This is a genomic window from Nocardioides sp. ChNu-153 (assembly GCF_030466625.1).
Lineage (GTDB): Bacteria > Actinomycetota > Actinomycetes > Propionibacteriales > Nocardioidaceae > Nocardioides.
On record NZ_JADEVT010000001.1, the window covers coordinates 113,129 to 169,462 of the forward strand.

The following is a 56,334-nucleotide window of genomic DNA, read 5'->3' on the forward strand; positions in this document are numbered from 1 at the left end:
CCGGCCGTGCGGTCGTCCAGGTCGGTCGCGGCGATCCGGGCGACCACCGACGTGTCGCCGACCGACGACGCGCGCCGGGTCTCACGGACGAGGCGCGCGGCCCACGCGTTCATCCGGACCCGTTCGCGCCAGCCGCGCAGGTACGCCGTACCGGCACCGCCGAAGCCGTCGACGATCGCGGCCATCCGCCGCGACAGCACCCGCCTCTCCTCCGCGGACCCGGGTACGCCGGCCCAGCGCAGCACCGCGTCGCCGTACGCCTCGACGAGCAGGTCGAAGAGCACGACCTCGCCCCCGTCGGGCTGGGCCGCGTGGGCGTCGAGGCGCGGGCGGAGGAGGGCCGTCACCTCGCCGGTGACCTCCCGCACGGCCGCGCCGTCGAGGAGGTCGAGGAAGAGGGCCTTGCGCTCGGCGTGCTCCGTGCCGTCGAGGCCGTGGAGCGCGCCACGGCCGAAGATGAGGCCGGCCACGGGCGGCGGGACGGCGCCCACCCGGCTGACGCGGTCGGTGTCGTAGAACAGCTCGGCCCCCGCGCGACCGCGGACCACGACGGCGCGCCGGCCCAGCAGGCGAGCGGTGAAGGTGTCGGCGCCGCCGTTGCGTCGGCGCTCGGCGGGCAGGGCGTGGTACCCGCGGCGGAGCAGGGCGAGGGCGAGGTCCATGGCCCGCCCGGTACCCCTGCCCCGGGGCCGCATACGCGGGCCCGGGGCCCGGCGCGCGCCGCGCGGGGGTGGGTCGGCGGTGGGTGCAGCCGGGGGGGCGGTGGGTACCGGATCCGGTCCGCCCACCGACCACCCGAGGAGTGAAACGTGAAGGCAGTGACGTGGCAGGGCTCGCAGGACATGCGGGTGCAGGAGGTCCCGGACCCGACCATCCAGGACCCGGGGGACGTGATCGTGAAGATCACGTCGACGGGGCTGTGCGGGTCGGACCTGCACCTCTACGAGCCGCTGGGCCCGTTCATGACCCCCGGGGACGTCGTGGGCCACGAGCCCATGGGCATCGTCGAGCAGGTCGGTCCCGGTGTGGAGACGCTCGTGCCCGGCGACCGGGTCGTCGTGCCGTTCAACGTCAGCTGCGGCACGTGCTGGATGTGCAGCCGCGGGTTGCACAGCCAGTGCGAGACGACCCAGAACCGCGACCAGGGCACCGGCGCGAGCCTGTTCGGCTACAGCAAGCTCTACGGCCAGGTGCCCGGTGGCCAGGCCGAGCTGCTGCGCGTGCCCTTCGGCGACACGCTGCCGATCAAGGTGCCGCACGGCCCGCCGGACGACCGCTTCCTCTTCCTCAGCGACGTGCTGCCCACCGCCTGGCAGGCGGTGGAGTACGCCAACGTCGGCGAGGGCGACACCGTGCTGATCATCGGCGGTGGACCCATCGGCGCCATGGCGGCCCGCATCGCGGCGCGCCGCGGCATCCGGGTGGTCGTCTCGGAGCCCGAGGAGGACCGGCGCCAGCGTGCCGCCGCCTGGGGCGCCGAGGTGGTGGACGAGCAGCCGCCGGCCGAGCTGGCCGCGACGCTGCGCGAGATGACCGACGGGCGCGGCCCCGACGCCGTCATCGACGCCGTCGGCATGGAGGCGCACGGCTCGCCCATCGCCGAGCTGGCGCAGAAGGCGGTCAAGTTCCTGCCCGACGCCGTCGCCGAGCCGTTGATGAAGAAGGCCGCCGTCGACCGGCTCGTGGTGATCAACACCGCGATCGAGACCGTGCGGCGCGGCGGCACCATCTCGATCTCGGGCGTGTATGGCGGCGCGGTCAACCCGCTGCCGCTCATGCAGATCTTCGACAAGCAGATCCAGCTGCGGATGGGGCAGGCGAACGTCCACCGCTGGTCCGACGAGATCCTCGAGCTGCTCACCGACGAGGACCCGCTGGGGACGGAGGGCTTCGCCACCCACCACCTGCCGCTGAGCGAGGCGCCCGAGGCTTACAAGGCGTTCCGCGACAAGCAGGACGGGATGATCAAGGTCGTCTTCCAGCCCTGAGGGCGGGGGCACGACGAAGGGGCGGGACCGGCGAACCGGTCCCGCCCCTTCGTCGTTCGTGCGGGGTGGAGAGGCCTCAGGAGGCGCGGCGCTGCGTGGCCGCGGGCGCGCCCACGACCTCGCGCAGCTGGCGCAGGATCCCGGCGAGGAGCCGGGACACCTGGGTCTGCGTGATGCCGAGCTCGTCGGCGATCTCCTGCTGGGTGCGGTCGTTGAAGTAGCGCAGCATGAGGATGCGGCGCTCCCGCTCGCCCAGCTGGCGCAGCGCGGGGCGCAGCGTCTCGCGGGCCTCGATGAGCTCCTGCTCGGCGGCCGGGTCGACCACCGTCTCCTCGTGCCGCGCACCGACGCCGGTGGGCAGCGGGGCGTCGAGGGAGACCGGGCGGAAGCAGCCCTCGGCCGCGAGCGCCTGCTCGACGACGTCGACCTCGATCTCGAGCTCGCGGGCGATGACCGCCGCGGGCACGTTCTCGCCGTGGTCGCCGGTGAGGCGGTCACGGGCCCGGATGACGGCCGACTGGTTCTCCTGCACCTGGCGGGGCGGGCGGACCATCCAGCCGTGGTCGCGGAAGTGGCGACGCAGCTCGCCGCGGATGCACGGCACGGCGTACGTCAGGAAGTCCTTGCCCTGCGTGACGTCGAAGCCGTCGGCGGCCCGGACGAGCGCGAGGTAGGCGACCTGCTCCAGGTCCTCGATCGGGATGCCGCGGTTGCGCTGGCGGGCGGCCAGCGATCGGGCGACACCCATGTTGGCGACGACCAGCTCGCGCAGCGCGGCGTCGCGCTCGGCCTGGTCGGTGGCACGCCCGGCGGCCTCGAGGCTGGCCGCGGTGGCCGCGCGCCGCTGCTCACGCTCGCTCTGGCGGGCACTGGTGACGGGGGTGGTGGGGGACAGTTCTTCGTTGGGCATCGTGGATCCTGAGCCTCGAGTGCCTGGCCAGCCCGCGGCTTGAGCTGGAAAGAACGAGATCAGCGCTTGTGGCGCCACCCACCGAACCTAGACCCATCCAGCCGGTCTGGACCAGTCGGAAGGCGAATCATTCCGGAAGTTCCCACCTGGTGAGCCGGTGGGGCTGGGACGCGCGGAGATGGGTACCGCCCCGGCGCGTGGACCGCCTGCGCCCGGATCCGGCCCCTGGACCCCGCCCCTGGACCCCGCGCTCGGACCCCGCGCTCGGGCCGCGGTCTCAGGCGCCCGACAAGGTCCCCGTGACGTCGTCCACGCCGACCCCCGGCTGGTGGTAGCTGCTCCCCAGGTGGTCGAGCGCCCGCACGTGCGTGTCCGGCGACGGCGAGGCGATGGCGTCGATGACGAGCACCGTCTCGAAGTCGTGGGCGTAGGCGTCGAGGGCGGTGGCCGCGATGCAGGACTCGGTCGAGATGCCGCACAGCAGCAGGCGGTCGACACCCCGCTCGCGCAGCAGGTCCACCAGCTCCGTGCGGTGGAAGGCGCTGTCGCGGGTCTTCTCCAGCACCACGCCGTGCGGCGGGCCCACCTCCGGCAGGCCCGGGAGCCGGGCCGCCTCGTCCGAGCCGCGCAGCAGGAACGGCTTGTCGTCCTCCAGCATGTTGCGGGCCCACGTGCTGCGGTCGTGCTCGTGGACGGTCACGACCTCGACCACGAGCGCGCCCGCGTCGAGGGCGGCGCGCACCAGCCGCGAGCAGGCGTCGACCAGCGCCGGCCGCTGCTTTTCGAGCTCCGGCGCGCTGAAGTACCCCTGCTGCATGTCGATCATCAGTACGGCGTCCACGACGGGGCTGGTACCCGAGCCCGGGACGCGTCATGCCGCGGCGGGTGCGCGCTGCGGGGCCGGGGTACCGGCCGCGCGGACGGAGCAGACGACGACTGCCGGACCGGCAGACGAGGAACGACGCCCGCGGGCGTCGGGGAGGAACGAGACATGGCAGACGGTTACCCGGCCCAGCAGCAGGAGCCCCCCGGCCTCACCGACGAGATGGAGCCCCGCCCCGACCACGGCGAGGAGTCGTACGTCGGGCACGGCCGGCTCGAAGGCCTGGTCGGGCTGATCACCGGCGGTGACTCCGGCATCGGTCGGGCGGTGGCGCTGGCGTACGCGCGGGAGGGCGCGGACGTCGCGTTCACCTACCTGGCCGCCGAGGAGCAGGACGCCCGGCAGACCGTGGCGCTCGTCGAGTCGGCGGGACGTCGCGCGGTGGCGATCGAGGCCGACCTGCGCGACTCCGCGACGTGCGACGCCGTGGTGGAGCGGACGGTGGCCGAGCTCGGCCGCCTCGACGTGCTCGTCAACAACGCCGGGTTCCAGATGGCGCGGGGCGAGGGCATCCTGAACCTCGACGACGAGCTGCTCGACCGCACGCTGAAGACGAACCTCTACGCGCTGTTCTGGTTGACCCGCGCCGCGGTCCCGCACCTGAAGGAGCGCGGCGGCAGCATCATCAACAACTCCTCGATCCAGGCGTTCGACCCGTCGACGAGCCTCCTCGACTACGCCTCCACGAAGGCGGCGATCAACAACCTGACGGTCAACCTCGCCGCCGAGCTCGGCGAGCACGGCATCCGCGTCAACGCGGTCGCGCCGGGTCCGATCTGGACGCCGCTGCAGCCTGCGACCCAGCCGGTCGAGAAGATCGAGCAGTTCGGCTCGGACACGCCGCTGGGCCGGGCCGGCCAGCCGGCCGAGGTGGCCCCGGCGTTCGTGTTCCTCGCCTCGCCGGCGGACGCCAGCTACGTCTCCGGCACCGTGCTCGGCGTCACGGGCGGCAAGCCCGTCTTCTGAGCCCGCGCGGTGCGGCGGGTCAGCCGTCGTAGCTGCGGGTCGGCCAGAAGCCGCTCGTGGTGTCGTTGCCGCGGGCCCGGCTCCAGCTGTTCCAGAGCACGACCCCGACGGTGTGACCGGGGCCCGACGATCGGTCCCAGCGGCCCACGACGGGCTGGTAGAAGGGCGCGCTCGAGGAGCTGCCGACGGGGAAGCTGGTGCCGGCGCCCGTGCAGGTGACCTCGGCGCAGGCCCGCAGGTGGAAGGTGCGGGTGCTCGGCTGCCACAGGCCCAGCTCGTCGCGACCGTTCCCGTCCCAGTCGCCCGCGACCGGCTGGTAGGCGATGCGGCCCGACCCGAACTTGAAGCTCGTGGTGCGGGTGGCGCTGTTGCGCAGGTGGAAGGTCTTGTCGGTGAGGTCGAGCAGCCCGAGGTCGTCGATGCGGTCGCCGTTCCAGTCGCCCACGTAGGCCTGGTAGCGGCGGGCGTTGCTGCCGAACTTGACCGCCACCGTCCGGTTCGCGGTGAAGCGCTGGTGCAGCGTCGCCGTGGCGGGGTCGTAGGCGCCGATCTCGTCGATGCCGTCGCCGTTCCAGTCGCCGGCCACGAACTGCCAGCCGTCGCGGCCGAAGGTGAGGATGCGCTCGGCCTCGCCCGCGCCGGGGGCGACCCCCGAGGTGCCGGCGTCGGTGGCCTGGTCGGTGAGGTGCACGCGGTTGCCGAGCACGCCGGCGGGGGTGTCGACGCCGTCCCCGTCCCAGTCGCCGGCCAGCACCTGGTCGAACTGGCTGAACCGGCCGTAGCCGCGGGCGATCGCGTCACCGGGCACGAACTGCTCGGGGCGCAGCGAGCGCAGGCGGGTCTGGTTGAAGGTGCCGGACGGCGCGACGCCGATGCGGGGGTCGCGCTTGACGTGGCCGCCCTGGTCGACCCACTGGCCCCGGTAGGTGCAGTACGTGCCGCGGATCGGGTCGGTGTGGCGCACGGTCGGCGGGCCCCACCACAGGTCGTTCCTCGTGACGTTGCCGCGCCCGTCGAGGCAGTAGGGCTGCACGGCGGCCGGGCCGTTCGGCCAGTTCAGCGTGGCGCCGAGGGTGATGTTGTCCTCGATGAGCGCCGCGGTGGTGTCGAAGGCGACGCGCACGTTGTTGAACGCCCCGACGAGCGTGTTGCGCCGGATCGTCACCCCGGTCGGACCGCCGTCCGGGTTGTCCTGCCGGTCGCGACCGAGCTTGATGTTGGCGCCGTTCGAGGCGCCCGCCAGGATGTTGCGCTCGATGTATCCCGGACCGGCGCCGCGGTCGGTCTCGACGTACATGATGTGGTCCTGGTCGCTGCCCTGCCCGCGCCCGCGGTTCGAGTAGACGAGGTTGTGGCTGAAGGTCCAGTCGGCCGGCTTCCCGTGGATGCGCACGAGGCCGTAGGTGCCGTAGCAGCAGATCTCCGCGTTGCGGAACACCCAGCCCGTGCCGCCGAGCATCTTCACCAGGTACTGCGGCCGGCTCCCGGTGGCCACCACCCCGTTGCCGCCGACGTTGAGCCCGTCGAACGTCCAGTACGCCGCGTTGTCGATGCCCAGGGGGACCGACAGGAAGACGTCGGGCCCGGTCGCCTTCACCGTGATGCGCGCGTCGGCCGTGCCGGCCTGCAGGCGGGGGCGGATGACGCCGTCGCCGTTCCCGTCGCCGTACGTGCCCGGCGCGACGAGCAGCGTGTCGCCCGCCTGCAGCCGGCCCATCGCCGTGTCCAGGTGCTGCCACGGGGCACCCGCGGAGCCGTTGTTCGTGTCGCGCCCGTTCGGGGAGACGTGGAGGACGCGCCCGGGAGCGGCAGCGGCGGCCGCGGACGCGGTCGTCGTGGCGGGGAGGGTGGACGCGACGAGCGTCGCGAGCACGAGGAGGGCGGCACCGAGCAGCGACTGCCGGCGCCGGGGGAGGGTGTGCATGCCCGGGATGCTAGGCGTGACCGAGGACACCTGTCGCCGGAAGAGCCCAGATGTCACCCGGACGGGCGGCTCACAGCCCCGACGCGGTGCGCTCCAGCACGGGCTCGAGGTCGAGGCCCGCCGGCAGGGTGCCGAACGCGCTGCCCCAGTCGCCCGCGAGGCGGGTCGCGCAGAAGGCGTCGGCGACGGCGTGCGGGGCGTGGCGCACGAGCTGGGCGCCCTGGAAGACGAACGCCATCCGCTCCACCACGCGCCGGGCCCGCAGCTCGATGTCGTCGAACGACGTCAGCTCCTTCTTCAGGTCGCCCAGCGCGTCGTCGTACCGGCGGTCGGCGCCCGTGGCGAGCTCGGCCTCGGCGAGGAAGGCGTCGAGGGTGTGCGGCTCGCGGGCCAGCGCGCGCAGCGCGTCGAGCGCGGCGACGTTGCCCGAGCCCTCCCAGATGGAGAGCAGGGGCAGCTCGCGGTAGATCCGGGCGAGGTCGAAGTCCTCGACGTACCCGTTGCCGCCGAGGCACTCCATGGCCTCGCCGGCCGCCATCGGGGCGCGCTTGCACACGGCGTACTTCGTGACGGCGAGGGCGATGCGGCGCAGGGCCGCCTCGCCCTCGTCGCCGCGCACGGCGCGGTCGTTGGCGCCGGCGAGCCGCAGCGCCGCGGTGGTCGCCGCCTCGGACTCGATCGCGAGGTCGGCCAGCACGTTGCGCATGAGCGGCTGGTCGACGAGCGCCCGGCCGAAGGCGTGGCGGTGGCGGGCGTGGTGGGCGGCCGCGACGAGGGCGGTGCGCATGCCGGCCGCCGAGCCCAGCACGCAGTCGAGGCGGGTCATGTTGACCATCTCGACGATGGTGCGCACGCCGCGCCCCTCCTCGCCGACGAGCCAGCCGGTCGCCTCGTCGTACTCGATCTCCGACGACGCGTTCGAGCGGTTGCCCAGCTTGTCCTTGAGGCGCTGGAAGCGCAGGGCGTTGCGCTCGCCGCCCGGCAGCACCCGGGGGAGCAGGAAGCAGGACAGGCCGCCGGGTGCCTGGGCCAGGGCGAGGAAGAGGTCGGACATGGGCGCCGAGGTGAACCACTTGTGGCCCACCAGCCGGTAGGAGCCGTCCGCCTGGGGCGTGGCCCGCGTCGTGCCGGCCCGCACGTCGGAGCCGCCCTGCTTCTCCGTCATCGACATGCCGGCCGTGAGGCCGCGCTTCGTGGTGGGCTCGCGCAGCACCGGGTCGTAGACGCGGCTCGTGAGCAGCGGCTCGAAGCGCGCCGCCAGCTCGGGGTCCGCCCGCAGCGCCGGGACGACGGCGTAGGTCATCGAGATCGGGCAGCCGTGGCCGGCGTCGACCGACCACGCGAGGAACTTCGCGGCCCGCGCGACGTGGGCGCCCGGGCGGTCGTCGGCCCAGGGCGCGCCGTGCAGCCCGTGACCGACGGCGGTCTCCATCAGGCGGTGGTACGCCGGCACGTACTCCACCTCGTCGACCCGGTGGCCGTAGCGGTCGTGCGTGTGCAGCCGCGGCGGCACACGCTCGGCGAGGCGGCCCCACTCCTGCGCCTCGGCGGAGCCGGCGAGCCGGCCGAGCGCGTGCACCTCGTCGAGCGCCCAGCCCGCGCCCTCGCGCTCGAGGCCCTCGAGGAGAGCGGGGTCGTGGGCGGTGTCGTGCCCCGTCAGCGGCGGGACCTGGTTGACGACGTCGTGGGTGGCGGCCATGGCGCGACGTTACGCTTTTCGTCACGACTGTGTCCACAGATGTAACCCGGCATGATGGCCCGGTGCCGCCGCCCCCGACCCTGAGCGCCCGCTCCGTGGCGCTGAGCCTGGCGCTCGGCGCGCACCCCGAGCGGCTCGGGGCCGGCCAGCTCGTCGCGATGGGGAGCACGGTGGGCGTGCCGCCCGCGACGATGCGCGTGGCCCTGACGCGGGCCGTGGCGGCGGGCGACCTGCGGCGCGACGCCGACGCGACGTACGCCCTCGGCGACCGGCTGGTCGCCCGCCAGCGACGCCAGGACGAGGCGGTCACCGACGCGGAGCGGGCGTGGGACGGCACCTGGGAGACCGTCGTCGTCGTCGTCGCGGGACGTCCCGCCGACGAGCGGGCGGCGCTGCGCCAGGAGCTGGCCGAGCACCGGCTCGCCGAGCTGCGCGAGGGCGTGTGGATGCGCCCGGCCAACCTGCGGCGGGCGGCGTCGTACGCCGCGTCCCCCGTGGTGGAGGCCCTCCTCGCGCGCCCGCAGGGCGAGCCCGCCGGCCTGGTGCGGCGGCTGTGGGACCTCGACGGGTGGGCGGTGCGCGGGACCGCCGCGCTCGCCGACCTCGAGCGGGCCGCGGCCCCTGCCGACCGGCTGGCGGCGGCCGCGGCGCTCGTGCGCCACCTCGCGACCGACCCGCTCCTGCCCACGGCGCTCCTGCCGCCCGGGTGGCCGGCCACGGCCCTGCGGGCGGCGTACGGCGCCTACCGCACCGAGCTGCGCCACCTCGCCCCCGCCGGCGGCGAGCGGGGGTAGCGTGCGGAACCGCTGCCGGGTCACCGGCCGCGCTGCGCCCCTCGACCCCCTGGAGGACCCGTGACCTCGTCGCCGATCGCCGTGACGGGCGTGACCGGGGCCCTCGGCGGCCTCGTCGCCCGGGAGCTCGCGGGCCGTGGCGTCGAGCAGCGCCTGCTCGCCCGCAGCCCCGAGCGGGCGCCCGAGCTCCCCGGCGCGACGGCGGTGCGCTGCGACTACGCCGATCCCGGGGCGGCCGTCGCCGCGCTCGCGGGGGTCGGCACGCTGTTCATGGTCTCGGCGTCGGAGACCGAGGACCGCGTCGACGTGCACCGCGGGTTCGTCGACGCCGCCGTGGCCGCCGGCGTGCGGCACGTCGTCTACACCTCGTTCGCCGCCGCCGCTCCCGACTGCACCTTCACGCTCGGGCGCGACCACTTCGCGACCGAGGAGCACCTCCGGGCCAGCGGGATGGCCACGACCTTCCTGCGCGACAACTTCTACCTCGACGTCTTCCCCCTCTTCGTCGGCGAGGACGACGTGCTGCGCGGCCCCGCGGGCGACGGACGCGTCGCTGCGGTGGCGCGCGCCGACGTCGCCCGCGCCGCCGTCGCCGTGCTCCTCGCGCCCGACGACCACGTCGGCCGCACCCACGAGCTGACCGGTGCCGAGGCGCTCACGCTCACGGAGGTCGCGACGCGCATCGCGACGGCCACCGGCCGCCCGGTGACCTTCCACGACGAGACCGTCGAGGAGGCCTACGCGTCGCGCCGCCGTTGGGGCGCGCCCCGCTGGCAGGAGGACGCCTGGGTCTCGACGTACACGGCCATCGCTGCGGGCGAGCTCGCCCGCAGCACCGACGCCGTACGCGCCCTGACCGGCCGCGACCCGCTCACGCTCGACGCACTGCTCGCTGGCGGCTGACTCCTAGGTCGCCGCCGCGACGCCAATCGTGCGCATGATTAGTATGGTGCTCGTCACGCCGGACCACGACGGAGAGCACCATGACCCACGTCATCACGCGCAGCTGCTGCAACGACGCCTCGTGCGTGCCCGTCTGCCCCGTCAACTGCATCCACCCGACACCGGACGAGCCCGACTACGGCACGGCGGAGATGCTCTACATCGACCCGGCGGAGTGCATCGACTGCGGCGCCTGCGTCGACGCGTGCCCGGTGCGCGCCATCCAGGCCGACTACGACCTCGAGGGTGACGCCGCGCAGTTCGAGGAGGTCAACGCCCGCTGGTTCACCGACCCGGCGCACGCCGACTACCCCGCCACCGCACCCGTGCCGCCCCGCCGCGACTGGAGCGCGGTGGCCCACCCCTTGCGCGTCGCCGTCGTCGGCTCGGGCCCGGCCGCCTGCTACGCCACCGAGGAGCTGCTGGCCCAGCGCGGGCTCGACGTGCAGGTCGACGTCATCGAGCGCCTGCCGACGCCGTTCGGCCTGGTCCGCTACGGCATCGCGCCCGACCACCAGGACACGAAGGCCGTCGCCGACGTCTTCGCCACCGTCCTCCGACGCAAGGGCGTCCGGCTGCTCTCGAACGTCGAGGTGGGGCGCGACGTCACCCACGCCCAGCTCGCCGAGCGCTACCACGCGGTGGTCTACGCGGTCGGCGCCCTGCAGGAGCGCCCCCTCGGCGTCGAGGGCGAGGACCTCCCCGGTGTGCACTCCGCCACCGACTTCGTGGCCTGGTACAACGGCCACCCCGACTTCGCGCACCTGAGCTTCGACCTGTCCTGCGAGCGGGTCGTCGTGCTGGGGAACGGCAACGTCGCCCTCGACGTGGCCCGCGTGCTGGCCCAGGACCCCGACGCCCTGGCCCGCACCGACGTCGCCGACCACGCCCTCGAGGCGCTGCGGTCCTCGCGGGTGCGGGAGGTCGTCGTCATCGGGCGCCGCGGCCCGCTCGAGGCGGCGTTCACCACGCCGGAGCTCATCGGGCTGCGCAGTGCCCCGGGCCTCACCGTGGCGGTCGACCCCGACCAGGTCGCCGGGGCGCGCACCGACGACGTGGCCCTGCAGGCCAAGGTCGACCTGCTCGGCGAGGTCGCGGCGGCGGGGGTGCCGGCGGACGGGGGCGGGCGGGTCGTCCGGCTGCGCTTCCTGGCCTCCCCGCGGGCGCTGCTCGGCGACGACCGCGTCACCGGCGTCCGCCTCGAGCGCAACGAGCTCGTCGAGGCCGGGGGCCGGGCCGCGGCGAAGGGCACCGGGGAGACCGAGGACCTGGCGTGCGGTCTCGTGCTCAAGGCCGTGGGCTACCGCGGTCGCCCCGTGGCCGACCTCCCGTTCGACGAGCTGCGCGGCGTCGTGCCCAACGCGCAGGGCCGCGTTCTCGTCGACGACCGCGAGCAGCCGGGGCTCTACGTCACCGGCTGGATCAAGCGCGGCCCGTCCGGCGTGGTCGGCACCAACAAGGCGTGCGCCCGGCAGAGCGTCGGCCTCCTCCTCGACGACCTCCGCGACGGGGTGCTGCCCGTCCCGGCCGCCGGCCCGGGGGTCGCCGACCTGGCCGACCTGCTGCCGGACCACGTCGACCTCGCGGGCTGGAAGGCGCTCGACGCGCACGAGCGCACGGCCGGCCGGGCCGCCGGCCGCCCCCGCGTCAAGGTGGTCGCCGTCGAGCGCATGCTCGAGGTGGCCCGGGCGGGGTGAGGAGGCTGACGCGCCCACCGGCGCGGCGGCCCGCCGTACCCCGTGCGAGCCTGGCCGGGTGACCACCGCGCAGCCGCTCGACCTGCCCGACCTGCCCGCCGGCCTCCGCCTCGTCGTCGTCGACATGGACGGCACGCTGCTCGACGGCCGCGGCGAGGTGCCGGACGGCCTGTGGCCCCTGCTGGAGCGCCTGCGCTCCGCGGGCGTGGCCTTCGCGCCGGCCAGCGGGCGGCAGTACGCGACGCTGGCGCGCACCTTCGAGCGGGCGCGGGACGGCATGGTCTTCATCGCCGAGAACGGCACGATGGTCGTGCGCGACGGCGTCGAGCTCAGCTCGACGACGCTCGAGCGCGAGGTCGTCACGGGGGTGGTCGCCGCCGTACGACGCGTGGTCGCCGCCGGGGCCGACGTCGGGGTCGTGCTCTGCGGCAAGCGGACGGCGTACGTCGAGCGCACCGACGAGGCGTTCCTCGCCGAGGTGCGCCGCTACTACGCGGCGCTCGAGGTGGTGGACGACCTCGACGCCGTCGACGACGCGTTCGTGAAGGTGGCGGTGCACGCCGCCGACGGCACCGACCCGGTCGAGGCGGCCCTCGCGGGCCTGCGGGCCACCCACCAGGTCGTCGTCTCCGGCGCGCACTGGGTGGACGTCATGCCCGCGGGCGTCACCAAGGGCGACGCCGTGCGGCGCCTGCAGGACGAGCTGGGCATCGGCCCGGAGCACACGGTCGCGTTCGGCGACTACCTCAACGACCTCGAGATGCTCGACGCGGCGGAGGGCTCCTTCGCCATGGCCGAGGCGCACCCGGAGGTCCGGCGCCGGGCCCGCCACCTCGCGCCCTCGCACACCGAGGCCGGGGTGCTCACGGTCGTGACCGCGCTGCTCGACCGCGCGGACGCCGCCGGGCCCACCGGCACCGCCGGGGTGCCGGGGACCGCGTGAGCGACGTCCTCCTCCTCGTGCTCGCGGGGGTCGGGGCGGGCCTCTGCGGGTCGGTCGCCGGCCTCGCGTCGCTGGTGTCCTACCCGGCCCTGCTGGCCGCCGGGCTGCCGCCGCTGGCGGCCAACGTCAGCAACACGGTGGGGCTGCTGGCCAACGGCGCCGGCGCCGGGCTGGCCTCGCGCCGCGAGCTGGCCGGCCAGGGCGGGCGCGTGCTGCGGCTGTGCGCCTGGTCGGCGCTCGGCGGCACGGTGGGGGCCGCCCTGCTGCTGGCCGGGGGCGAGGACACGTTCGAGGTCGTCGTGCCGGGCCTCGTCGCGCTCGGCGCCGTGCTGCTGCTCGCGCGCGACCGCATCCGTGCGTCCGTCGCGCGGCGCCGCGAGCGGCGGCTCGCCGCGGGGGAGCCACCCCCCGTGGGGCGGGCGTGGGCCGGTGGCCTGCTCATCGCCCTCGTCGGGGTGTACGGCGGGTACTTCGGCGCCGCGGCTGGCATCATCCTGCTGGCGGTGCTGTCCGTGCAGACGACCGAGGCCTACGCGGTCACGAACGCCGTGAAGAACCTCGTGCTGTGCGCGGCGAACGCGGTCGCCTCCGTCGTGTACGTCGTGCTCGCCCCCGTCGACTGGGTGGCGGCCGCCAGCCTGGGGCTCGGCGCGCTCGTCGGCGGCCTCCTGGGCCCGCACGCCGTGCGCGTCCTGCCCGAGACGCCGCTGCGCTGGGCCGTGGGCGTGGCCGGCCTCGCGCTTGCCGTGCACCTCGCCGTCGGCTGACGGGCGCCGGCGTGGCGCCCCCGCCGCCGGCGCGCGATGCTGGGCGCATGAGCGACGTGCGCGAGGTGGACCTGGTCGTGATCGGGACGGGACCGGGCGGTGAGGCCCTCGCGGGCGGCGCCGCGCGGGCCGGGCTCGAGGTGGTGGCCGTCGAGCAGCACCTGGTCGGCGGCGAGTGCCCCTACTACGGCTGCATCCCCTCGAAGATGATGCTGCGCGCCGCCGACGCGCTCGCGGAGGCCCGGCGCGCCGGTCGCCTCGCCGGTGACGTGGAGGTCGTGCCGTCGTGGCGCCCCGTCGCCGAGCGGGTCTCGGCCGAGGCCACCGCCGGCTGGGACGACACCGCCGCCGTGCAGCGCCTCGAGGACGCGGGCGGCAGGGTCGCCCGCGGCACCGGCCGGCTCGTCGGCGAGCGCCGCGTCGTCGTCACCGCCGCGGACGGCACGGAGACGACGTACGTCGCGCGCCGCGGCGTCGTGCTCAACCCCGGCACCCGCCCCGCGGCCCCGCACCTGCCCGGGCTGGAGGGCACGCCGTACTGGACCAACCGCGACGCCGTGCGCGCCACCGAGCTGCCCGGCAGCCTCGTGGTGCTGGGCGGCGGCCCCATCGGGTGCGAGCTCGCGCAGACGTTCGCGCGCTTCGGCGTGCGGGTCACCGTGGTGCAGCACGGCGACCGGCTGCTGCCGCGCGACGAGCCCGAGGCGTCCGCAGTGCTCGCCGACGCCCTCGTCGCGGACGGCGTGCGGGTGCTGACCGGGGTCGGCGCCACGGCCGTCGACCACGCCGACGGGGCCTTCACCCTCGCCCTCGACGACGGCCAGGAGCTGCGGGCCGACCAGCTGCTCGTGGCCGCCGGGCGCACCCCGAACCTGGACCTCGTCGGCCTCGACAGCATCGGCCTCGACGCCACCGCCCGCAGCCTGCCGGTCGACGACCGCCTGCACGTCGTGGGCGCGGACGGGCCGCTGCCGTGGCTGTGGGCCATCGGCGACGTCGTCGGGGAGGGCGCCTACACCCACGTGTCGATGTGCCAGTCGGCGATCGCGCTGCGCGACCTGCTGGGGCAGGACGGGGCCCCCGCGCGGTACGACGCGCTGCCGCACACGACGTTCACCGACCCCGAGGTCGCGGGCGCGGGGCTGACCGAGGCCGACGCGCGCGCTGCCGGGCTCGCGGTGCGGGTGGGCGCGACGCGGCTCGAGGAGTCGTCCCGCGGGTTCACCCACGGCCCGGGCGCGACCGGGATCGTGAAGGTCGTCGAGGACGCCGACCGCGGCGTGCTCGTCGGCGCGACCGTCGTCGGGCCGGCGGCCGGCGAGATCCAGGCCGTGCTCACGCTGGCCATCCACGCCGCCGTGCCGGTCACCTCGCTGCGCGAGATGATCTGGGCCTACCCGACCTTCCACCGCGCCATCGACAGCGCACTGGCCGACCTGTCCTGACCGCGGCGGGCCCCCGCCGCTGTCCACGATGCGGACAGCGGCGGGGGACCCCCTGCAAGAATCCACCGGACGTCAGGCGGCTCCGTGGCCGCCGAGGAGGTGGCCGGTGATCGAGTTCCGTTCGGTCCGCAAGGAGTACGCCGACGGCACCGTCGCCGTGGGCGACCTCAGCCTCGTCGTGCCCCGCGGGCGCACCGTCGTGCTGCTCGGCTCGTCGGGCTGCGGCAAGACGACGCTGCTGCGGATGGTCAACCGGATGGTCGACCCGAGCGCCGGCACGGTGCTCGTCGACGGTGCCGACGTGCGCGAGCGCGACGCCGTCGAGCTGCGCCGCTCCATCGGCTACGTGCTGCAGGCCGGCGGGCTCCTGCCCCACCGCACCGTCGCCGACAACGTCGCCACCGTCCCGCGCCTCCTCGGCGCCGGGCGGCGCGAGGCCCGCGCCCGGGCGCTCGAGCTGGTCGAGCTGGTGGGCCTCGACGTGGCGCTCGCCGACCGCTACCCGGCCCAGCTCTCCGGCGGCCAGCAGCAGCGGGTCGGCGTCGCGCGGGCCCTCGGGGCCGACCCCGACGTGCTCCTCATGGACGAGCCCTTCGGTGCCGTCGACCCGATCGTGCGCGCCGACCTGCAGGTCGAGCTGCGCCGCCTCCAGGGCGAGCTCGGCAAGACCGTCCTGTTCGTCACCCACGACGTCGACGAGGCGTTCGCGCTCGGCGACGAGGTCGTCATCCTCCGTGCGGGCGGCGTCGTCGCCCAGTCGGGCACCCCGGCGGAGATCCTGGCGGACCCGGCCGACGACTTCGTCGCGGACTTCGTGGGCCTGCGCTCGGCACGCCGGCGGTTGAGCGTGCGGGAGGAGAACGGCTCCCGTCTCGTCGTCGACGCCTCGGGCCGCCCGCTGGGGCTGCTCGAGGGCGGGGCCGCCGAGGCGGGGACGAAGGACGTGCGCACCGCGTGAGGTGGCTGTCGCAGAACCACGAGCAGGTGCTCGAGCTGACGCTCACCCACCTGGCCCTGAGCGTGCCCGCGATCCTCGCGTCGCTGCTCCTCGCCGTCCCGCTGGGCTGGCTGGCCCACCACGTGCGCCGCGCCCGGGGCCCGCTGCTGGTCGGCGTCGGGCTGCTCTACGCCATCCCGTCGCTGCCGCTCTTCATCATCGTGCCCGTGCTGGCCGGCACGCCGCTGCGCTCCGCGGCCACGATGGTCATCGTGCTGACGGTGTACGGCGTCGCCGTGCTCGTGCGCTCGGCCGCCGACGCCTTCGCCTCGGTCCCCGCGCCCGCGCGCGACGCGGCCACGGCGATGGGGTACTCCCGCACGTCGGCCTTCTGGCGGGTCGAGCTGCCGCTGGCCGGACCGGTGCTGCTCGCGGGCCTGCGGGTGGTCACCGTGAGCACGGTCAGCCTCGTCAGCGTCGGCGCCGTCATCGGCATCAGCAGCCTCGGCACGCTGTTCACCGACGGCTTCCAGCGCGGCATCCGTGCCGAGGTGCTGACCGGCCTCGTGCTCGTCGTCGTCCTCGCCGTGCTCCTCGACGCCGTCTGCGTGCTCGTCGGCCGGACGCTCATGCCCTGGTCGCGCCCGGCCCGGCGCACCCGTCGTACCCGGGGCGGGGCGTCCGCCGTACCGGTGGGGGAGGCGGCGTGAGCCTGCTGCTGGAGGCGCTCCGCTGGCTGGGCGAGGCCGACCACTGGTCGGGCGAGGGCGGGGTCACCGCCCGCCTGCTCCAGCACCTCGCCGTCTCCGCGCTGGTCGTGGGCATCGCCGCGGCGGTCGCGCTGCCGCTGGGCGTGCTCGTCGGGCACACCGGCCGCGGCCGCGGGCTCGTCGTCGTGACCGCCAGCGCCGCGCGCGCCGTGCCCACCCTCGGTCTGCTCACCCTCGTCGCCCTCGCGTCGGGCATCGGCCTCACCGCCCCCGTCCTCGCCCTCGTCGTGCTCGCCGCCCCGCCCCTGCTCGCGGGCGCGTACGCCGGCGTGGAGTCCGTCGACCGCGTCACCGTCGACGCGGCGCGGGCGGTCGGCATGAGCGAGGCCCAGGTCGTGCGGCGCGTCGAGCTGCCGCTGGCCGCGCCCCTCGTGGTCGGCGGCCTGCGCTCGGCCACCCTGCAGGTCGTCGCCACGGCGACGCTGGCGGCGTACACCGCCGACGTCGGCCTCGGCCGGCTGCTGTTCGCCGGGCTCAAGGCCCGCCGCTACGACGAGATGCTCGCCGCCGCGCTGCTCGTCGCCGCCCTCGCGCTCGTCCTCGAGCTCCTGCTCGCGGGCCTGCAGCGCCTCGTCTCCCCGGCCGGGGTGCGGACGGCGGGAGCCCGCCGCCGCACCGTGACCGGGACCACCGTCGCCCGGGGCAAACCGGGGGAGCCGCCGGCTCCGAAGCACGACGTCACCGCACCACCCGTCGAGAGGACCCCCTGATGACCCCGCTCCGTCGCCGCGCCACGGCCGCCCTCGCCCTCGCCACCACCCTGGGCCTGGCCGCCGGCTGCGGGTCCTCCGACTCCGACCCCCTGGCCGCCGAGCGCGACGGCGACGCCATCGTCATCGGGTCGCAGGACTACTACTCGTCCGAGATCATCGCCGAGATCTACGCCCAGGCCCTGGAGGCCGAGGACGTCGAGGTGCAGCGCGACTTCCGCATCGGCCAGCGCGAGGTCTACCTGCCCGAGATCGAGGACGGCTCGATCGACCTCTTCCCGGAGTACTCGGGCCCGCTGCTGCAGTACTGGGAGCCCGACACCACCGCCCGCCTCACCGACGACGTCTACGCGGCGCTCGAGGAGGCCGTGCCCGAGGGGCTGCGCGTCCTCGACCAGGCGGACGCCACCGACCAGGACTCCTACGTCGTCACCCGCGAGTTCTCCGAGCAGTACGGCGTGACCTCCGCCGCCGACCTCGCCGACGTGCCGGTGGAGCTCACCCTCGGCGCGAACTCCGAGGCGGAGAGCCGCCCCAACGGCCCGCAGGGCCTGCAGGAGGCGTACGGCGTGGAGGTGGGCTTCACGCCCATCGAGGACGGCGGCGGCCAGCTGACCGTGGACGCGCTGGAGGCCGGCGACATCCAGCTCGCCATCGTCTACACGGCGAGCCCGGTGGTGGCGCAGAACGACCTCGTCGTGCTCGAGGACCCCGAGGGCCTGTTCCTCGCCTCCCACGTCGTGCCGGTCGCCAGTGACAACGTCGACGACGAGGCCGCGGCGATCATCGACGAGGTCAGCTCGCGCCTGACCCCCGAGGGCCTGCTCGAGCTCAACGTCCGCAGCGTCGAGGACCAGTCCCCGGCCGCCGACATCGCGGCCGACTGGCTGGAGGAGCAGGGCCTGGCCTGAGGCCCGCGGCTCAGACGCGCCGGAAGAGCGCGGCGAGGGCCTGGCCGCCGCCGATGCACATGGTGACGACGCCGAGCTCCTTGTCGCTGCGGTGCAGCTCCTTGGCCACGCGCAGGGCGAGGATGGCGCCGGTGGCGCCGACGGGGTGGCCCAGGGCGATCGCGCCGCCGTACGGGTTGACCTTGGCGGGGTCGAGCCCGGCGTCGCGGACGACGGCGACGGCCTGGGAGGCGAAGGCCTCGTTGAGCTCGACGACGTCGATGTCGGACGGGCTCGTGCCGGTCTTCTCGAAGAGGGCCTGCAGGGCGAGCACGGGGGCGTAGCCCATCAGCTCGGGCTCCATGGCGCCGGTGGTGACGGCCTCGAGGGTGACGAGCCCCGTGAGGCCGCGCTCGGCAGCGGCCCGCTCGGAGGCGAGCACCACGGCGGCGGCGCCGTCGTTGATGCCCGAGGCGTTGCCGGCGGTGACCGAGCCGCCCTTGCTGAACGCGGGACGCAGGTTCGACAGCACCTCGAGGGTCGTCTCGGGCTTGGGGTGCTGGTCGACCTCGACGGTCGTCGGCCTGCGGCCCCCGACCTCCACGGCGACGATCTCCTCGGCGAACGCGGCGCGGGCCTCGGGGGTCGCGGCGCGGCGCTGGGACTCCAGCGCGAACTCGTCCTGCTCGGCGCGCGAGACGCCGTACTTCTCGGCGACGTTCTCGGCCGTGACGCCCATGTGGATGCCGTGGAACGGGTCGGTGAGCATCATGACGGTGCCGTCGACGAGCTCGCGGTTGCCGAGCTTGTAGCCGTTGCGGGCGCCGAAGTCGTAGAAGGGCATGCGGGACATCGACTCGTCGCCGCCCGCGACGGTGAGGTCGAGGTCGTTCCAGCGCATCTCCATGGCGGCCGACCAGATGGCCTGCAGGCCCGAGCCGCAGAGCCGGTTGACGGTGTACGCCGGCACGTTCTTCGGCAGCCCCGCGGTGACGGCCACACGGCGCGCGTTGTAGGCGTCGGGGCCGACCTGGCCGATGCAGCCCATGACGACCTCCTGCACGTCGTCGCCCGCCACGCCCGCCCGCTCGAGGGCGGCCGTCGTCGCCGTGGCGCCCAGCTCGAAGCCGGGGACGTCCTTGAGGACGCCGCCGAAGCTGCCGACGGGGGTGCGCGCGCCGTCGACGAGGACGATCTTCTGGGGAGAATCGCTGCTCATGGATGGAGGATAGGCCGCGGTCCCGTTCGGTGGGAACGGAGTCCCGCTACGGCAGGTCGCGGGTCGCGGCGGCGAGGTGCGCCCGGGCGTCGCCGAGCGAGGGGCCGTACCAGGTGAGCAGGCGCCCGCTGACGAGCCGCGTCGGCGTGCGGGTGAACGCCTCGGGGCCGTCGGCGGCGGTGAAGACGTACGGCTCGTCCGGCAGCAGCACGAGGTCGGCGCCGCCGGCGTCGAGGTCGGCGGCCTCGGCCCGGGGGTAGCGGCCGGTCGCCGGGTCGCCGCCCGTCACCTCGAGCCCGACGCGGCGCAGCAGGTCGGCCGTGAAGGTGGCGGGACCGACGACCATCCACGGGTCGCGCCAGACGGGTACGACGACCCGCCCCCGCACGGCGGGCACCGGTCCGCACCACTCCGCCCGCGCCCGGGTCAACCACGACGGGCGGGCCCAGCCCAGCGCGTCGAGCAGCCGCTCCATCGAGCCGACGGCCCCGGGCACGTCGACGACGTCCGTCACCCACACGGCCACGCCGGCCTCGCGCAGGCGCCGCACGTCGAGCTCCCGGTTCTCCTCCTTGTTCGCCACGACGACGTCGGGGGCGAGGTCGACGATGCGCCGCACGTCGGGGTTCTTGGTGCCGCGCACCCGCGCGAGGCCGGGGTCGTCGGCGAGGTCGGCCGGGTGCGTGCACCAGTCGGTGACGCCGACCAGCGCGTCGCGGCGCACGTCGGCGAGGGCCTCCGTCAGCGAGGGCACCAGCGAGACGACGCGACCGACGCGCGCCGGCAGCGCGACCGCGACACCCAGGTCGTCGCGCACGTCGTCCCGCCCGTCCCCGCTCACGCGTCGATCACTCGTTGGGCTCGTCGGCGACCTGGATGTCGAAGGAGACGTCGTCGCCGTCGACCGCGGTGACCTCGACCCCCACGTCGATGGTGGTGTCGTCCTCCGCCGTCAGCACGCACGTCATGGTGGCGCCCTCCTCGGCCTCGAGGTCGTCGGGGCAGTCGACGTCCGCCGGCTCCTGCCCCACGACCTCGGTGAGCTGCTCGGTGATCTGGTCCTCCACGTCGTCCTGGGCGACCTGCGAGGAGCAGCCGCCCAGCAGCAGGGCCGCGACGACGGCGGCCGGGGCGAGGAGGGCGGTGCCCGTCGTGAGGGGGCTGCGCATGGTGGTGCTCCGTTCGAGGTGGGGGAGGGGCCGCGGCCGGCCCGGGCGCGTCGTACCCCCGCAGGGGTCCTCCCAACCGCGGGCCGCCCTCCCGGCCGTCGACCGGGCGTCCCGCGCTACTGCCCGCTCTCGCTCGCGGCCCGGTCGTCGATCTCGATCTCGAGGGTCACGGGGTCGGCGGGTCCGCTCTGGGCGGTGACCGCCAGGTCGGTCACGGTCGTCCCCGCGGTCTGCGCGCAGTAGACCCGGGCGCCCTCGTCGAGGTCGAGCTCGTCGAGACAGGTGACGTCGCCGGGGCTGCCCTCGGTGGTCATCTCCTGCGCCACGAGCGGGGTGAGCTGCTCGGCGGTCAGGAACGTGCGGGTCGGCTCGACGGTGAACTCGACGTCGGTGTCGACGACGGCCGTGACCACCACCTCGGCCTCCTGCGTGCGGTCGCCCAGCACGTAGGTGCACGTCGTCATCTCCTCGGCCTCGGCCGGCAGGGGCCCGCAGGAGATCTCGTCGGGGGCCGCGCCGCCGGTGCGCTCCAGCTCGGCCGCGACGGCGTCGCCCACCTGGGCGGCGTCGAAGTCGGGGAGCGTCTCGGAGCAGCCACCCAGCACGGCGGCGCCCGCCGCCAGACCGACCAGCAGCCCCACCCGCCCTCGGCGCATCGTCACTCCTCCGCGTCGTGGTCGGGCCCGGCGCCCGGCCACGTCGGGGACGACCCTCTCACGAGGCGTGCGCGGCCGTTCAGACGTTGCGGCGGTAGGCCCCGCCCACCTCGAAGAACGCCTCGGTCACCTGCTGCAGCGTGCAGACCCGCGCGGCGTCCATGAGCACCGCGAAGACGTTCTCCCCCGAGGTGGCCGCGGCCTTGAGCCGCGCCAACGCGTCCTCGGCCTCGTCGCGGTGGGCCTCCTTGAAGGCGCGCAGCCGCCGCAGCTGCGCCTGCTTCTCGTCCTCGGTGGCGCGGGCCAGCTCGACCGTCTGCGGGGTGCCGCCGTCGGCGTCGGGACGGCGGAAGGTGTTGACGCCGATGATCGGCAGCGACCCGTCGTGCTTGCGGTGCTCGTAGAGCATCGACTCGTCCTGGATGCGTCCGCGCTGGTATCCGGTCTCCATCGCGCCGAGCACGCCGCCCCGCTCGGAGATGCGGTCGAACTCCGCCAGCACGGCCTCCTCGACGAGGTCGGTCAGCTGGTCGATCACGTAGGAGCCCTGCAGCGGGTTCTCGTTCATCGCCAGGCCCCACTCGCGGTTGATGACGAGCTGGATCGCGAGCGCCCGGCGCACCGACTCCGTGCTGGGCGTCGTGACGGCCTCGTCGTACGCGTTCGTGTGCAGGGAGTTGGCGTTGTCGTAGATGGCGATGAGCGCCTGGAGCGTGGTGCGGATGTCGTTGAAGTCCATCTCCTGCGCGTGCAGCGAGCGGCCGGAGGTCTGCACGTGGTACTTCAGCTTCTGGCTGCGCTCGCCCGCGCCGTACCGCTCCTTCATCGCGACCGCCCAGATGCGGCGGGCGACGCGGCCGATCACCGAGTACTCCGGGTCCATGCCGTTGGAGAAGAAGAACGACAGGTTGGGCGCGAAGGCGTCGACGTCCATGCCGCGGGCGAGGTAGCTCTCGACGTACGTGAAGCCGTTCGCGAGCGTGAAGGCGAGCTGGCTGATGGGGTTCGCCCCGGCCTCGGCGATGTGGTAGCCGGAGATGGAGACCGAGTAGAAGTTGCGCACCTCGTTCTCGATGAACCACTGCTGGATGTCGCCCATCATCCGCAGGCTGAACTCGGTGGAGAACAGGCAGGTGTTCTGGCCCTGGTCCTCCTTGAGGATGTCGGCCTGCACGGTGCCGCGCACGCTGGACACGGCGTGCGCCGCCAGCAGCGCGCGCTCCTCGGCGCCCGGCTCGCGGCCCTCCCGCTCGCGGAAGGCGTCGACCTGCTGGTCGATGACGGTGTTGAGGAAGAACGCCAGCACCGTGGGGGCCGGGCCGTTGATCGTCATCGAGACGCTGGTGGTCGGGTCGGTGAGGTCGAAGCCGTCGTAGAGCACCCGCATGTCGTCGAGCGTCGCGACGCTGACACCGGACGTGCCGACCTTGCCGTAGATGTCGGGGCGCTCGTCGGGGTCGCGGCCGTAGAGGGTGACCGAGTCGAAGGCCGTCGACAGCCGGGTCGCCGGCTGGCCCTCGCTGAGGAGGCGGAAGCGGCGGTTCGTGCGCGCCGGGTCGCCCTCGCCGGCGAACATCCGGGCCGGGTCCTCGCCGTCGCGCTTGAACGGGAACACACCGGCGGTGAAGGGGAAGTGGCCGGGCAGGTTCTCCCGGCGCCAGAAGCGCACCAGCTCGCCGACCTCGTCGGTGCTCGGCAGCGCGACGCGGGGGATCTTGTTGCCCGACAGGGACTCGCGGGTCAGCTGCGTGACGATCTCGCGGTCCCGCACCCGCACGACCTGCTCGTCGCCCGAGTACGACGCGACGACCGCCGGCCACGCCTCGACCTGCTCGGCGACCTCGCGGGGCAGCTCGGTGCGGGCGTCGTCGAGCAGCGCGTCGACGTCGCCGGTGGAACGGTCCGCGGCGGTGAGCTCCGCGCGCACCTGCGCGAGCCGGTCGACGCGGCGGGCCGCGGCCACGAGCGCGTCGGTGCGGGCGTGGTAGTCGCGCACGGTCGCGGAGATCTCGGCGAGGTAGCGCGTGCGGTCGGCGGGCAGCACCTGGCGGATGCGGGTGGAGCGCTTCGTGTCGACCGGGGCGAGCACCCCGTCGCCGGCGGGGAGGCCGTGGCCGACGAGCAGGTCGCGCAGGTGCTGGTAGAGCGCGGTGACGCCGTCGTCGTCGAAGGTGGCCGCCGAGGTGCCGAAGACCGGCATGTCGCCCGGCTGCGAGCCGAAGGCCTCGCGGTTGCGCACCAGCTGGCGTCCGACGTCGCGCAGCGCGTCCTCCGCGCCGCGCCGCTCGAACTTGTTGATGGCCACGGCGTCGGCGAAGTCGAGCATGTCGATCTTCTCGAGCTGGCTGGCGGCGCCGAACTCGGGCGTCATGACGTAGAGCGAGGCGTCGACGAACGGCACGACGGCGGCGTCGCCCTGGCCGATGCCGGGGGTCTCCACGACGACGAGGTCGAAGCCCGCCGCCCGCACGCAGGCGATGACGTCGGCGAGGTGGTCGGGCAGCTCGTGGGCGCCGCGGGTCGCGAGGCTGCGGAAGAAGACGCGGTCGCGGTCGAGGCCCGGCCCGGCGAGGTCGAGGCTGTTCATCCGGATGCGGTCGCCGAGCAGCGCGCCGCCGCCCTTGCGCCGCGTGGGATCGACGGCGATGACCGCGACCCGCAGTTTGTCCTGCTGGTCGACGCGCAGGCGGCGCAGGAGCTCGTCGGTGAGGCTCGACTTGCCCGAGCCGCCGGTGCCCGTGATGCCGAGGACGGGTACGGCGCGCCCCGCAACCGCCTCCCGCAGCCGGGTCAGCGTCGCCGCGTCGAGGCGGCCGGTCTCGGCGCCGGTGATGGCGCGGGCCAGCGCGCCGCGGTCGCCGGAGAGCACCGCGTCGACGTCGGCGGCGCCGACCTCCCACAGGTCGCGGTCGAGGGTGGCGACCACGCTGTTGATCATCCCCGCGAGGCCGAGGCGTTGGCCGTCCTCCGGGGAGAAGATGGTGACGCCGCTGCGCCGCAGCCGTGCGATCTCCTCGGCCACGATGACGCCGCCGCCCCCGCCGACGACCTGCACGTGCCCGGCGCCGCGCTCGGCGAGCAGCTGCACGAGGTACTCGAAGTACTCCACGTGCCCGCCCTGGTACGACGACACCGCCACGCCCTGCACGTCCTCCTCGATCGCCGTCTCGACGATCTCGGCGACGGAGCGGTTGTGCCCGAGGTGGACGACCTCGCAGCCCTGGGCCTGGAAGATCCGCCGCATGATGTTGATCGAGGCGTCGTGACCGTCGAAGAGGCTGCTCGCCGTCACCAGGCGCACCGGGTTCCGGGGCACGTGGAGGGCGGGGGCAGGAGCGGGAGCGGGGTCGGCCACGGGTGCACCTCGGGAGATAGTCGGACGTCCTACTAACCAGATACTAGGACGTCCTAGCAGTTCGCGCCACGGGTCCCCGGGCGTTCACCGGACCGTCGTCCCGGGGTCGGTCCGGGGTCGGCCCGGCGTGCCCGGCCCGGCCTAGGTTCCGCCTGTGCTGTCGCGAGGAGTGGTGGGCTCGGTGCTCGTCCTGCTGGGCGGCTTCGTGGTCTCCACCCTCCCCGCCTCCTCGCCCGTCATGGAGCTGGACCTGCTCGCCGGCCTGCGGAGCACCATGACCGGCCGGATGGTCGGTCTCGCCGTGGTGATGGCCGGTCTCGGCCTGCTGGGCGCCGCCTGGCTCTCGCTGTGCCGCTCGGTGGTGCACGACGCGAGCGCCGAGGCGCTGGGGCACGTGCGGTGGTGCACCTTCCTGTGGTGCGCGCCCCTGCTGCTCGCCCCGCCGCTGTTCAGCCGCGACGGCTGGTCCTACGCGGCGCAGGGGATGCTCACGCACGTCGACGCGTCGCCGTACTCCCACGGCCCGGCGGTGCTCGCCGGCTCCGTCGTCGAGGCGGTGGACCCGCGCTGGATGGGCACGGTGACGCCGTACGGGCCCCTGCCGCTCGCCATCGGCGACGTGGCCGCGGGGGTGACCGGCAACCCGTGGATGCTCGTCGTGGTGCACCGGGTCGCGGCGCTGGCCGGCCTGGCGATGCTGGCGTGGGCCGTGCCCCGCATGGCCCGCTGGACGGGCGTGAACCCGGCCCTGGCCACGGCGGTCGTCATCGCCTCGCCGCTCATGATGGCCAACGGCGCGGGCGGCCTGCACAACGACCTGCTGATGGTGGGCCTCATGGCCGCGGCCCTCGTGGTCGCCGCCGAGCGCTCCTGGGTGCTGGGCGCCGTGCTCGGCGGCCTCGCCGCCGCGGTCAAGGTGCCCGGCGGCCTCGTCTGCATCGCGGTCGCGCTCGTCGCCCTGCCCGCCGCCGCCTCGATGGGCCGGCGGCTGCGGCGCCTCGCGGCCGTCGGGGTGCTCTCGCTCGGCACCCTCGTCGCGCTCGGCCTGGTGTGGGGCGTCGGTCTCGGCTGGGTCGAGGCGCTCACCGTGCCCGGCAGCGTCAACACGCCCCTGTCGCTGCCCACGGTGGTCGGCGGCGTCCTCGACGACCTCGCCGGCCTGGCCGGCCTCGGCACCGATCCCGCCACGTTCCTCGAGCTCACCCGCCTCGCCGGCAACGTCCTCGCGGTCGGGTACGCCGGGTGGGTCGCCCTGCGCTGGCCGACCGGCGACCGCGCCCGGGCGGTCGCGGCGACGACGGCCGTCATGGGCGTGCTCGTGCTGCTCAGCCCCGTGGTGCACCTGTGGTACTTCCTGTGGGTCGTGCCGTTCCTGGCCGCCCTGCGCCTGCACCGCCTCGGCGCGGTCGGGCTCGTCGCCGTGAGCGTCATCGGGGGCGTCGTCGCGCCGCTGGACTCGTCGCTGCACGGCGCCTACCTCGCCATCGTGATGGGCTCGATGATCGCGACCGCGATCGTCGGCGTCCTCTTCCTCACGTCCCGGGCTCGTGACCGGGTCGAGCGCATCGTCGCCCCCGACTGGATCCCCGCGCCGCGCTGAGCCCGGCAGCCCGGCAGCCCGGCAGCCCGGCGGCGGGGCGGGCGACGCGGGCCCGCGCCTCACCCGTCCGGGCCGACCGGACCAGACAACGGTCCCGACCGCCCCGCCCGTTCGGACGAACCCGTCGCCGCGCGGCCCGCCCGGTGCCACGATGCCCGGGCAGGCCCACGGACGGCGGTCGACGGGCGGGAGGGAGGTGCGCGCATGGACCTGGCTGCGACCGGGCTGGCCCCCACGCGTCACCACGTCGCCGACCCCGTCACCGACCAGGTCGGGGCCATGACGGCCGCGGCGGTGGGCCTCGTCACCGGGGCGCACGCCACGGTCCTCGTCGTGCTCGACGAGCACGGCGCCCGGGTGCTCGGGCGCGACGGGTCACCCCGGCCGGCCGAGGAGGCGCAGCTGCTCGCCGCGGTGCGCAGCGGGGCGCTGCCGGCCGGGGGGAGGGGACCGGGCGCCGGGGTGCTGCACGCGCTCGCCACCCGGGCGCAGCGCTGCTGGCTGTGGCTCGAGGGGGCGCCCGCGGTGGACCCGCCGCTCGACCGGTGCGCCGCCCTCGCCGGACGGGCGCTCGAGGTGGAGGCGGAGGCGCGCACCGTCACCGTCCGCGCCCACCTGGCCGGCGCCGCCCGCGACGTGGTGCGGGCGGCCGTCGCCTCCGACGCGCCGGCCGAGGTCGTCGTCGCCTCGGAGGCCGACATCCTCACCGGGCTGGGGGCACGGGCCATCAAGACCCGCATCTACGGCTCGACCGAGGGCATCGGCTCCTTCCACGCGCTGCCCGACGAGCTGCCCGGCCTGCCGGCCCCGCTCGCCGACGCCGTCCGCGTCGTGCTCCAGGGCTGCTGGGACCGCCAGGAGACGTGGAACGTGCGCGCCACCGAGGTCCGGGCCGGGCGGGCGCTGCCGCTCGGGGAGGAGCACCGCGACCTGCTCGCCGACTGGGTCGGCCTGCTCGCCGCGCGGGGCCTGGAGGACGTGCTGCTGGTGCCGATGGGTGCCGGCGCCGCCTGCGTCGGTCTGGTCGGGCTGTTCCGCGCGGCCGACGACCCCGCCTGGTCGGGGGCCGACCGCTCGGCCGCCCTCGACATCGGCCACGACCTGGGCCGGGCCGTGGCGACCGTCCGCGCCCGGGAGTCCGAGCGCCGGGCGCTGGCCGAGCTGCGCGAGGTCGACCGCTACCGCAGCCGGCTCGTGGCGACGCTGGCCCACGAGCTGCGCACCCCGCTCGCGACCATCACCGCGGCGCTCGAGCTGATGGGCCCGCCCCGCACCCCGGACGACCTCGACGCCGCGGCGTACATCGGACGGGCGGCCGGCTCCATCCGCGCGCTCGTCGACGGGCTCCTCGTCGTGGGGCGGGCCGACGGCCCGCCCGCCGCGCCGCTGGTGCCCGCCGACCTCGTGCCGGTGGTGTGCGGCGCCGTGGACGACGTGCGGATGACCGCCGCGGCGAGGGGCGTGCGCGTGGGGCTCACCACCGTCGAGGCGGCCCGGGTGGCGGCGGACCCCGGCGAGCTGGCGCTGCTCGTGTCCAACCTGGTGGCGAACGCGGTGAAGTACACCCCCGCCGGCGGCTGGGTCGCCGTGCGGCTGGAGTCCGGCGACGGTGTCGCCCGGCTCGTCGTGGAGGACTCCGGCATCGGCATCGCCGCGCACGACGTGCCGCACGTGTTCGCCGAGTTCTTCCGCTCCAGCGACCCGGACGCCGCCGCGCAGCCGGGCTCCGGGCTGGGGCTGGCCGTCGTGCGCAGCGTCGCCGAGCGCGCGGGCGGCCACGTCGCGGTCGCCTCCGAGCTCGGCGTGGGCTCGCAGTTCACGGTCGAGCTGCCGACCGCCTGACCCGGACGTCCCACGAGGGGCCGGTGCGCTCAGACCCGGACGTCGACCCGCGGGCACCAGCGCCGCGTGCGCTCCAGCGTCGCGACGTCGTACGCCGCCCCCGCGGCGTCGGCGTCCGCCGCCCGCAGGAGCCGCTCGGCGACCGACGGCTCCCCGTCGAGGCAGGCCCGCGTCGCGGCCAGCACGACGAGCGGCGGTGGGGCGCCCGCGCCGACCGTCTCGACGGGAACCTCGCGGTCGAGCGCCGCGTCGACGAGCCGCACCCAGGCGGCGGGGTCGTCCGCGGTCAGGCCGACGTGCAGCTCGGCGGCGGCGATCTCGTCGAGCGCCGCGCCCGCGCCGTGCTCGCCGACCTCGGCGGGCAGCACCAGCGTCACCGGCACCTCGTCGTCCAGCAGCCCCGCGGCCCGCGCCTGGTCGAGGGCGGCGAGCACCCGTCGTACGGCGCCCGCGGGGTCCCCGGGGTCGCGCACGGTCGTGCGCAGCCCGGCCACGGGCAGGTCGAGGCGCCCCGCCAGCCGCAGCGGGCCGTCCACCTGGGCGGCGCCGCCGGTGGTGACGAGGACGAGGGGCAGCGTCGTGCCGCGCAGCCCGGGCAGGGCGCGGTCGTCGACCGCGACCGCCCCCAGCAGGGGACCGAGCCGGGCGACGTCGGCGAGCGCGGCGAGGCCCGCGGGGGAGGGGTCCGCGACGAGCGCCGTGACGATGCCGGCCAGGGCGGGGGAGAGGTCGTCCACGGCCCCGAGGCTACGACGGGCCGGGGCGGCGGGACGGGTCAGGCGGGGACGGGTCAGGCGGGGACGGGTCAGGCGACGAGGCGGCGCTGGCCGGCGGGGTCGAGCCGGCCGTGCACCTCGAGCATCCGCTCGACGGTCGCCGACCACGGGAACTGCTCGGCGCGGCGACGCGCCCCGGCGCGGCGCTCGGCCTCGGGGCGGGCGGCGACGGCGAGCACGGCCTCGGCGAGGGCGGAGGGCCGCGGCGGCGCCCAGGCGCCCGAGCCGGCGTCGACGAGCTCCCGCGCGCCCCCCGCGGACGCGGTGACGACGGGCGTGCCGCAGGCCAGCGCCTCGAGCACCGCCAGCCCGAAGGTCTCACCGGGGCAGACCGACAGGGCGACGTCGGCGGCCGCCACGTGGGCCGCGAGCCGGGCCCGGTCGGCGACGTGGCCGTGGAACGTGACGGGCGCCCGGCCCGCGATGGCGCGCAGCTCGTCGAGGTGGGGGCCGTCGCCGTACACGTCGAGGCGCACGTCGACGCCGCGGCGGTGCAGCTCGACGGCGGTCGCGACCGCGAGGTGGGGCGACTTCTCCCGCGACAGGCGCCCGACGTGCACGAGCCGCAGCGGCCCGCCGTCCGCCCGCGGCGTCGTGCGCGGGTGGAACGTCGTGAGGTCGACCCCCAGCGGCACCCGCACGAGCGGACAGCCGGCGCCCGCGGCGGCCAGCCGGAACTCGGCGCGCGCGAAGCCCGAGGTCACCACCACGGTGTCGAACTGGCGCACCAGCACGCGGTTGTAGATGCCGATGGGCACGCGGACGCTCGTGTCGAGCCCGGTGCGCATCGAGAGCATGTGGTCGAGGCGCTCGTGGGAGAAGAGCACGGAGCCGACGCCGTTGCGGCGGGCCCACCGGGTGACCGGCAGGAGCGTCGACTTGTCGTTGACCTCGATGGTCGTGGGCGCGAACTCCTCGAGCACGTCGGTGACCCGCCACGGCTCGACGATGAGGCGGTAGCTCGCACCCACCCGGGGGGCCCGCAGCTGCACCACCGGGCCCAGGGGCGTCTCCGTGCGGGCGTCGGTGGGGCCGGGGACGACGAGGAGGCGCTGGGCACCGGCCGCGACGTACCCCTCGGCGAGGGCCTGGACGGCCGTCTTCATGCCGCCGGAGGCCGGTCCGATGAAGTTGGCGAGCTGAGCGATGCGCACGCGGCACGACGCTGCCGTGGCGGTGTGAACGAGCGGCGAGGCCCCGGTGGCCGCGAGGTGGCGGCTCGGGACCCGTGCAGTCCGGCCCGCGCGGCCGCCCGGTGCGGGAGGATGGACCCCATGAGCAACCTGGACACCCGCCCCGACGAGGTCGAGTGCCGCGCGGGCGGCGCCGCCCCCGCCGGCGTCGAGCTCCTGACGCCGCGCGACGTGCCGCTCGGCGGCCCCCGCGCGATGCTGGTGCGTCGCACCCTCCCGCAGCGGCAGCGCTCCCTCATCGGCGCCTGGTGCTTCCTCGACCACTACGGCCCGGACCTCGTGGCGGAGTCCGGCGGCATGAGCGTCGCGCCGCACCCGCACACGGGGCTGCAGACCGTCTCCTGGCTGTTCACCGGCGAGATCGAGCACCGCGACTCGGTCGGCTCGCACGCGATGGTGCGTCCCGGCGAGGTCAACCTCATGACCGCGGGGCGCGGCATCAGCCACTCGGAGGTGTCGACGCCGGGCACGACGACGCTGCACGGCGCCCAGCTGTGGGTGGCGCTGCCCGACGCGCAACGCGACACCGCGCCCGCCTTCCAGCACCACGCGCCGCCGCTCGTCACGGCGCCGGGCGTCGAGGCCCGCGTCTTCCTGGGCTCGCTGCTCGGCTCCACCTCGCCGGTGGCGACCTTCACCCCGCTGCTCGGCGCCGAGCTGGTGCTCGAGCCCGGCGCGGACCTCCCGCTCGACGTGGACCCGACCTACGAGCACGGCGTGCTCGTCGACCGCGGCGCGGTCGCGGTGGAGGGCCTGCCGGCGGCGCCGGCCGACCTCGCGTACGTCGCGCCCGGCCGCGAGAGCCTGCGGCTCGTGGCGGGTCCGGAGGGCGCGCGGGTGCTGGTGCTCGGCGGCCCGCCGTTCGGCGAGGCGATCGTCATGTGGTGGAACTTCGTGGGCCGCACCCACGAGGAGGTCGTGGCCTACCGCGAGGCGTGGCAGGCCCAGGTCACCGCCGGCGGCCCGGCCGTCGTGACCGACTCCCAGGACGTGGCCGACGGCCGCTTCGGCGTCGTGCCCGACGACCACCTGCCGCCCATCCCGGCGCCCCCGCTGCCGAACGCGCGGCTGCGCGAGCGCCGGTGACCGACGGCCCGCCGCCCGACGGCACCGTCCTCGGCGAGGACGGGGTGCGGCGCTGCCCCTGGGCCGGCGTTCCCGGCCCGATGCGGGCCTACCACGACACCGAGTGGGGCGTCGCCGTGACCGGCACGGGCCGGGCACGGGAGACGGCGTACTTCGAGCGGCTCACGCTCGAGGCGTTCCAGTCGGGGCTGTCCTGGGCCACGATCCTCGCCAAGCGCGACGCCTTCCGCGAGGTGTTCGCGGGCTTCGACGCCGCCGTCGTGGCCGGGTACGGCGCGACCGAGCGCGCCGCGCTCCTCGCCGACGCCCGCATCGTGCGCAACCGGGCGAAGGTCGACGCGACCATCCGCAACGCGGCCGCGGTGCTCGCGCTGCGCGCGGACGGGCCCGACGCGTTCGCCGCGCTGCTGGAGTCGCACGCACCGGCGGAGCAGCCTCTGCCGCGGGTGCCCGCCGAGGTGCCGACCACCTCGCCGGGGTCGCTCGCGCTGAGCCGGGCGCTGAAGCGGCGCGGCTTCACGTTCGTGGGGCCGACGACGATGCACGCGCTCATGGAGGCCACGGGCCTCGTCGACACCCACCTGCTGGGGTGCCACCGCCGGGGCGTGCGGGCCGGTACGGCCGGTGCGGGTCAGAAGACCCAGTAGCAGCCGATCAGCGCCGGCAGGAGCCCGAGCAGGACGAGCGGGTGGACCGGCGAGCGCCGGTGGATCGCCAGGCCCGCCACCATGCCGAGGACGCCCACGGCGGCCGCGATGACGACGAGGCCGATGCGCGCGTCGAGGTGGCCGTCGATGGCCGCGGCCGCGACGACGAGACCGCCCGCGAGGTGGGAGGTCGTCGTCACGGTCAGCACCGACATCACCCACTGCTGCACCCGGCTCAGGCGCGCCTCCGCCTCCTGCGCGGCGCGCGGCGCCGGCGGGTTCGAGAAGTCGATGAGGTGCTTGGCCTTCCTGGGGGCGCGGGGCACCGGGGGCTGCGAGGACACCCCGCCACCGTAGCGCCGCCCCCGCGCCCACCGGCACGCGCCGTCCGGGCGCGGTGCTTCAATGCCCGCCATGTCCCGGCCCCCCTCCCCCTCCCCGTCGTCCCCGCCGTCGCGGCCGGGGTCGGTCGCCTTCCTCGACGGCCTGCTGCAGCTCGTCGGCGCGTGGCTCGCGGGCGAGGTCGTGGTGCGGACGCTCGGGCTGCCCGTGCCGGGCGCGGTCGTCGGGATGCTCGGGCTGCTGGTGGTGCTGCAGGTGCGGCGACCCGGGCCGTCGAGCGCGGTGCTCCACGCGGCCGACGGGCTGCTGGCCCACCTGCAGCTGCTGTTCATCCCCGCGGGGGTCGGCATCGTCGCCGTGCTGGCCGTCGTGCGCGCGGAGGCGCTCCCGCTCGTCGGCGGCCTGCTGGTGTCGTGGGCGGTCGGGCTCGTCGTGGTCGGCTGGGTGGTGGCGCTCCTGCTGCCGCGCCGGCGGCCCGACCGGGGGAGGGGCGCGTCGTGACGCTCCTGCTGGCCTGGCAGCCGGGGGAGACCGCGGACTGGCTGCGCACCTCCCCGCTGCTCGGCGTGCTGCTGACGCTCGGCGGCTACCGCGTCGGGCGCGCGGTGCACGCCCGCTGCGGGCGTCACCCGGCGACGCAGCCGGTGCTGGTCGCGGTCGTGCTCGTCGGCGCCGTGCTGCTGGCGACGGGCACGTCGTACGCCGACTACTCCCGCGGCGGCGACCTCGTCGCCTTCCTCCTGGGCCCCGCGACCGTGGCGCTCGCCGTCCCGCTGCACCGCCAGGCCCACCACCTGCGTCGGCTCCTGCTGCCGCTGCTCGTCGCCATCCCGCTCGGGGTGGTGCTCTCCATCGTGCTGGGGTACGGCGTCGTGCGCCTCCTGGGCGGCGACGACGAGCTGGCGACGACGATGGCGCCGAAGGCCGCGACGACGCCGGTGTCGATCGTGCTCTCGGCCGACGCCGGCGGGATCGTGGCGCTCACCGCCGTGCTCACCATCGCCGTCGGCATCGTCTCCGCCGTGCTCGGCCCGTGGCTGCTCACCCTCGCCCGGGTGCGCCACCCCCACGCCCGGGGCGTCGCCATGGGCACGGTCTCCCACGGGATCGGCACCTCGCGCTCGCTGGCCGACGACCCGGAGGAGGGGGCGTTCGCCGGCCTGGCGATGGGGCTGACCGCGTTCACGACCGCGGTCGCCCTGCCGCTGCTGCTGCGCGTGCTGTGAGGGCGGGGGCCGCGCGGGGGATTCCGCCCGGGGTGACCCGCCAGTAGCCTCACGCCGCATGACACATGTGCACGCCTTCGGCGACGACGCCCTCGGCACCCTGGACGCCGTCGGGCTCGTCGAGCAGCTGGCCGCCGGCCGGGTGTCGGTCCCCGAGGTGGTCGACGCCGCCATCGAGCGCTGCGAGCGGGTGGACGGCGCGCTGAACGGTCTGGCGCACGAGGCCTTCGAGCGCGCCCGCGCCGAGGCGCGGGCGCCGCGGGCGGGCTTCTTCTCCGGCGTGCCCACGTTCGTGAAGGACAACGTCGACGTGCGCGGGCTGCCCACCCAGGACGGCTGCGACGCCTACGTGTCGGCGCCGAAGGCGGCCGACGGCGACTTCTTCCGCATGTACGGCGCGACCGGCCTCCTGCCGCTGGGCAAGACGCAGCTGTCCGAGTTCGGGTTCTCGGCCGCCGCGGAGCACCCGCGCCTCGGCGCGGTCCGCAACCCGTGGAGCACCGACCACACGGCGGGCGCCTCGTCGGCCGGCTCGGCCGCGTTCGTCGCGGCGGGCGTCGTGCCGATCGCGCACGCGAACGACGGCGGCGGCTCGATCCGCATCCCGGCGGGCGCCTGCGGGCTCGTCGGCCTCAAGCCCACCCGCGACCGGTTCGCCCAGGACGAGGTGCACCGCGGCATGCCGGTGCGCATCGTCGCCGACGGGGTCGTGACCCGCAGCGTGCGCGACACCGCGGCGTACCTGCGGGAGGCCGAGAAGGTCTACCGCAACCTGCGCCTGCCCCCGGTCGGGGACGTGACGCGCCCCGGTCACGCGCGGCTGCGCGTCGCGGTGGTGACGACGTCGGTCGACGGCGGGGCCACCCCCGAGGTGCGGGAGCGGACCCTCGAGGTCGCCCGGCTGCTGGAGAGCCTGGGCCACCACGTCACCGAGCTCGACACCCCGCCCGTGCCGGCGTGGTTCAAGGACGACTTCCTCCTCTACTGGGGGTTCCTGTCGACCTACCTCGTGCGCACCGGCCGGTTCACCCGGCAGCAGTGGGACCCCACCCGGCTCGACAACCTGACGCTCGGGCTCGCCCGGTACTCGGCCCGGCGCGTCCACCGGCTGCCGCGGGCGATCGCGCGGCTGTCGGCGTCGCACCGCGTCACGGCCCGGCTCTTCGCCGAGCACGACGTGGTGCTCACCCCGACGGTGGCGGGGCCGACCCCGCTCGTGGGCCACCTCGACCCCACCCAGCCGTTCGAGACGGTCATCGAGCGGCTCATGGAGTGGGTGGCGTTCACGCCCCTGCAGAACGCCACCGGCGACCCCGCGATCTCCCTGCCGCTCGCCACCGACGCCGACGGCCTGCCGCTGGGGATGATGTTCAGCGCCGCGCGCGGGCGCGAGGCGCTCCTGCTGGGCCTGGCCCTCGAGCTGGAGGACGCCCGGCCCTGGCGCCACCTCCACGAGGCCTAGGCGGGGGCCCGGTCAGGAGGCCGGGTCGACCGCGTCCGCGACGTCGCCCAGGCGCCCGGCCACGCGGGCCAGGAGCCGGCCGGCCAGGGCGTCGGCCACCCGGGCGCCGAGCACCTCGACGTACGCCGCGGCCTCGCCCATCGCGCGGGCGGGGTCGGGCTGCAGGTCGGCGACGGCGTGGACCGCGGCGAAGCCGGTCGCGGCGAGCGTCGCAGGGTCCAGCGTGGTGCGCCCGCAGACCGCGAGGGTCGGTACGCCGGCCCGCGTCGCCGCCGCGAGCACCCCGACGGGCGCCTTGCCGTGGAGCGACTGCTCGTCGAGCGAGCCCTCGCCGGTGACGACGAGGTCGGCCCCGGCGACCACGTCGTCGAACCCGACGAGCCCGAGCACCGCCTCCACGCCGGAGGCCACGGTCGCCCCGGCGCCGGCGATCGCGCCGTACCCCGTGCCGCCGGCGGCCCCGGCGCCCGGCACCAGCGCGCTGCCGGAGAGCCCGGCGGCGACGTCGAGCACGTGGGCCCAGCGGACGAGCTCGCGCTCGAGGCGGTCGACGTCGTCGGGGGTGGCGCCCTTCTGGGGACCGTAGGTCGCGGCGGCCCCGTCGGGGCCGAGGAGCGGGTTGTCGACGTCGGTCGCGAGCACGAGCCGCCGGCCGTCGAGCAGCGCGCGCACCGGCACCAGGTCGACGTGGGTCGCCGCCCGCAGCGCGACGCCGTCCACCGCGGCGCTCGCGCCGAGCAGCTCCGCCGTCCCCAGGCCGGCGCCGAGCAGGTCGGGCGGGGCGTCCGGCCCGGCCCGCAGCACGGTGCCCAGCGCCGTGCCGAGCCCGGCGCCGAGGCCGAGCAGCAGCCCGGCCCCGCCGTCGGTCGAGCTGCTCCCGCCGAGGCCGAGCAGCACCTCGCGGCACCCGGCGGCGAGGGCGGCGGCGACGGCCTCGCCGGTGCCGGTGGTCGCCGCGGCCAGCGCGGTGTCGCTCGTGGGCCCCCCGGGCAGCCGGAGCAGGCCCGAGCAGTCCGCGAGCTCGACGACGGCGTGGTCGCCGCGGCGCGCCCACGCGGTGTCGACGGGGTCGCCCAGCGGGCCGGTCACCGTCACGGGAACCCGCTGGAAACCGGCGCTCAGCACGGCGTCGAGCGTGCCGTCGCCGCCGTCGGCCACCGGCACGCGGCTCACCTCCGGCTCGACGCCCGCGGGCACCTCGCCGGCGGCGGCCAGCTCGGCCCACCGGCGGCGCAGACCGGTCTCGAGGGCGTCGGCCACGTCCGTCGCGGTGAGCGACCCCTTGAACTTGTCGCTGGCCAGGACGACGCGGGGCGCGCCGTGCGCCGCGCTCACCGGGCGGCCGCCGCGCTCGCCCGCCGGCCGGTCGTCGTGCTGCTCGCCGTGCTGCTCGCCGTGCTGCTCGTCGCGCCGGTCGCCGTGCTGGGGGCGACGGCCGGGGCCGGCGCCGCGGCGGTCGACCCGCGCACGACGAGCCGGCCCGCGACGGGGTGCCGGCGGGGCCGGGTGGTCGGTTCCTTCAGCGCGAGCATCAACGCGTCCTCCCCCATCTGGGCCATCGGCAGCTTGTACGTCGTGAGCGCGGGGCTCAGGTCCATCGCCACGGCGACGTCGTCGAAGCCCGTCACGGACATGCGGCCCGGCACGGAGACGCCCGCCTCGCGGAGCACCGACAGGCAGCCGATCGCCATGTCGTCGTTGAGGGCGAGCACGGCGGTGGTGTCGGGGTGCTCGGCGAGCACGCGGCGGGCGCACTCGCGGCCACCGTCGCGGGTGAACGCCGCCTCGATGACGGGGACCGAGGCCGGGTCGACGCCCGCGTCGGCGAGGGCCGCGTGGACGCCGCCCATGCGGTCGGCGATGGTCGTCAGCGAGGGGGAGCCGGTCACGATGGCGAGCCGGCGGTGCCCCAGGCCGAGGAGGTGCTCCGCGACGGCCCGGCCGCCGGTGCCGTTGGGCGGGATGACGGCGTCGGAGCCGAGGTGGTGGCGCCCGATGACGGCGACGCGGCCGCCCTTCTCGGCGTACCGCTCCAGCTCGCGGCGGATGGGCAGCTCCACCTCGGGGTCGACGAAGCCCGAGCCGGAGACGACGATCGCGGCGACCCGGTGGGCGGCCAGGGTGCGGACGTGGCGCAGCTCGGCCTCGGGGTCGCGGCCGGTGTGGCAGACCTGGAGGGACAGCCCCTCGGCGTCGGCGAGGCGCAGGAGGCCGCTCGCGATCTCGGAGAAGTAGGGGTCGCCGATCTCGTGGACCACCAGGCCCACGGTGCGGTTGTGCCCGCCCGCCAGCGTGCGGGCGTGCACGTTCGCGACGTACCCCAGCTCGTCCGCGTGCCGGCGCACCGCCTCGGCCACCGCCGGACGCACGCCGGGGGTGCCGGCCAGGGCCCGCGACGCGGTGGCGATCGAGACGCCGGCCGCCTGCGCGACGTCGATGAGCCGGGGCCCGCCCTCCTTGCCCGCCATGCGTCCACCTCCGGGACCGTTCTCGAGAATTCGTCGATTGTGACCCTTGCCACAAGCAGCGTGCTCCGCCTACCTTACCGGAAGCGCTTACGTAAGCGCTTTCATCGACGAAGGGCAGCACGACCATGAGGCTTGGACCGACGAGGCGACCCACCCCGCGACGCACGGGCGTCGCCGCCACGGCCTGCGTCGCACTCGCGAGTGTCGTCGCGGGCTGCGGGCTCGGCGGGGGCGCCGGCAGCGAGGGCGGCGACGACGAGATCGTCATCGGCATCTCGCTCCCGCTCACCGGCGACTTCAGCGAGCCGGGCAAGGGCGTCCAGCGCGGCTACGAGGCGTGGGCGGACTACACGAACGAGAACGGCGGCCTGCTCGGCAAGCAGGTGCGGCTGGTCATCCTCGACGACCAGTCCAACGCCGACCGCGTGGCGTCCGACTACGAGCGGCTCATCAACCAGGAAGGCGCCGACCTGATCTTCGGCCCCTTCTCCACCCGCCTCGTGGTGCCCGCCGCCCAGGTGGCGCAGGACTACGGCTTCCTCTTCGTGGAGCCGGCCGGCGCCGCGGACGAGGTCTTCGAGCAGGGCTTCGACAACCTGTTCTACGCGGCCCCGGCGGTCGCGGACGACCACTACAACCTGCTCGCCGAGCACATCCTGGCGATGCCGGAGGACCAGCGGCCCAAGACCGCGGCGTACGCGACGATGGACGACCCGTTCGCCCAGGGCACCGCCTACGGCCTGCGCGACAAGCTGGCCGCGGCCGGCGTCGAGACCGTGGTCGACGAGGTCTACCCGCCGAACACCACCGACTTCTCCAACATCGCGGCGCAGATCGCCGACTCTGACGCCGACATGGTCGTCGGCGGCACGCAGTACCAGGACGCGGTCAACCTCATCGTGTCGCTGCAGCAGCTCGGCTACCAGCCGGACCTGGCCGCCTTCTCCACGGCGCCGACCAACCCCGAGTTCCCGGCCGCCATCGGCGACAAGGTCGACGGCATCGTCTCGCCGACCGGGTACACCCCCGAGGCGGCGTTCCCGGAGAACCAGGAGTTCGTCGAGTTCTTCACCGAGAAGCACGGCCACGCGCCGAGCGAGGACGAGGCGAACGCCTGGACGACGGGCGAGGTCGTCGCGGCCGCGGTGGAGGGCGCCGACTGCGCCGACCCGTCGCCGGAGTGCCAGCAGAGCCTCATCGACCACCTGCGCGAGAACGAGGTCGACACGGTCGTCGGCCCGCTCACGTGGGACGCGCAGGGTCGCCCGCAGAGCGCGCACCTCATCCAGCAGTACGTCGACGGCGAGATCCGCATCGTGATGCCGACCGAGCAGGCCGAGGCCGACTTCCTCTTCCCGAAGCCGGCGTGGTGAGGCGACGGTGTCCGCATCCCTGCTCCTCCAGACCCTCGTCCTCGGCGTCCTGCTCGGTGGTCTCTACGCCCTCCTCGCCGCCGGCCTGACCCTCTACTTCGGCGTGATGCGGGTCGTGATGATCGCCCACTCGGCGTTCCTCATCCTCGCGGCCTACCTCGCGTGGTTCTTCCACCGCGAGACCGGGCTCGACCCGCTCCTGTCTCTGGTGGTGACCGTGCCGCTGTTCTTCGTGGTCGGCTACCTCCTGCAGCGCGGGCTCATCTCCCGCCTGCGCCCGGCGACGCTGACGATGATGTCGGTGCTGCTGACCTTCGCGATCGCCCTGACCATCGAGGGCCTGCTCGGCTTCTTCTTCACCGGCACGCAGCGCCGCATCAACCTCGGCTACTCGGGGTCGAGCGTCGAGGTGTTCGGCGCCCACATCGCAGTGGTCAAGCTGATCGCGTTCGCCCTGGCGGCCGCCGCGCTCGTCGCGCTCTTCGCCCTGCTCAAGCTCACCCGCTTCGGCCAGGCGCTGCGCGCCACGATCCAGCACCCCGAGGCGGCCCGGCTGCTCGGCGTCAACACCGACCGCATCGCGGGCTTCGGCTTCGGCCTGGGCCTCGCCACCGCCGCGATCGGCGGCACGGCGCTCGCGCTGGACTCGACCATCTACCCCTCGCTGCACTGGCACTGGATCGGCCCGCTCATGGCGATCATCGTCGTCGGCGGCCTGGGCAGCATCCCGGGCGCGGCGATCGCCGCCCTGCTGCTCGGCGTGGGCCAGAGCCTGCTGCAGATCCCCATGGGGACCACGTGGGCGCAGACGGTCTTCTACATCGCGCTCTTCGCCACGCTCCTCGTCCGTCCCCAGGGATTCTTCGGAGGTCGTCTTGCCCAGCGCTTCTGACACCACCACGGGTGCCGCGCCGGCCGGCGCCGCCCCCGGCGGCGCCACGGAGCGCCGCTCCCGCTTCGACACCACGCTCCTCGGCGGCAAGATCGCGCTGCTGGTCGTCGTCGGCGCCCTCGTGCTCGTCTTCCCGCAGATGGCCGCGGACCCGTTCATCCTCTCGGTGGGCGTCGTCATCGCCAGCTACGCGGCGCTCGCCGTGTCGTGGAACTTCGTCGGCGGCTTCACCGGCTACATCTCGCTCGGCCACGCGGCGTACTCGGGCCTCGGCGGCTACGCGACGGCGCTGTTCATCACCCGCGCCGACCTGAACCCCTGGGTCGCGCTCATCGGCGGCGGCCTGCTCGTCGCGGTGCTGGCGGTGCCGATCGGCATCGCGTCGCTGCGGGTGCGCGGCGCCTCCTTCGTGATCGTCTCGATCGCGCTGGTGCTCATCCTGCTGCTGGTCGCCCAGTCGTGGGCGTCGCTGACCGGCGGTGCCCAGGGCCTGCGGGTCCCGCGGCCCTTCGGCGAGGACGTGCTGCGCCCCGAGCAGCACGAGCGGTTCTTCTACATCCACGTCGCCTTCGTCGTGGTCGCGCTCGCCCTGTGGTGGGCCATCGACCGCTCGCGCTTCGGGATGGGCCTCAAGGCGATCCGGGAGGACGAGGACAAGGCGCAGGCGCTCGGCGTCCCGACCGGTGGCTACAAGCTGACGGTCTTCGTCATCTCCGCCTTCTTCACGGCGGTCGCCGGCGGCCTCTACGCGCTGTGGTTCGGCTACCTCGACCCGATCTTCCAGTTCTCCATCCTCATCGGGTCCTACATGGTGCTGATGAGCCTGCTCGGCGGCCTGCGCAGCCTCATGGGCCCGGTGCTCGGCGCCGTGGTCGTGGGCTACTCGCTGGAGTTCTTCAAGGTCCACTACGGCGACTCCCAGTTCCACCTCGTCGCCCTGGGCCTGCTGCTCGCGCTGGTCGTGCTCTTCATGCCCGACGGGATCCTCCCCGCGGTGGGGGCGCTGGTCGACCGGCTGCGCCCGGAGAAGCGCACCTCCATCCGCGAGATGACCGCCGAGGACCTGCTCGAGCACAACCGTCGCCTCGACGGCGGGACCGGTACGCCGGAGGGCACGGCCACGCCGGCCGGCTCCGGCCCCGGTGCCACCGACGCCGAGCGCGACCTCGCGACCGTCCCGCCCCGAGAGGAGCAGCGATGACCAGCACCGCCCCCGTCGGCGGCGCCACCGCCACCGCCACCACCGAGCCGTCGCTCGAGACGCGCGGCCTGACGAAGAGCTTCGGCGGCGTCCGTGCCGTCGACGGCGCCGACGTCACCTTCCACCGCGGCAAGATCAACGCCCTCATCGGGCCCAACGGCTCCGGCAAGACGACGTTCTTCAACTGCGTCACCGGGATGATCAAGCCCGACAGCGGGAAGGTCACGCTGGGCGGCAACGACATCACGGGCAAGCCGCCGCACCGCATCGCCGCCGCCGGCATCGGCCGCAGCTTCCAGCTGTGCCGGATCTTCCCGCGGCTCACGGTGCTGGAGAACATGCTCGTCGGCGTGCGCTCGCCGTCGGTGCTGCACCGCATGGGCGGTGCCCGCAACGGTGACGACATCGCCAAGGCGCGCGAGCTGCTGCGCCGGGTCGGCATCGACCACCTCGAGTCCTCCGAGGCCCGGGACATCTCCTACGGCCAGCAGAAGCTCCTCGAGCTCGCCGGCGTGCTGATGGTCGACCCCGACACGATCATGCTCGACGAGCCGGCCGGCGGCGTGAACCCGGCGCTCATCGGCCGCATCGGCACGCTCGTGCGCGAGCTCAACGCCGAGGGCCGCACCTTCGTCATCGTCGAGCACAACATGGACATGGTCATGAGCCTGTCCGACCACGTCGTCGTCTTCGACCGTGGCCGCCCCATCGCGGAGGGCCCGCCCTCCGTCGTCCAGAACGACCCACGAGTCCTGGAGGCCTACCTTGGTGTCTGACGCCCCCCGCCACGCCGCTCCCGCCACCGCGGGAGCCGCGGGCGGCACCCCCGCCGAGCGCCCGCTGCTCGAGCTCGTCGACGTCGAGGCCGGCTACGGCCGGGCCGCCCTGGTGCTGCGCGGGCTCACCGTGCGGGTGCCCGCGGCCACCATCGTGTGCCTCGTCGGCCCCAACGGCGCCGGCAAGTCGACGGTGCTCAAGGTCGCCAGCGGCATGCTCACCCCGCGCTCCGGCAAGATCCTGGTCGACGGCCAGGACGTCACCCGCAACGGCGCCCAGGACATGATCCGGTCGGGCCTGTCGCACGTGCTCCAGGGCCACTCGGTCTTCAAGGAGATGACGGTCGCGGAGAACGTGGGCCTCGGCGCCTACACGGTGCGCGACAAGAAGCTGATCGCCGAGCGCACCGACTTCGTCAAGACGCTCTTCCCGATCGTCGCCGAGCGCTGGGGCGACCTGGCCGGCTCGCTCTCGGGCGGCCAGCAGAAGCAGGTGGAGTTCGCCCGCTCGCTCATGGTCAGCCCGAAGGTCGTCCTGCTCGACGAGCCCAGCATGGGCCTCGACCCGAAGCGCACCACGGCCATGTTCGAGCAGATCGTGCGCATGCGCGACGCGGGCATCGCGGTGCTCCTGGTGGAGCAGAACGCCCGCCGGGCCCTCGAGACGGCCGACATCGGCTGCGTCCTCGACCTGGGCCGCGTCCACATCACCGGTCCCGCGCCGGAGCTCCTGGCCGACCCGCGCCTCGCCGAGCTGTACCTCGGCGGCCGGCCCGCGGTGTCCGCCGGCGCCTGACCTCCCCGAACCCAGCAGGAAGTAGAGACGAATGACCGTCCACACCCAGCGCATCATCATGAACGGCGTCACCGGCCGCATGGGCTACCGCCAGCACCTGCTGCGCTCCGTGCTCGCGATCCGCGACGAGGGGGGCATCGAGCTGCCCGACGGCGACCGCATCCAGGTCGAGCCGATCCTGGTCGGGCGCAACGCCGACAAGCTGCGCACGCTGGCCGCGCAGCACGACGTGGCCGACTGGACCACGGACCTCGACGAGGCCATCGCCGACGACACCGCCGACGACACCGCGGCGATCTACTTCGACGCGCAGGTCACCTCCGAGCGCAAGAAGGCGATCCTCAAGGCGCTCGCCGCCGGCAAGCACGTCTACACCGAGAAGCCGCTGGCCGAGAGCGTCGAGGAGGGCCTCGAGATCGCGGAGGCCGGCTCCGCGGCCGGCACGATCAACGGCGTCGTGCACGACAAGATCTACCTGCCGGGCCTGGTGAAGCTGAAGCGCCTCATCGACGGCGGCTTCTTCGGCCGCGTGCTGTCGGTGCGCGGCGAGTTCGGCTACTGGGTCTTCGAGGGCGACTGGCAGCCCGCGCAGCGCCCGAGCTGGAACTACCGGGCGCAGGACGGCGGCGGCATGGTCCTCGACATGTTCTGCCACTGGAACTACGTCTTCGAGCACCTCTTCGGCCGCGTGGACGCCGTCATGGCGAAGGCGGTCACGCACGTCCCCGAGCGCTGGGACGAGCGAGGGGAGCGGTACGACGCGACGGCCGACGACGCGGCGTACGGCATCTTCGAGATCGGCGACACCATCGTGTCGATGAACTCCTCGTGGGCCACCCGTGTGGAGCGCAAGGAGCTCGTCGAGTTCCACGTCGACGGCACCCACGGCTCGGCGGTCGCCGGCCTCTTCGGCTGCCGCATCCAGCCCCGGGAGCGCACGCCGAAGCCGGTGTGGAACCCCGACCTGCCGACCGACATCGACTTCCGCGCGCAGTGGGACGAGGTGCCGGACAACCAGGTCTTCTCCAACGGCTTCCGCGCGCAGTGGGAGGAGTACCTGCTCGACGTGCACCTCGGTCGTCCGCACCCCTACGGCTTCATGTCGGCGGTCCGCGGCCTCGAGCTCGTCGACGCCGGGCTCACCTCGTCGCGCGAGGGCCGTCGCGTGGTGATGGAGACGAGGACCTCGTGACCTCGAGCACGACGACGCTCGCCGAGCCGGGCACGACGCTCTCCGCGGGGGAGAGGACGGACGGTCCGCTCGTGCGGGTGCCGCGCCGGGACGGCACGCTGCACGCCCTGCGCCTGGGCGCCCCCGGCGCCTGGGTCGACCACCCGGGCCGCTACGCCAGCCGGGAGGTGTTCGCGGCCGCGCACGTGGTCGCGGACCCGTTCGGCGACAACACCCCCGGTGCGCCCGCCGCCATCGACTGGGACGCGACACTGGCCTTCCGCCACGAGCTGTTCCGCTACGGCTTCGGCGTGGCCGAGGCGATGGACACCGCGCAGCGCAACATGGGCCTGGACTGGGCCGGCACCCAGGAGCTGGTACGACGCTCCGCGGCGCAGGCGCGCTCCGTCGGGGCCCGCATCGCCTCCGGCGCCGGCACCGACCACCGGGGCGTGCTGACGACGCCCGACGAGGTGCTCGAGGCCTACCTCGAGCAGGTCGCGCACGTCGAGGACTGCGGCTCGCAGGTCATCGTGATGGCCTCGCGCCAGATGGCTGCCGTCGCCCGCGACGCCGCCGACTACGCCCACGTCTACGGCCGGATCCTCGAGCAGGTCTCCGAGCCCGTCGTCCTGCACTGGCTGGGGGAGGCGTTCGACCCGCTGCTGGCCGGCTACTGGGGCAGCGGCGACGTCGACGAGGCCACCGCCACCTTCCTGGCCGTCGTGCGCGAGCACGCGGCGAAGATCGACGGGGTCAAGGTCTCGCTGCTCTCCGCCGAGCACGAGCGGGGCCTGCGGGCCGCGCTCCCCGCCGGCGTGCGCCTCTACACGGGCGACGACTTCAACTACCCCGAGCTCATCCGCGGCGACGGCACGCACCACTCCGACGCGCTGCTCGGCGCGTTCGCCGCCGTCGCCCCGGCCGCGTCGGCGGCCCTGACCGCCCTCGACGCGGGGGACCTCGCGACGTACGACGCGGCGATGGCCCCGACGCTGCCGCTCTCGCGCCACCTGTTCGAGGCGCCGACGTTCCACTACAAGACGGGCATCGCGTTCCTCGCCTGGCTCAACGGCCATCAGCGCGGCTTCACGATGCTCGCCGGCCTGCAGGCGGGGCGCGACGCGGTGCACCTGGGTCGCGTCGTCGAGCTGGCGGACGCCGCCGGCCTGCTCCGCGACCCGGAGCTCGCCGCGGCGCGCTGGACCGAGCTCGCCGGGGTGCTGGGGGTCGAGGGATGAGCGCGCCCCTCGCCCAGCCCGTCGACCAGCCCCAGGGCGCCCCCGCCCGCGTGCCCACCCCGGAGCCGGGGGACCCGCGCCTGGCGCGGCTCTCGCTCAACCAGCGCACCACGGCGTCGTGGTCGCTGGCCGAGGCGGTCGAGGGCTGCGTCGCGGCCGGGCTCCCGTCCATCGGCGTGTGGCGCGAGCCCGTCGCCGAGGTGGGTCTCGAGAAGGCCGTGCGGATGGTCTCCGACGCCGGCCTGCGCGTCTCCTCGGTCTGCCGCGGGGGCTTCTTCACCGGACCCGCGGCCACCGCGCGGGCGGCCCACGACGAGAACCTCCGGGCGCTCGACGAGACCGCCGCGCTCGGCGCGCCGGTGCTCGTCCTGGTGCCCGGCGGGCTCCCCGACGGCGACCGCGACCTCGCGGGCGCCCGGGGCCGGGCCGCCGAGGCGGTCGCCGCCCTGGTGCCCGAGGCGCAGGCCCGGGGGGTGCGGCTCGGGATCGAGCCGATGCACCCCATCTTCGCGGCCGACCGCGGCGTCGTCTCGACGCTCGCGCAGGCCCTCGACCTCGCCGAGCAGCACCCGGTGGACGCCGTCGGCGTCGTGGTCGACACGTTCCACCTGTGGTGGGAGCCCGACGTGCTGGCGCAGGTGGCCCGCGCGGGGGACCGCGTGGCGTCGTACCAGCTCGCGGACTGGATCACGCCGCTGCCGCCCGACGCCCTGCTGTCGCGGGGCATGGTCGGCGACGGGCACGTGGACTTCGCCTCGTTCACCGCCGCGGTGGCCGCGACCGGCTACACCGGCGACGTCGAGGTGGAGATCTTCAACGCGGACTTGTGGGCCGCCCCTGGTGACGAGGTCGTGGCCACCCTCGCGCGCCGCTACGTGGAGCTCGTGGAGCCCCACCTGGCCTGAACCGCTCCACCCCCGCCGGTCGGGTCCGGCGGGGTTCCTCTCGGGAAGGACCACCATGAACGGTCGCAGCGCGTCCACCGTCGTACGCCGTCGCACCGCCCTCCTCGCCCCGGTCGCCCTGGCGGCCGGGGCGGTGGCGGGGCCCCTCGCCGCCCCCGCCGCCGCGGGGGGCGGGCGCCGCCGTACCGCCCTCGTGCGGCCCCGGGCCCGCGCGGGCGACTGGGCACCCGTCACCCCCGCCAAGTGGGCCTTCACCGGCCGCGACGTCGTGCTCGTCGAGCGCGGCACGGCGCCGAGCGGCCCCCGCCGCCCCTTCGAGTACGCCGTGGTGACCCGCGGCCCCGCCCTGTCGTCGTTCCAGCTGACGGCCGAGGTGCGCATCGACGAGCCCGTCACCCGCGACGACCGCGACGTCGTGCTCGTGTGGAACTACACGTCCCCGACGCGCTTCCACTACGCGCACCTGTCGCAGGACAACACGATCTACCCCCACAACGGGCTGTTCCGCGTCGACGACGCTGACCGCCTGCGCATCGACGACCAGTGGGACGGCACCGTGGGTGCACCCCCGGCCATCGACGACACCGACTGGCACCGCGTGCACCTGGGCTTCGACGCCCGCACCGGCCGCATCGCCGTGCGCCTCGACGGCGCGCGCGAGCCGCTGCTGACCGCCACCGACCGCACCTTCACGGGCGGGCGGATCGGCTTCGGGTCGTTCGACAACCACGGCCGCGTCCGCGGTCTCGTCGCGCTCGGGACCGTCGCGGTCTGAGCGCCCGCGCCGCACCGGGGACCCCGGGCGGCGCCCACCGAGCACGCCGCCCCCGGCCCGAGGGGTCGGGGACGGCGCGGCTGCCGGCGGCCACCGGCAGCGGTTTCATCAACCACCCCCACGGTAACGCGGGGGAGACGAGGAGCACGTCCGATGAGAAGTACCCGAAGGTGGGCCGCAGCCGCGGCCACCGCGCTGGTCGTGGGGCTGATCGGCCCCACGACCAGCGCCGGGGCCGGGACCGACGACCGGATCGCCGACCCCGTGCCGAACGACCCCGCGCAGGCCGCCCTGGGCCTCGTGCTGGAGGAGCACCACCAGTTCCCCCGGACCGAGACGGTCCCGCCCGCGACCGACTACCGCCTCCAGCGCCACGCGCGCATCAACCACATCGGCGACGTGCCCGACGGCTCCGGCCGCCAGTTCGTGCCCGACCTCAACGGCCCGCTCTACTTCCTCGAGGACGGCGAGGAGCAGGTCTACCTCGACGTGCGGGCGCAGTTCCCCGACTTCTTCTCGGGCCGCGGCATGGGGACGGGCTTCGGCTTCGCGACCTTCCACCCGGAGTTCGAGACCAACGGGGTCTTCTACACGGTCCACAGCGAGCAGTTCGGGGCCATCGGCACCAAGCCGCTGACCTACCCGGGCCAGAGCCGCGAGTTCTCGCACTCGGTGGTCACGGAGTGGACCGCCGAGGACCCGACGGCCGACACCTTCACCGGCACCCGGCGCGAGGTCATGCGCCTCGGGTTCTTCTCCCAGATCCACGCGATCCAGCAGATCGACTTCAACCCGACGGCCCGGCCGGGCAGCGCCGACTACGGCCTGCTCTACCTCGCGGTGGGCGACGGTGGCGCCGCCCTGGGCACCGACGTCCCGCAGGACCCGGCGACGCCGTACGGGAAGATCCTGCGGATCGACCCGACGGGCACGAACGGCCCCAACGGCCAGTACGGCGTGCCCGCCGACAACCCGTTCGTCGGCCAGGAGGGGTGGATCGGCGAGATCTACGCCCTCGGCATGCGCGACCCGCACCGCTTCTCGTGGGACAGCGCGCGGCCGCACCGGATGTACCTCGGCCACATCGGCCAGCGCGCGATCGAGGCCGTGTACGAGGTCCGCCCCGGCGACAACTTCGGCTGGAGCGAGCGCGAGGGCCGCTTCACGTTCGACCCGGCCGACGAGTGCGCCCTCTACCCGCTGCCCGAGGACGACGAGCAGCACGGCTACACCTACCCGGTCATCGCGTACGACCACGACCCGCCGGCCGGCTGGCCGTGCGCGGCCGACTCGGGCCACGCGATCGGTGGCGGCTACGTCTACCGCGGTCGCCTGCCGCACCTGCGCGGCAAGTACGTCTTCGGTGACATCGTCGACGGCCGCGTCTACTGGGCCCGGGCCGACCAGATGCGCCAGGAGCGCGACCGTGAGGCCGACCTCAACGAGATGCAGCTGTTCGACACGTCGGGCCGCCGCCTGCGCATGACCGACCTCGCGGGCGACACCCGCGTCGACCTGCGCTTCGGCACCGACTCCGCCGGCGAGCTCTACCTGCTGGCGAAGGCGAACGGCAAGGTCTGGAAGGTCGTCGGCACGAAGATCGCGCCGCGCGTCGACCCGGTCTCGCCGTCGGTCGCCGACGACGTGGTGGCGCGCTACGACTTCGAGCACCCGCTCGCGGTCGACGGCACCCGGGAGGAGGACGCGGGCGCGTCGGGCACGCTGCTCAACCTGGTCAACGGGGGCAAGCGGCAGCGGGTGCTCGACCCGGCCTTCGGCGGCAGCATCTCGTCGCTGCAGACGCAGCAGGTGAACCCCGCCCAGGCGGGCAACGACGACTGGCGGGCCGGGGTCTACGACCCGAACGGCGTCGCGAGCCTCGACCGGTTCGCCGGTGCCGAGCAGATCACCGTGATGGGCTGGTTCAAGATGAGCGGGGACCAGTACCCGCTGCTGAACTCGAACACGCCCGCGCCGGACGACCGCTACAACGCGGTCGGCCTCGCCGGGGTGCTGAGCGGCAACTCGGACGGCCACGGCGTCCGCGCGCTGCTGGAGCTCATCAACGTGGACGGGCAGCTCAAGCTGGTCGCCCTCGGCCGTCGCCTCGACGACGGCGCCTCCAAGACCCTCGCGGCCCACGCCGACTGGCGCACGATCCTGCCGGCGGACACCTGGGTGCACCTGGCGGCGACGTTCGACTACACGACGGGCGAGATGCGGCTCCACCGCAACGGGCTGCCGCTGCGGGCGTCGTACACGGCCACGGGCGACCCGTGGCAGGTCGACGGCACGGGCACCAGCCCGACGCTGCCGCGCGGCCTGAAGATCGGCGGCTCGTACCCGCAGAACACCCGCGAGCAGAACCCGTGCAACTGCCGCATGGACGAGCTCGTGTTCCTCGACCGGGCCATCCGCCCCGGCGAGGTCGCGGCGCAGTACGCGCGCTACCGCATCTCGCGGTGACGCGCTGAGCACCTGAGCGTCCGCCCCGTGCGGGAGGCGCGGAGACCCCGGGCCGACTGCGCGGGGCGGACGTGCGCGTGGTAGGAAAGTGCCTGGTGAGGGCGTCGTACGACGCTGTCGCGAGGGCATCCGGAGTCGATTTCTCGTTCCCGACCCGCGTGTGTATGCTTCCTCGTCGCTTGCCCCTTTAGCTCAGTCGGCAGAGCGTCTCCATGGTAAGGAGAAGGTCTACGGTTCGATTCCGTAAAGGGGCTCTGGGTTGGATTCCCGGGTCCGGTCGTGCGACCGGACCCGGGAGCCCTCCGCCCGGAATGGCGGGGTAGCTCAGGTGGTTAGAGCACACGACTCATAATCGTGGTGTCGCGGGTTCAAGTCCCGCTCCCGCTACAAGACCTGACGCAGCAACACGACGCAGCAACGACCAGAAGGACTTCACCCGTGGCCTCCAAGAGCTCCGACGTTCGCCCCAAGATCACGCTTGCGTGCGTGGACTGCAAGGAGCGCAACTACATCACCAAGAAGAACCGTCGCAACGACCCCGACCGCATGGAGCTGAAGAAGTTCTGCCCCCGCTGCCGGACGCACACGGGCCACCGCGAGACCCGCTGACGGTCCCACCGCTCGGCTCGAGACGGCCGCTCCCCGCACCGGGGGGCGGCCGTCTCGCCGTTCGCGGGGGACCCGGCGGTAACCGCTAGCGTGAGACGCATGAGCCTGGACAGCACGCTGGTGGGGCGCACGTTCCCCGCGACCAGCCCGTACCGCGTCAGCGAGGAGAGGGTGGCGGAGTTCGCCGCCGCGAGCGGCACGCCGTACACCCCCGGCGGGCAGGTGCCCGCGACGTTCCCCATCGTGCTGGCCTTCGCCGCCATGAACGACTTCCTCGACGAGGTCGGCGTCGACCTGTCCCGCATCGTCCACGGCGAGCAGAAGTTCGCCTACGCGCGTCCGCTGGTGGTCGGCGACGTGCTCACCACGGCCCTGACGGTCGCGTCCCTGCGTCAGATCGGCGGCAACGACATCATCGGCACCCGCAGCGACGTCACCGACGCGGACGGCGTCGCGGTGTGCTCGACGAGCGCCGTCCTCGTGCACCGGGGCGGTGCCGCGTGAGCGCCTCGCCCAGCGCCGGCCTGGCGGCCGGGCAGGTGCTGGAGGCCCGCACGTACGCCGTCACCCGCGCCGACCTGGTCCGCTACGCCGGGGCGAGCGGCGACCGCAACCCGATCCACTGGTCCGACCGCGTGGCGGCCGCGGTCGGCCTGCCCGGCGTCATCGCCCACGGCATGTTCACCCAGGCCCTCGCGGCCCGCGCCGTCGCCGAGTGGACCGACGGCGCCGAGGTCGTCGAGCTCGGCGCCAAGTTCACGAACCCGGTCGTCGTGCCCGACGACGACACGGGCGTCGAGGTCGTCTTGGCCGGCACCGTGCGCTCCGTCGAGGACGGCCTGGCGCACCTGGCGCTCGAGGTCACCTGCGGGGGCACCAAGGTGCTCGGCAACCCCCGGGCGGTCGTCCGTGCCTGACCCCGTGCCCGACCCCGTGCCCGACCCCGTGCCCGCCCCCGTGCCCGCCCCCGTGCTCCTGGCGGACCACACGACGCTGCGTCTCGGGGGCCCGGCGCGCCACTTCGTCGAGGCCACGACCGAGACCGAGCTCGTGGCCGCCGTGCGCGCGGCCGACGCGGCGGGGGAGCCGGTGCTCCTCGTGGCGGGCGGCTCCAACCTCGTGGTGGCCGACGCGGGCTTCGACGGCACGGTCGTCAAGGTCGCCACGCGTGGCGTCGTCGCCGACCACGACGGCGAGGGCGGTGACGCGGCCAGCTGCAGCGGGGTGAGCGTCGCGGTCGCGGCGGGGGAGCCGTGGGACCCGTTCGTGGCCCGCGCCGTCACCGAGGGCTGGGTCGGGCTCGAGGCGCTGTCGGGCATCCCGGGCGCCGTCGGGTCCACCCCCGTGCAGAACGTCGGCGCCTACGGCCAGGAGGTGGCCGACACGATCGCGTCGGTGCGCACCTGGGACCGCGTCGAGGACCGCCAGCGCACCTTCCCCGCCGCCGACTGCGGGTTCGCCTACCGCCACAGCCGGTTCAAGGCCGAGCCCGACCGCTACCTGGTGCTCGAGGTGACCTTCCAGCTGCGCGTGGGCCGCCTCGGGGGGCCCGTCCGCTACGCCGAGCTCGCCCGCACCCTGGGCGTCGAGCCGGGGGAGCGCGCGCCGCTCGCCGACGTGCGCCGCGCCGTCCTCGCGCTGCGCACGGGCAAGGGGATGGTGCTGGACGACGCCGACCCCGACACCTGGAGCGCCGGGTCCTTCTTCACCAACCCGATCCTGGACGCCGCGCAGGCGGCCGCCCTCCCGGCCGAGGCGCCGGCGTTCCCCCAGCCCGACGGGCGGGTGAAGACCAGCGCCGCCTGGCTCATCGACCACGCCGGGTTCGGCAAGGGGTACGCCGTGCGGCCCGGCGCCCGCGCGAGCCTGTCGACCAAGCACGCGCTGGCGCTGACCAACCGCGGCGGGGCGACGACGGCCGAGCTGCTGGAGCTGGCCCGCGCCGTGCGTGACGGCGTCGAGCAGGCGTACGGCGTGCGCCTCGTCAACGAGCCCGTGACGGTGGGCTGCGCCCTCTAGGCGCCTCCAGCCGCGCTGCCGACCCCGGCGGGGGCGGCCAGCCAGGCGTCGACGTCGGCCAGGCAGGCGGCGCGGAGGTCCTCGGGCATGCGCGCCGCCCGGAACGACATGCGCGCCAGGTCGGCCAGCACGTCGTCGCCCAGCTCGTGCGCCGCGCGCATCGTGGCGTACTGCCCCGCCAGCTGGGAGCCGAACAGCAGCGGGTCGTCGGCGCCGAGCGCGACGGTCGCCCCCGCCGCGAGCAGCTCGGGCAGCGGCACCGAGGTGAGGTCGGAGAACACCCCCAGGGAGACGTTCGAGGTGGGGCAGACCTCGAGGGCGACGCCGGCCGCGACCACGCGGTCGAGCACCCGGGGGTCGTCGGCCGCCCGCACGCCGTGGCCGATGCGGTCCGCGCCGAGGTGGTCGAGCACCGCCGTCACCGAGGCGGGGCCCAGCAGCTCGCCGCCGTGGGGCACGAGCGCCAGGCCCGCGCGGCGGGCGATCGCGAAGGCGCGGGCGAAGTCCGCCGTCGTGCCGCGCCGCTCGTCGTTGGACAGACCGAAGCCGACGACGCCGCGTCCGGCGTACTGCGCCGCGAGGCGGGCCAGGGACCGTGCGTCCAGGGGGTGCCGCGTGCGGTTCGCGGCGACCACGAGGGCCATGCCGAGCCCGGTGGCGGCCGACGCCTCGCGCACGGCGTCGAGCACGAGGTCGGTGAAGGCGGTCATGCCGCCGAACCGCGCGCCGTACCCGCTGGGGTCGACCTGGATCTCCAGCCAGCGACCGCCGTCGCGCACGTCGTCCTCGGCCGCCTCCCGCACGAGCCGGCGGACGTCGTCGGGGGTGCGCAGCACCGAGCGGGCCACGTCGTAGAGCCGCTGGAAGCGGAACCAGCCCTTCTCGTCGCCGGCCGAGAGCCGCGGCGGCCAGTCGCGCACCAGGGCGTCGGGCAGCGCGACCCCGTCGCGCTCGGCCAGCTCGAGCAGCGTCGCGTGCCGCATCGAGCCGGTGAAGTGCAGGTGCAGGTGGGCCTTCGGCAGGGTGGTGATCGAGCGGGCCGGGGCGTCCATGGCCCTCACCCTAGGTGGGCCCCCGAGCAGCCCCCGCGACGCATTTGGACGCGGCGTGACCCGAGCCCCTACACTCGGCTGCTGGTGGTCCTGCCACAGGATCCGCTGCGCCCGGGAGACCGGGGGCGCCGGGTGCGCGAGGCCGCCGTAGGGCACTAGCTCAACTGGCAGAGCATCGGTCTCCAAAACCGAAGGTTGGGGGTTCAAGTCCCTCGTGCCCTGCGAGGAACACCGTGGTCCCGGTCCCCGGGAGCGCGGACGCACTAGGCGACGAAGGGTGGACAGCGTGTCGGACGAGAGCGCGGTGCGCAGCTCGAGGGACGACGACGCTCGTGGTCCGGAGGAGCGCAAGCCCCGGACCGGTCCGCTGACCTACTACAAGCAGGTCGTCGCCGAGCTGCGCAAGGTGGTCTGGCCGACGCAGCCGCAGCTCGTCACCTACTTCATCGTGGTGATGGTCTTCGTGCTCGTCATGATGGTCCTCGTCTCGCTCCTCGACCTCGGCTTCGGAAGGCTGAGCTTCGAGATCTTCACGACGAGCGAGTGACCGCGGGTCCACCGACCCCTGTCGCAGACCGCGACATCCCCAGCAGTAGAAGGACAGATGACGGAGCAGAACGTGTCGGAGCAGCACGACGCCCTCGGTGACGAGGAGACGACGGTCGAGACCACGCCGGAGGCGGAGGACGCGACCCTCGTCCTCGACGAGGAGGCCGACGACGTCGAGGTCGACCTCGGCGACGACGCTGTCGACGCTGCCGACGACCTCGGCGAGGAGTCGGACGCCGACGCGGGGACCGCTGACGCGGACGCCGAGGAGGAGGACCCCCTCGAGCAGTTCCGCCGCGAGCTGTGGGCGAAGCCCGGCGACTGGTTCGTCGTGCACACCTACTCCGGCATGGAGAACCGGGTGAAGGCCAACCTGGAGAACCGCATCATCTCCCTCAACATGGAGGACTACATCCACGAGATCGTGGTCCCCACCGAGGAGGTCGCGGAGATCAAGAACGGCCAGCGCAAGCTGGTGCGCCGCACCGTGCTCCCCGGCTACGTCCTCGTCCGCATGGACCTGACCGACGAGTCGTGGGCCGCCGTGCGCCACACGCCGTCGGTGACCGGGTTCGTCGGCCACAGCAACCAGCCGGTGCCGCTGAGCCTCTCGGAGGTCGAGAGCATGCTCGCCCCGGCGGTCGAGGCCAAGGCCGCGGCCGACGCCCAGGCCGCGGGCATCCCCGCCGCCGCCGGCGCGCCGCAGACCAAGCGCCCCGTCGAGGTCGCCGACTTCGACGTGTCCGACTCGGTGATGGTGGTGGACGGCCCGTTCGCCACGCTCCACGCGACGATCACGGAGATCAACGCCGAGTCGCAGAGGGTCAAGGCCCTCGTCGAGATCTTCGGCCGGGAGACCCCGGTCGAGCTGAGCTTCAACCAGATCCAGAAGGTCTGACCGCAGGTCGGACCCGCTGGCTCCGGTCGGAGCCGCGACACCAGGTGGCAGAGGACGGCGCACGCGCCCGACTCGTCAAGACCACGAGAACAGGAAGAGGACCCAGGACATGCCTCCGAAGAAGAAGATCGCTGCACTCGTCAAGGTGCAGCTGCAGGCCGGCGCCGCGACGCCCGCCCCGCCGGTCGGTACCGCGCTCGGTCCGCACGGCGTCAACATCATGGAGTTCTGCAAGGCGTACAACGCCCAGACGGAGTCCATGCGCGGCAACGTGGTGCCCGTCGAGATCACGATCTACGAGGACCGCTCGTTCACCTTCGTCACCAAGACCCCGCCGGCCGCGGAGCTCATCAAGAAGGCCGCCGGCCTGAAGAAGGGCTCGAGCGTCCCGCACAAGGACAAGGTCGCGAACCTGACGAAGGACCAGGTCCGGGAGATCGCCACGACGAAGCTCCCCGACCTGAACGCGAACGACATCGACGCCGCGATCAAGATCGTCGAGGGGACCGCCCGCTCCATGGGCATCACCACCGACTGACCTCGCCCGTCGACCGGTCCCGACCGGTCACGAGCCCCCCATCGCACCTGTGGCAGAGCCGCGCTGGCTCGACGACCACACCTGGCAGGAAAGAGACCCAGACATGCAGCGCAGCAAGACCTACCGCGCAGCGGCCGAGGCGTTCGACAAGGACGAGCTCCACAGCCCGCTGCAGGCCATCACCCTCGCGAAGTCGGTGAGCAAGAAGAAGTTCGACGAGACCCTGGACGTCGTCATGCGTCTCGGCGTCGACCCCCGCAAGGCGGACCAGATGGTGCGCGGCACCGTCAACCTGCCCCACGGCACCGGCAAGACCGCCCGCGTCCTGGTGTTCGCGAACGCCGACAAGGCCGACGCCGCCCGTGAGGCCGGCGCCGACTTCGTCGGTGGCGACGAGCTGATCGAGAAGGTCAGCGGCGGCTGGACGGACTTCGACGCCGTCGTCGCGACGCCCGACATGATGGGCAAGGTCGGTCGCCTCGGCCGCGTGCTCGGCCCCCGTGGCCTCATGCCGAACCCGAAGACCGGCACCGTGACGCCCGACGTCGCGAAGGCCGTCACGGAGATCAAGGGCGGCAAGATCGAGTTCCGCGTCGACCGCCACTCGAACCTGCACTTCATCATCGGCAAGGCCTCGTTCTCCGAGTCGCAGCTGGCGGAGAACTACGCCGCGGCCCTCGAGGAGGTGCTGCGGCTCAAGCCGTCGGCCTCCAAGGGTCGCTACATCAAGAAGGTCACCGTCTCCACGACGATGGGCCCCGGCATCCAGGTCGACCCCAACCGCACCAAGTCGGTCGCGACCGACGAGGAGGCCTGAGCGCCCCGGCGCTCGCCGACACCGCACGCAGCACGCAGGCCCGTCCCGGTTCGCCGGGGCGGGCCTGCGTCGTACCCGGCCCCGTCGTCCCGCCCCGTCGTACCGACCCCGATTAGGTACGGCGGCGCCCGCGCCGTACAGTTCCCTCTTGCAACCAGAGACCGCCGGTCGTCGCGTCGTGCCCCCGGGCCCGGAGCGATCGAAGGTTCCGCAGCAGCGGACGACCAGCGCAGGTGCGGAGAGTGAGAACCGGTGCGCGAGCGCCGCTGCCCACGCCCCGAGCCTGCGCTCGGGGCGTTCGTCGTTCCGGGCCGGGCGACGGTCTCGACGACCGTAGTTCGGAAGGAGACCCATGGCGCGGCCAGAGAAGACTGCCGCCGTCGCGGAGATCGTTGAGTCCTTCAACGATGCCGCCGGCGCTGTGCTGACCGAGTACCGCGGTCTCACCGTGAAGGAGCTGCAGACCCTGCGGCGCTCCCTCGGCGAGAACGCCAACTACGCCGTGGTCAAGAACACGCTGGCCAAGATCGCCGCCAACGAGGTGGGCATCGACGGCTTCGACGACCTGCTGACCGGCCCGACCGCGATCGCCTTCATCAAGGGCGACGTCGTCGAGGCGGCCAAGGGTCTGCGTGACTTTGCCAAGGCGAACCCCGCCCTCGTCATCAAGGGCGGCGTCCTGGACGGCAAGCAGCTCGACGCTGCCGAGATCGCCAAGCTGGCCGACCTCGAGTCCCGTGAGGTGCTGCTGGCGAAGGTTGCCGGCGCGCTGACCGCGACGCTGTCCCAGGCGCTCTACGCGTTCAACGCCCTCCCCTCGCAGACCGCCCGGCTCGCCGCGGCCCTGCAGGAGAAGGCCGAGAACGACCCCACAGTCCTCGCAGGTGGTGCCGGTGAGCCGGCCGCAGCCGCTGCCGAGGAGTCCCCGGAGGAGCCCGTCACGGCGGACG

General features: G+C 74.7%; 54 protein-coding genes and 3 tRNA genes (2 of these 57 only partly in view). 41 read left to right on the top strand and 16 right to left on the bottom strand.

What is annotated here, in order from left to right:
- Nucleotides 1–662 carry the 5' portion of a cytochrome P450 gene (locus INN71_RS00535; protein ID WP_277497399.1) on the bottom strand. 562 nt of this gene lie to the left of the window's left edge, so the window shows 662 of its 1,224 coding nt (coding positions 1–662); it begins with the start codon at nt 660–662; the stop codon falls past the left edge of the window.
- A 147-nt stretch (nt 663–809) separates the two neighbouring features.
- On the opposite strand from INN71_RS00535, the gene INN71_RS00540 reads away from it, so the two are divergent.
- Nucleotides 810–1,988, top strand: a complete 1,179-nt coding sequence (locus INN71_RS00540; RefSeq protein WP_277497398.1) for an alcohol dehydrogenase catalytic domain-containing protein — start codon at nt 810–812, stop codon at nt 1,986–1,988.
- Between the two features lie 76 nt (nt 1,989–2,064).
- Here INN71_RS00540 and INN71_RS00545 read toward each other — a convergent pair whose 3' ends face one another.
- Both INN71_RS00545 and INN71_RS00550 read right to left on the bottom strand, forming a co-directional pair.
- Complete coding sequence (locus tag INN71_RS00545; protein WP_277497397.1) at nt 2,065–2,898, bottom strand: sigma-70 family RNA polymerase sigma factor; 834 nt, start codon at nt 2,896–2,898, stop codon at nt 2,065–2,067.
- 277 nt (nt 2,899–3,175) lie between these two features.
- The gene (locus INN71_RS00550) at nt 3,176–3,739 is read right to left on the bottom strand and encodes a cysteine hydrolase family protein (protein WP_277497396.1); all 564 of its coding nucleotides are present in this window, start codon (nt 3,737–3,739) and stop codon (nt 3,176–3,178) included.
- 150 nt (nt 3,740–3,889) lie between these two features.
- Between INN71_RS00550 and INN71_RS00555 the strand changes: the two genes are divergently transcribed.
- Entirely contained in the window at nt 3,890–4,747 is an 858-nt protein-coding gene (locus tag INN71_RS00555; protein ID WP_277497395.1) for an SDR family oxidoreductase, read from the top strand.
- A gap of 19 nt (nt 4,748–4,766) precedes the next feature.
- On the opposite strand, the gene INN71_RS00560 is transcribed toward INN71_RS00555, so the two are convergent.
- Nucleotides 4,767–6,671, bottom strand: a complete 1,905-nt coding sequence (locus INN71_RS00560) for a hypothetical protein (protein ID WP_277497394.1) — start codon at nt 6,669–6,671, stop codon at nt 4,767–4,769.
- A 70-nt stretch (nt 6,672–6,741) separates the two neighbouring features.
- The gene (locus tag INN71_RS00565; protein ID WP_277497392.1) at nt 6,742–8,370 is read right to left on the bottom strand and encodes an acyl-CoA dehydrogenase family protein; all 1,629 of its coding nucleotides are present in this window, start codon (nt 8,368–8,370) and stop codon (nt 6,742–6,744) included.
- Between the two features lie 62 nt (nt 8,371–8,432).
- Between INN71_RS00565 and INN71_RS00570 the strand changes: the two genes are divergently transcribed.
- From INN71_RS00570 to INN71_RS00615, 10 genes are all read left to right on the top strand, one after another.
- Nucleotides 8,433–9,164, top strand: a complete 732-nt coding sequence (locus INN71_RS00570; protein ID WP_277497391.1) for a PaaX family transcriptional regulator C-terminal domain-containing protein — start codon at nt 8,433–8,435, stop codon at nt 9,162–9,164.
- Between the two features lie 60 nt (nt 9,165–9,224).
- Nucleotides 9,225–10,067 (top strand): NmrA family NAD(P)-binding protein, encoded by an 843-nt coding sequence (locus INN71_RS00575; RefSeq protein ID WP_277497390.1) that lies wholly within the window; start codon nt 9,225–9,227, stop codon nt 10,065–10,067.
- An 80-nt stretch (nt 10,068–10,147) separates the two neighbouring features.
- Nucleotides 10,148–11,803 carry an FAD-dependent oxidoreductase gene (locus INN71_RS00580; RefSeq protein ID WP_277497389.1) on the top strand — a complete coding sequence of 552 codons (1,656 nt, stop codon included), beginning with the start codon at nt 10,148–10,150 and terminating at the stop codon, nt 11,801–11,803.
- Between the two features lie 58 nt (nt 11,804–11,861).
- On the top strand, nt 11,862–12,746 hold the full coding sequence (locus tag INN71_RS00585) for a Cof-type HAD-IIB family hydrolase (RefSeq protein WP_277497388.1): 885 nt from the start codon (nt 11,862–11,864) through the stop codon (nt 12,744–12,746).
- Nucleotides 12,743–13,513 (top strand): sulfite exporter TauE/SafE family protein, encoded by a 771-nt coding sequence (locus tag INN71_RS00590; RefSeq protein ID WP_277497387.1) that lies wholly within the window; start codon nt 12,743–12,745, stop codon nt 13,511–13,513. Before INN71_RS00585 ends, INN71_RS00590 begins: the two co-directional genes overlap by 4 nt.
- Nucleotides 13,514–13,560: 47 nt before the next feature.
- Nucleotides 13,561–14,958 carry an NAD(P)/FAD-dependent oxidoreductase gene (locus INN71_RS00595; protein ID WP_277497386.1) on the top strand — a complete coding sequence of 466 codons (1,398 nt, stop codon included), beginning with the start codon at nt 13,561–13,563 and terminating at the stop codon, nt 14,956–14,958.
- 106 nt (nt 14,959–15,064) lie between these two features.
- Entirely contained in the window at nt 15,065–15,916 is an 852-nt protein-coding gene (locus INN71_RS00600) for an ABC transporter ATP-binding protein (RefSeq protein ID WP_277497385.1), read from the top strand.
- Nucleotides 15,913–16,605: an ABC transporter permease gene (locus tag INN71_RS00605; RefSeq protein ID WP_277497384.1), complete on the top strand. Its 693-nt coding sequence runs from the start codon at nt 15,913–15,915 to the stop codon at nt 16,603–16,605. The genes INN71_RS00600 and INN71_RS00605 overlap by 4 nt, the downstream gene beginning before the upstream one ends.
- Nucleotides 16,602–17,375: an ABC transporter permease gene (locus INN71_RS00610; RefSeq protein WP_277497383.1), complete on the top strand. Its 774-nt coding sequence runs from the start codon at nt 16,602–16,604 to the stop codon at nt 17,373–17,375. Before INN71_RS00605 ends, INN71_RS00610 begins: the two co-directional genes overlap by 4 nt.
- Complete coding sequence (locus INN71_RS00615; protein WP_277497382.1) at nt 17,375–18,286, top strand: ABC transporter substrate-binding protein; 912 nt, start codon at nt 17,375–17,377, stop codon at nt 18,284–18,286. Before INN71_RS00610 ends, INN71_RS00615 begins: the two co-directional genes overlap by 1 nt.
- A gap of 10 nt (nt 18,287–18,296) precedes the next feature.
- Here the strand turns inward: INN71_RS00615 and INN71_RS00620 are convergent, their stop codons facing one another.
- From INN71_RS00620 to icmF, 5 genes are all read right to left on the bottom strand, one after another.
- Nucleotides 18,297–19,484: a thiolase family protein gene (locus INN71_RS00620; protein ID WP_277497381.1), complete on the bottom strand. Its 1,188-nt coding sequence runs from the start codon at nt 19,482–19,484 to the stop codon at nt 18,297–18,299.
- Nucleotides 19,485–19,530: 46 nt separating this feature from the next.
- Nucleotides 19,531–20,301, bottom strand: a complete 771-nt coding sequence (locus INN71_RS00625) for a helical backbone metal receptor (protein ID WP_277497505.1) — start codon at nt 20,299–20,301, stop codon at nt 19,531–19,533.
- Nucleotides 20,302–20,332: 31 nt separating this feature from the next.
- A complete protein-coding gene (locus INN71_RS00630) occupies nt 20,333–20,653 on the bottom strand; it encodes a DUF4333 domain-containing protein (protein ID WP_277497380.1) in 321 nt (106 codons plus the stop codon).
- Between the two features lie 116 nt (nt 20,654–20,769).
- Nucleotides 20,770–21,309 (bottom strand): DUF4333 domain-containing protein, encoded by a 540-nt coding sequence (locus tag INN71_RS00635; RefSeq protein ID WP_277497379.1) that lies wholly within the window; start codon nt 21,307–21,309, stop codon nt 20,770–20,772.
- A gap of 79 nt (nt 21,310–21,388) precedes the next feature.
- Nucleotides 21,389–24,664, bottom strand: coding sequence for a fused isobutyryl-CoA mutase/GTPase IcmF (gene icmF / locus INN71_RS00640; protein WP_277497378.1), 3,276 nt, complete (start codon nt 24,662–24,664; stop codon nt 21,389–21,391).
- 154 nt (nt 24,665–24,818) lie between these two features.
- Between icmF and mptB the strand changes: the two genes are divergently transcribed.
- Together mptB and INN71_RS00650 are read left to right on the top strand one after the other, a co-directional pair.
- On the top strand, nt 24,819–26,264 hold the full coding sequence (mptB, locus tag INN71_RS00645) for a polyprenol phosphomannose-dependent alpha 1,6 mannosyltransferase MptB (protein ID WP_277497377.1): 1,446 nt from the start codon (nt 24,819–24,821) through the stop codon (nt 26,262–26,264).
- Between the two features lie 204 nt (nt 26,265–26,468).
- Entirely contained in the window at nt 26,469–28,106 is a 1,638-nt protein-coding gene (locus tag INN71_RS00650) for a cell wall metabolism sensor histidine kinase WalK (protein WP_277497376.1), read from the top strand.
- Nucleotides 28,107–28,135: 29 nt separating this feature from the next.
- On the opposite strand, the gene INN71_RS00655 is transcribed toward INN71_RS00650, so the two are convergent.
- Both INN71_RS00655 and INN71_RS00660 read right to left on the bottom strand, forming a co-directional pair.
- Complete coding sequence (locus INN71_RS00655; RefSeq protein ID WP_277497375.1) at nt 28,136–28,843, bottom strand: hypothetical protein; 708 nt, start codon at nt 28,841–28,843, stop codon at nt 28,136–28,138.
- A 68-nt stretch (nt 28,844–28,911) separates the two neighbouring features.
- Complete coding sequence (locus tag INN71_RS00660; protein WP_277497374.1) at nt 28,912–30,036, bottom strand: glycosyltransferase; 1,125 nt, start codon at nt 30,034–30,036, stop codon at nt 28,912–28,914.
- Between the two features lie 120 nt (nt 30,037–30,156).
- Between INN71_RS00660 and INN71_RS00665 the strand changes: the two genes are divergently transcribed.
- Entirely contained in the window at nt 30,157–31,161 is a 1,005-nt protein-coding gene (locus INN71_RS00665; protein ID WP_301799213.1) for a pirin family protein, read from the top strand.
- Complete coding sequence (locus INN71_RS00670) at nt 31,158–31,808, top strand: DNA-3-methyladenine glycosylase I (protein ID WP_277497372.1); 651 nt, start codon at nt 31,158–31,160, stop codon at nt 31,806–31,808. Before INN71_RS00665 ends, INN71_RS00670 begins: the two co-directional genes overlap by 4 nt.
- On the opposite strand, the gene INN71_RS00675 is transcribed toward INN71_RS00670, so the two are convergent.
- The gene (locus INN71_RS00675) at nt 31,793–32,152 is read right to left on the bottom strand and encodes a hypothetical protein (protein ID WP_277497371.1); all 360 of its coding nucleotides are present in this window, start codon (nt 32,150–32,152) and stop codon (nt 31,793–31,795) included. The genes INN71_RS00670 and INN71_RS00675 overlap by 16 nt on opposite strands.
- 70 nt (nt 32,153–32,222) lie before the next feature.
- Between INN71_RS00675 and INN71_RS00680 the strand changes: the two genes are divergently transcribed.
- From INN71_RS00680 to INN71_RS00690, 3 genes are read left to right on the top strand one after another with little or no spacing between them, the layout of a single operon-like run.
- Nucleotides 32,223–32,651 (top strand): CidA/LrgA family protein, encoded by a 429-nt coding sequence (locus INN71_RS00680; protein ID WP_277497370.1) that lies wholly within the window; start codon nt 32,223–32,225, stop codon nt 32,649–32,651.
- Nucleotides 32,648–33,376 (top strand): LrgB family protein, encoded by a 729-nt coding sequence (locus INN71_RS00685; RefSeq protein ID WP_277497369.1) that lies wholly within the window; start codon nt 32,648–32,650, stop codon nt 33,374–33,376. The genes INN71_RS00680 and INN71_RS00685 overlap by 4 nt, the downstream gene beginning before the upstream one ends.
- A gap of 58 nt (nt 33,377–33,434) precedes the next feature.
- Nucleotides 33,435–34,838: an amidase gene (locus tag INN71_RS00690; protein WP_277497368.1), complete on the top strand. Its 1,404-nt coding sequence runs from the start codon at nt 33,435–33,437 to the stop codon at nt 34,836–34,838.
- Between the two features lie 12 nt (nt 34,839–34,850).
- On the opposite strand, the gene INN71_RS00695 is transcribed toward INN71_RS00690, so the two are convergent.
- Nucleotides 34,851–36,173, bottom strand: a complete 1,323-nt coding sequence (locus tag INN71_RS00695; protein WP_277497367.1) for a glycerate kinase — start codon at nt 36,171–36,173, stop codon at nt 34,851–34,853.
- Complete coding sequence (locus INN71_RS00700; RefSeq protein ID WP_277497366.1) at nt 36,170–37,306, bottom strand: LacI family DNA-binding transcriptional regulator; 1,137 nt, start codon at nt 37,304–37,306, stop codon at nt 36,170–36,172. The genes INN71_RS00695 and INN71_RS00700 overlap by 4 nt, the downstream gene beginning before the upstream one ends.
- A gap of 125 nt (nt 37,307–37,431) precedes the next feature.
- Here INN71_RS00700 and INN71_RS00705 point away from each other — a divergent pair, with 125 nt between their 5' ends.
- The 16 genes from INN71_RS00705 to INN71_RS00780 all read left to right on the top strand — a co-directional run bounded on the left by INN71_RS00705 (nt 37,432) and on the right by INN71_RS00780 (nt 51,530).
- Entirely contained in the window at nt 37,432–38,679 is a 1,248-nt protein-coding gene (locus tag INN71_RS00705; protein ID WP_277497365.1) for an amino acid ABC transporter substrate-binding protein, read from the top strand.
- A gap of 7 nt (nt 38,680–38,686) precedes the next feature.
- Nucleotides 38,687–39,571, top strand: a complete 885-nt coding sequence (locus tag INN71_RS00710) for a branched-chain amino acid ABC transporter permease (RefSeq protein ID WP_277497364.1) — start codon at nt 38,687–38,689, stop codon at nt 39,569–39,571.
- On the top strand, nt 39,555–40,772 hold the full coding sequence (locus tag INN71_RS00715; RefSeq protein ID WP_277497363.1) for a branched-chain amino acid ABC transporter permease: 1,218 nt from the start codon (nt 39,555–39,557) through the stop codon (nt 40,770–40,772). The genes INN71_RS00710 and INN71_RS00715 overlap by 17 nt, the downstream gene beginning before the upstream one ends.
- On the top strand, nt 40,769–41,548 hold the full coding sequence (locus INN71_RS00720; RefSeq protein ID WP_277497362.1) for an ABC transporter ATP-binding protein: 780 nt from the start codon (nt 40,769–40,771) through the stop codon (nt 41,546–41,548). The genes INN71_RS00715 and INN71_RS00720 overlap by 4 nt, the downstream gene beginning before the upstream one ends.
- Nucleotides 41,541–42,344 (top strand): ABC transporter ATP-binding protein, encoded by an 804-nt coding sequence (locus INN71_RS00725; protein ID WP_277497361.1) that lies wholly within the window; start codon nt 41,541–41,543, stop codon nt 42,342–42,344. Before INN71_RS00720 ends, INN71_RS00725 begins: the two co-directional genes overlap by 8 nt.
- 31 nt (nt 42,345–42,375) lie before the next feature.
- A complete protein-coding gene (locus INN71_RS00730) occupies nt 42,376–43,536 on the top strand; it encodes a Gfo/Idh/MocA family protein (protein WP_277497359.1) in 1,161 nt (386 codons plus the stop codon).
- On the top strand, nt 43,533–44,756 hold the full coding sequence (locus tag INN71_RS00735) for a dihydrodipicolinate synthase family protein (protein ID WP_277497358.1): 1,224 nt from the start codon (nt 43,533–43,535) through the stop codon (nt 44,754–44,756). The genes INN71_RS00730 and INN71_RS00735 overlap by 4 nt, the downstream gene beginning before the upstream one ends.
- On the top strand, nt 44,753–45,661 hold the full coding sequence (locus tag INN71_RS00740; protein WP_277497357.1) for a sugar phosphate isomerase/epimerase: 909 nt from the start codon (nt 44,753–44,755) through the stop codon (nt 45,659–45,661). The genes INN71_RS00735 and INN71_RS00740 overlap by 4 nt, the downstream gene beginning before the upstream one ends.
- 55 nt (nt 45,662–45,716) lie before the next feature.
- Nucleotides 45,717–46,436 (top strand): hypothetical protein, encoded by a 720-nt coding sequence (locus INN71_RS00745; RefSeq protein ID WP_277497356.1) that lies wholly within the window; start codon nt 45,717–45,719, stop codon nt 46,434–46,436.
- A 153-nt stretch (nt 46,437–46,589) separates the two neighbouring features.
- On the top strand, nt 46,590–48,902 hold the full coding sequence (locus INN71_RS00750) for a PQQ-dependent sugar dehydrogenase (protein ID WP_277497355.1): 2,313 nt from the start codon (nt 46,590–46,592) through the stop codon (nt 48,900–48,902).
- Nucleotides 48,903–49,083: 181 nt separating this feature from the next.
- Nucleotides 49,084–49,156 (top strand) — tRNA-Thr (locus INN71_RS00755).
- Between the two features lie 59 nt (nt 49,157–49,215).
- Nucleotides 49,216–49,289: transfer RNA gene (locus INN71_RS00760), tRNA-Met, on the top strand.
- Nucleotides 49,290–49,340: 51 nt separating this feature from the next.
- Complete coding sequence (rpmG, locus tag INN71_RS00765) at nt 49,341–49,511, top strand: 50S ribosomal protein L33 (RefSeq protein WP_277497354.1); 171 nt, start codon at nt 49,341–49,343, stop codon at nt 49,509–49,511.
- Between the two features lie 99 nt (nt 49,512–49,610).
- Entirely contained in the window at nt 49,611–50,015 is a 405-nt protein-coding gene (locus INN71_RS00770; protein ID WP_277497353.1) for a MaoC family dehydratase N-terminal domain-containing protein, read from the top strand.
- 20 nt (nt 50,016–50,035) lie between these two features.
- Complete coding sequence (locus INN71_RS00775; RefSeq protein WP_277497504.1) at nt 50,036–50,428, top strand: MaoC/PaaZ C-terminal domain-containing protein; 393 nt, start codon at nt 50,036–50,038, stop codon at nt 50,426–50,428.
- 4 nt (nt 50,429–50,432) lie between these two features.
- Entirely contained in the window at nt 50,433–51,530 is a 1,098-nt protein-coding gene (locus INN71_RS00780) for a UDP-N-acetylmuramate dehydrogenase (protein ID WP_277497503.1), read from the top strand.
- On the opposite strand, the gene INN71_RS00785 is transcribed toward INN71_RS00780, so the two are convergent.
- Nucleotides 51,527–52,582, bottom strand: coding sequence for an adenosine deaminase (locus tag INN71_RS00785; RefSeq protein ID WP_277497352.1), 1,056 nt, complete (start codon nt 52,580–52,582; stop codon nt 51,527–51,529). The two genes, INN71_RS00780 and INN71_RS00785, sit on opposite strands and share 4 nt — an antisense overlap.
- A gap of 149 nt (nt 52,583–52,731) precedes the next feature.
- Between INN71_RS00785 and INN71_RS00790 the strand changes: the two genes are divergently transcribed.
- The 6 genes from INN71_RS00790 to rplJ all read left to right on the top strand — a co-directional run.
- A tRNA-Trp gene (locus INN71_RS00790) sits at nt 52,732–52,804 on the top strand.
- 64 nt (nt 52,805–52,868) lie between these two features.
- Nucleotides 52,869–53,129, top strand: a complete 261-nt coding sequence (gene secE, locus INN71_RS00795; RefSeq protein ID WP_346812509.1) for a preprotein translocase subunit SecE — start codon at nt 52,869–52,871, stop codon at nt 53,127–53,129.
- Nucleotides 53,130–53,186: 57 nt separating this feature from the next.
- Nucleotides 53,187–54,029, top strand: coding sequence for a transcription termination/antitermination protein NusG (gene nusG, locus INN71_RS00800; protein WP_277497351.1), 843 nt, complete (start codon nt 53,187–53,189; stop codon nt 54,027–54,029).
- A 109-nt stretch (nt 54,030–54,138) separates the two neighbouring features.
- Entirely contained in the window at nt 54,139–54,567 is a 429-nt protein-coding gene (gene rplK, locus INN71_RS00805; protein ID WP_277497350.1) for a 50S ribosomal protein L11, read from the top strand.
- A 103-nt stretch (nt 54,568–54,670) separates the two neighbouring features.
- On the top strand, nt 54,671–55,384 hold the full coding sequence (rplA, locus tag INN71_RS00810) for a 50S ribosomal protein L1 (protein ID WP_277497349.1): 714 nt from the start codon (nt 54,671–54,673) through the stop codon (nt 55,382–55,384).
- A gap of 352 nt (nt 55,385–55,736) precedes the next feature.
- A protein-coding gene (gene rplJ, locus INN71_RS00815; RefSeq protein ID WP_277497348.1) for a 50S ribosomal protein L10 crosses the window boundary here: on the top strand, nt 55,737–56,334 show its 5' portion. It continues 29 nt past the right edge of the window; the window shows 598 of its 627 coding nt (coding positions 1–598); the start codon lies at nt 55,737–55,739; the stop codon falls past the right edge of the window.

What these genes read in the sequence shown, in the direction of transcription:
- INN71_RS00745 (WP_277497356.1), top strand. Translation starts at nt 45,717, where the DNA reads ATGAACGGTCGCAGCGCGTCCACCGTCGTACGCCGTCGCACCGCCCTC.
- INN71_RS00635 (WP_277497379.1), bottom strand. Translation starts at nt 21,309, where the DNA reads ATGCGCCGAGGGCGGGTGGGGCTGCTGGTCGGTCTGGCGGCGGGCGCC.
- INN71_RS00560 (WP_277497394.1), bottom strand. Translation starts at nt 6,671, where the DNA reads ATGCACACCCTCCCCCGGCGCCGGCAGTCGCTGCTCGGTGCCGCCCTC.
- INN71_RS00680 (WP_277497370.1), top strand. Translation starts at nt 32,223, where the DNA reads ATGTCCCGGCCCCCCTCCCCCTCCCCGTCGTCCCCGCCGTCGCGGCCG.
- INN71_RS00650 (WP_277497376.1), top strand. Translation starts at nt 26,469, where the DNA reads ATGGACCTGGCTGCGACCGGGCTGGCCCCCACGCGTCACCACGTCGCC.
- INN71_RS00595 (WP_277497386.1), top strand. Translation starts at nt 13,561, where the DNA reads ATGAGCGACGTGCGCGAGGTGGACCTGGTCGTGATCGGGACGGGACCG.
- INN71_RS00690 (WP_277497368.1), top strand. Translation starts at nt 33,435, where the DNA reads ATGACACATGTGCACGCCTTCGGCGACGACGCCCTCGGCACCCTGGAC.
- INN71_RS00740 (WP_277497357.1), top strand. Translation starts at nt 44,753, where the DNA reads ATGAGCGCGCCCCTCGCCCAGCCCGTCGACCAGCCCCAGGGCGCCCCC.
- INN71_RS00770 (WP_277497353.1), top strand. Translation starts at nt 49,611, where the DNA reads ATGAGCCTGGACAGCACGCTGGTGGGGCGCACGTTCCCCGCGACCAGC.
- INN71_RS00750 (WP_277497355.1), top strand. Translation starts at nt 46,590, where the DNA reads ATGAGAAGTACCCGAAGGTGGGCCGCAGCCGCGGCCACCGCGCTGGTC.
- INN71_RS00620 (WP_277497381.1), bottom strand. Translation starts at nt 19,484, where the DNA reads ATGAGCAGCGATTCTCCCCAGAAGATCGTCCTCGTCGACGGCGCGCGC.
- INN71_RS00665 (WP_301799213.1), top strand. Translation starts at nt 30,157, where the DNA reads ATGAGCAACCTGGACACCCGCCCCGACGAGGTCGAGTGCCGCGCGGGC.
- INN71_RS00705 (WP_277497365.1), top strand. Translation starts at nt 37,432, where the DNA reads ATGAGGCTTGGACCGACGAGGCGACCCACCCCGCGACGCACGGGCGTC.
- INN71_RS00580 (WP_277497389.1), top strand. Translation starts at nt 10,148, where the DNA reads ATGACCCACGTCATCACGCGCAGCTGCTGCAACGACGCCTCGTGCGTG.
- INN71_RS00630 (WP_277497380.1), bottom strand. Translation starts at nt 20,653, where the DNA reads ATGCGCAGCCCCCTCACGACGGGCACCGCCCTCCTCGCCCCGGCCGCC.
- INN71_RS00700 (WP_277497366.1), bottom strand. Translation starts at nt 37,306, where the DNA reads ATGGCGGGCAAGGAGGGCGGGCCCCGGCTCATCGACGTCGCGCAGGCG.
- nusG (WP_277497351.1), top strand. Translation starts at nt 53,187, where the DNA reads ATGACGGAGCAGAACGTGTCGGAGCAGCACGACGCCCTCGGTGACGAG.
- INN71_RS00785 (WP_277497352.1), bottom strand. Translation starts at nt 52,582, where the DNA reads ATGGACGCCCCGGCCCGCTCGATCACCACCCTGCCGAAGGCCCACCTG.
- INN71_RS00615 (WP_277497382.1), top strand. Translation starts at nt 17,375, where the DNA reads ATGACCCCGCTCCGTCGCCGCGCCACGGCCGCCCTCGCCCTCGCCACC.
- INN71_RS00545 (WP_277497397.1), bottom strand. Translation starts at nt 2,898, where the DNA reads ATGCCCAACGAAGAACTGTCCCCCACCACCCCCGTCACCAGTGCCCGC.
- rplK (WP_277497350.1), top strand. Translation starts at nt 54,139, where the DNA reads ATGCCTCCGAAGAAGAAGATCGCTGCACTCGTCAAGGTGCAGCTGCAG.
- INN71_RS00555 (WP_277497395.1), top strand. Translation starts at nt 3,890, where the DNA reads ATGGCAGACGGTTACCCGGCCCAGCAGCAGGAGCCCCCCGGCCTCACC.
- INN71_RS00720 (WP_277497362.1), top strand. Translation starts at nt 40,769, where the DNA reads ATGACCAGCACCGCCCCCGTCGGCGGCGCCACCGCCACCGCCACCACC.
- INN71_RS00730 (WP_277497359.1), top strand. Translation starts at nt 42,376, where the DNA reads ATGACCGTCCACACCCAGCGCATCATCATGAACGGCGTCACCGGCCGC.
- rplA (WP_277497349.1), top strand. Translation starts at nt 54,671, where the DNA reads ATGCAGCGCAGCAAGACCTACCGCGCAGCGGCCGAGGCGTTCGACAAG.
- INN71_RS00565 (WP_277497392.1), bottom strand. Translation starts at nt 8,370, where the DNA reads ATGGCCGCCACCCACGACGTCGTCAACCAGGTCCCGCCGCTGACGGGG.